A 57,671-nucleotide genomic window follows, 5' to 3' on the forward strand; every position below is an offset into this window, starting at 1 on the left:
CGCGAGGGCGGCCAGCCCCCGCCGCCGCGCCGCCCTCGCGGCCGCCGCCGTCCTCGCGCTCCCCCTCTGCCCGCCCGGCTGGCTCCTCCCGCTCGCCGTCCAGCGCGCCATGGGCCCCTCGGCCGAGGCGGCCATCGAGTACGCGAACTGGACCAACGGCGGGGATCTGAGCTACGTCCTGGAGTCCGAGAGGACCGAGCCCGACGGCTCGGTGGTCTACCGCCTCGCCTCGACGACCGAGCCGACCGTGCACTACGAGGCGCGCTACGGCTTCCGGTGGCTCCCCTGGGAGGACATCCCCCAGGGCGGCATGATGCTGCCCTTCGTCCCCCCGCTGGAGAACCCCGGCCCCTACTACGAGCTGGTGAACGAGAGCGAGTTCCTCAAGGAGTACAACGAATGGCGCAGCGAGAACGTGTTCTCCCGCAAGTGGGAGGCCGCCGAGGGGGCCTCTTCCGAGGAGAGGGGGTGAGCGCCGTGCCCGATGCCCGCCCCGGCGCCCCTGCCCGCGCCCGCATGCGCCGCCGCGCGCTCGCGATCTCCCTGGTCTGCGCGCTGGCCGCCCCGCTCGCCCTTCCAGCCCCGGCCGTCCTGTACTTCGCCCCGCTCGCGCTCCAGCGCGCCATGGGCCCCTCGGCCGAGGCGGCCATCGCGCAGGCGGACAGGGGGGCCCATGGCGATTTCACTTACTCCCTCGAGCGCGAGTACTCGGACGCCGAGGGCCGCACGGTCTACCGCCTCGTCTCGGACTCCGACCCCGCCCTGCACCTGGAGCTGCGCTACGGCTTCCGGTGGCTCCCCTGGGAGGACATCCCCCAGGGCGGCATGAAGCTGCCCTTCGTCCCCCCCCCGCTGGAGAACCCCGGCCCCTACTACGAGATGGTGAAAGGCGAGGAGTGGCGCGGCGAGCTCGCGGAGTGGAGCCAGGTGCACGAGCTCCCCCACCAGCCCGGCGCCCGAGGAGGGGCCTCCGATTCCGAGGGGCGGGGGTGAGCGCCGTGCCCGATGCCCGCCCCGGCGCCCCTGCCCGCGCCCGCATGCGCCGCCGCAAGATCGCCGCCGCGCTCTGCGCCGCAGTGGCCCTCGGCGCCCCCGCGGCCTACCTCGCCCCGCTCGCCGCCCAGTACGCCGAGGGCCCCTCGGCGGAGGCGGCCATCGCGGATGCGAACGAGAAAGCCGGGGACCGCTACGCCTACTCCCTCGAATCCGAGAGGACCGAGCCCGACGGCTCGACCGTCTACCGCCTCGTGTCGGACTCCGATCCCGCCATCCACCAGGAGCTGCGCTACGGTTTCCGGTGGCTCCCGAACGTCGGCCTCACCCCGGTCGTGCCCACCCCGTACGTCGACCCGCCCGGCCCCTACTACGAGCTCGCCAACGAGGACGAGTACTTCAAGGAGTTCGACGCGTGGGACGAGGAGCGGGAGTGTTGCGAGGACGGCCCTGGGGAGAGGGGGTGAGCGCCGTGCCCGATGCTCGCCCCGGCGCCCCGGCCCGCGCTCGCGTGCGGGTTGGTGGAAAGGAGGTCGTTCATGAGAGGTCGCCACAGGGTTTCCTCATGTTTCCGAACCGGTTCGTCCGATCTGCCATGCGGGAGGCAGCATGGTGCATTGTGCGCGCCATCGTTAGCTGATGCGGGATGCTCAAGAGAATCGCAGGTGATCGCGTTCGTTTCGCGTGTCCGATGGCTCGGCGACACCCGGACGCCCGGGCCCTTCTATGCGCGCTCGCGTTCGCGCACGGAGTCCACGAGGTCGATCAGCTCTTGTTTGCTGTGCACGCCCAGCTTGGCGTACACGCGCTTCGTGTGCATTTTAATGGTATTGCGCGAGATCGTGAAATGCTCCTCCATGAAAGCGAGGTCACGTCCTTGCGCAAGCTGCTCGAGCACCTCCGTCTCGCGCGGCGTGAGCTCGCAGTCTTCGGCGACAAGTGCGCAGGGGTGTTTCCAGTAGAGGAGGTCGGCGGGCGCGAGGTCGGCGGGCGCTGCGCTTCCGGGCGCGAGGTCGCGGTCGGGTGCGGGATCGGCGGGGGCGGGCGTGTGCGCAGGTTCCGAAGTGCCGCCCAAAGCGACTTTCCGATCGGCTCTTTTGTTGTGGCCTGCGCTTCTGCGAACGGCATTTCGCGTCGACAAGACGCTTCGCAGCGTTTCGTCGCCCGAGAGATACAGCAATCCCACCACGTACGCGAACACGAGGGCGAGCGATGCCGCCTCCTCGGCTTGGGGTATCGCGTCGCCGACGGCCGTTGCCGCCGTTGCGACGACCGAGCCCAGCAAATGCCCTGAAACGGCCGCCAGGCGCGTCGCCGCTGCGGCGCGCAGCCGGTTGCCGCACGAGCCGACGATGGTCGCCGAGGTCGTCCACACGACGATTTCGAACAGAGTTGTGCCTACTCCGGCGAGCAGCTGCTCCGCATCGGGCGCGATGGGGGAGAGGACGGGGTCGAGCAAGAAGCCTGCCGCGGCGCACACGACGGCTGCGCGGAACAGCTCGTGGATCTCGAGCGCGGCGAACCGTCCCGTTGCGAAGAGGCCGGCGACCAGCACGACGAGGGCCGGCGCCACCCCCATGTCCGCCCCGGGGAAGCCTTCCGTGCGCATGAACCCCAGCAGCATGACCGTTCCTGCGATGCCGATCAGCGTGCTTTTGGTGAGGAGACCTTCGGAAGGGGGTTTCCGAGATCTGCTGGTTGCCGAGACGCTCTCGTCGCGCTCTCGCGTCGTCGGCCCGTTCTCGGCCGCGATGGCGGTGCGGTTTTCAGGGGAGGCGGGGCGGGTCGGCGCTTCGCGAAAGGGGCATCGCGCGGCAGCGAGCCCCGTCGTTGCGCGCGAGCACGCCCATCCTGCCCCGCCGAGCAGGGCTGCGCCCATCGCCAGGAGCGCTTCCGGGCCCCATCCAACTGCGGCGACCAAGGTTTGCGCCGTCGGCTCGACGGCGAACGCGCATGCGAGCGAGATCGTGGAGACGGTCGTTGCCGTGCGGCGCGCCAAGGTCGAAAACGATGCGAGAAGGGGTATGCTCAGAAGGGGTCCGATGCATTTCGTAAGCGCGAGGGGAGCGAGGACGGTGGCATCGGCGTTCTGCCCGCGAAGCGCGAGCACGCCCGCCGTCCCGAGGGCGAAGAGCCCGCATCCCAAGGCGATCCACCGCTCGAACCGCATTGCGCCACGGCGGTTGCCTCGAAGCTCGCGCCGCTCCTCGACCCTCAGTGCGACGAACAGGGCAGCATAGGCTGCGAGCGAGAACACGCGGACGGGAAGGTAGCCGCCCGGGGGGTGCGCGAGGCCGATGAGCGCGCTATCGCTTGTCCAAATGCCCGCGAACAGAAGGAAGAGCCCGATGCCGGGAATGGCGCCGGGCTTCGAGAAGACGGACGCCATCCTGCCCCCCCCCCCTCCTCTTTCGGAGTCTTTTTCTTCACGCGTGCTCCTCGCTTTTCCAACAGGTGCGCTCTTCGACTTTAGTATAAGCCATTTTATCAATAACACCCACTATGGGTGTTTGCTTCGAAAGGCGTTTGGGTATGGTGGACACTGCTTCGGCACGGTCTTTCGGTCGGCGTTTTCGGAAAAGGCGCCAGGCGACGTGCCGCGATAGAGAGGGAGGAATGCATTATGAGCGAATATCGGGAAAACGGGGCAAGCGGGCAAAAGCGCTCCTATCGTTTGACGCGTCGCAGCTTCGTTGCAGGCGTGGGTGCGATGGGCGCCCTCGGCGTGCTGGGCAGCTTCGGCTTGACGGGCTGCGCGCCGTCGGGCGACAAGGCGGCCGACGGTGCGGACGAGGGCGCAGGAGAGTCGTACGACGCGGTGATCGTCGGCACGGGCGGCGCGGGCCTCTCGGCGGCCATCGCCGCGTACGACAAGGGCCTCACGAACATCGTGATCCTTGAGAAGATGGCCGTGAACGGCGGCAACACGAACTTCTCGTCGAGCGGCATGAACGCCTCCGAGACGAAGTTCCAGAAGGAGCAGGGCATCGAGGACAGCAACGACCTGTTTGCCCAGGAAACGCTCGACGGCGGCCACAACACGGGCGATCCCGAGCTCGTCCAGTTCATGTGCGACAATTCGGCCGGCGCCATCGATTGGCTCGACGGCTTGGGCGTGAAGCTGGACAACATCACGCTGACCGGCGGCATGTCGGTCAAGCGCTGCCATCGTCCGACGGACGGCTCGGCGGTGGGGTTGACCCTCATCCCCGGGCTTTTGGCCGCGGTGGAAGAGCGCGGAATCCCCACCAAGATGAGTTGCGAGGCCAAGGAGCTGGTGAAGGACGGCGACGCAGTGACGGGCGTCAAAGTTGATCTCGACGGCAAGGAGACGGTGATCGGCGCGAAGGCAGTCATTCTTGCCACGGGCGGCCTCGGCGCGAATGCCGAGATGGTGACGAAGTATCGCCCCGACCTCGAAGGCTATGTCACCACGAACCAGCCCGGTGCGACCGGCGACGGCTACACGATGGCCGAGCAGGCTGGCGCCGAGCTCGTGCAGATGGAGCAGATCCAGATCCATCCGACCGTCGAGCAGGAGACGTCCACGCTCATCGCCGAAGGCGTGCGCGGCGGCGGCGCGATCCTCGTGAACAGCGAGGGCAACCGCTTCTTCGACGAGATGTCCACGCGCGACAAGGTGTCGGCGGCGGAACTTGAGCAGCCGGGTGGTTTCGCCTGGTGCGTGTTCGACCAGCAGGTGTACGACGCGAACACCGCCATCGCGAAGTACGAGAAGTCCGGCCTTGTGCAGAAGGGCGGCAACGTGGCCGAGCTGGCCGAGGCTATCGAGGTGGATCCGGCTGCGCTCCAAGCCACCATCGACGCGTACAACGCCATCACCACCGACGGTGCAGCCGACGAGTTCGGTCGCACCGAGGGCTGCATCGCCTTCGCCGACGGCAACATGTACGCCATCAAGGTGGCTCCGGGCATCCATCACGAGATGGGCGGCGTGAAGATCAACGAGAAGAACGAGGCGCTCGACGCGTCCGGCAACCCGATCCCCGGCCTGTACGCGGCCGGCGAGGTGACGGGCGGCATCCACGGTGATAACCGCATCGGCGGCAACGCGGTGTGCGACATCATCGTGTTCGGCAGGAACGTTGGCGAAGTGGTGGCCGACGCTCTGGCGTAGACGTTCGAGTTGTTTTCTCCTGCGGGCCGCGGCTTACGCTGCGGCCCGCGTGCTTTTGCGTGAGGGCCGCGAGGGCGTCTTGGGGCCCGCCGCTTGTCCGTTCGGCATGTTCGCGACAAAGCGCGGCGTTGAATCGCGCCCGCAGCTGCGGGCGCGAGGGCGAACGCGCACCGGACGGCCGAGGAGCCCCGCCTGTGCAACCGAGTCCGCCGAGGTGCGCGACGCTTCGGGCGCCTCCTCGAACGCGCGGCATCCGCCATGCGCAAGCCGCGGGGGCATGCAGCCATCCTGCGGATGGGGAAGGGGCTGTTCTTTCAGCTCCTGCGAGCAGGTGCCTCTACGCGTAGATCTCTTTCTCCACCACGAGGTCGTTTTTGATCGTGCCGACGAGTTTTTGCAGCGCGTCGATGCAGTTCGGCCTGATGTCGGCGCCGATGAGCACGTACATGATGGATTCGCCCACCTCGAGTGCGCCTTCGTTGAGCCACACGCGAACGTAGTGCACGCCAGGCCAGGTGAGCGCTTCGGCGACGGCCGCGTCGACGCCGGCGGCGTCGTAGGAGAACTCTACGCGGACGACGTCGCCCAGCCCTTCGACGCCTTCGCGCACCTGCTTTTTCGGGGTTACGCGCACCACGCCGTTGTGCGTGAGGAACATGCCGCACTGCGCGGCCTTCGGATCCTGCTTCGCCTCGGCGAGCCACTGATCGATGGACGGTTCCTGCTTGGCCATGGGCCCTCCTCGATGTCGCGCCCGTCTGCGCGTGCGCGACGGGGTTCCGTATTCGATGGCGACCATTGTAGCGGTTTTAGCTTTGGAAAAGCGAAGGAAGGCACCAAGCGCGCGGATTTGAAAAAGCCCGTCGTACCACGAACTCGCGGAGTGGCGGGCTACGTCGTGGAAGCCGCCTTCGTAGATCGTCCGGCTGGATCTCGGGGGCTAGATGCCGTTCGCGGCGTTCTTGGCGGCAACGTATCCGTAGAATAGCGCCATCGAACGACTCGCGCCCTTCAACGCGACTGGACACTGCACAGGGAAGCGGCCTCCCTGCGCGTTTCCGGCTGCATACAGGCCGGGAATGATTTCGCGCTTCATGTTGCGCGCATGACTTTCTCCGTTGGATCCGAGGCTATCATGGGTGCGTAGCAGCAAAAATGGCCTCATTTTGGCACAGTGGAAGGAGACGTGACGATGAGGGGGCAGGCGATCTGCGCGTTTGCCGAGAATCGCCATCCTTTCAAGGGGCGTAGGGGGCATTGCCGTCGCGCTGCTGGCCCTTGCGTTTTCGCAGCGTTTTGTTCACTCGTTGTTTGGCGGAGGGACGTTGTGCAACTTGTTCTGTCAGGACGGAGGGCGCGCCGTGGGTGCTCCGCGCTCTTTTTGAGGATGCTCGGGTCTGTATTTGAGACATGTGGAAGACGCGTTGGATTCGCATGGGGTCGAAGTTCGCTTGTCTTCGAAAATCAATCGCGCTCGTTCACCAGGTCGATAAGCTCTTGCTTGGAATGCACGCCGAGCTTCCGGTAGATATGCTTTGCGTGCCCCTGCACTGTGCCAATGGAGATGAACAGCGTTTCGCCTATCTTTTTCAGACTGTGTCCCTGCGCGATCATGCTCATGACCTCCTTCTCGCGCGGGGTGAGGTTCGCTTCTGCAGCGATTTGGGCGCATGCGTCTATCTTGGAAAGGAGGGGGCTCTTGGTGGAATCGTTCGGCGTTTCTGCGGCGCTTGGAAGCACGAACGCATGCGTATTCAAAAGTACGACCGTGAGTACAACCAGCATAAACGTCATAACAGCTACGAATGCTGCCGTGTAGTCGATTAGGCGGAGATCGAGCCATTCGAAAAGCGAGGGAAGCAGAAGTTTGGCCACCCCTACGGGAATCGTCTTGAGCAAAAGAAATCCTCCGCAGAATGCGAACACTGGCGACAGGCGTGTTTGGCGAACGCTGAACGCAAGAAGGATCCAGAAGAAGGTTTCGAAACAGCTCAGCTCGGCTGCGATGATGCCGGTTCCCAGGTGGTACGAATCGGGTCCGATACACAGTACGAGAAATGCGGCCGCGAGGTAAAACGTTGCGAGCATCACCCACTCTTTCTCGAGCAGCTTGTCGGCTGCAGACGATTTCGCCAGCAAGACGGCCACGAAAAGCAATGTTGCGGACGAAAGAACCGTGGTGATAAGCCGTTCGGAAACAGGGATGAACCCATCTGTCTGGTACAAGGCTCCTACGATGAGATGGCCCACAATAATAAACAGGCCGAATATGCCGATGGCCGACAAAGGCAGCTGCTTGCGCAGCGAAAAGAGGGCGTCTCGACGGAACTCTATCGGAGGGTCCAACGGCAGCGAAAGCCATGCTGCCACTGAGATGAGGGGCGAGGCGACAGCAAGCACCAAAGAGGTGGGCTCTGGCAGCAAAATGGCTAGCGAGAGCAGCGAACTTATGGGGAGCGATATCGCAATGCAGATGAGGGGCCTATTGCCATGCTGGCTGGTGATGAGAACCGCCCAGATGCAAGTGAGCGCAACGGACCCAAGACCAAGCAGCGTCGAGGCGATGACGGTTGCGGGCAAGGAGGGGACAAGAAGCAGCAGAAGGTAGCCTGCTGCGCTTGCGCACGAAGCGAGGCCTGCGAGAGGACGATTGGAGGCGATGAAGCGTTCGATGGGCTTATGCGCCGCGATCGCTGCGATGGCGAACGTGGCGCATAAGCCCATAACCAAAGCGTAGGACAGAAGCATGTCTTGATCGGCGTTCGGCCTCGCCATGAAGAAGAGGGAGAATTCAAAGCGGCGAAAGAACGGCCAGTAGCAAGCCAATCCGAGCGTCGTCAAAACGACGAATCCAGCGCTACGTTGCCTCATTACCCCCCCCCCTGCCTTTTCCTCGCCATTCGATTATACCTCTACGTGCAGGCTCGGGATTGAGCGGGGGCGTCGCATCGTCGTGTCCAAGCTCAAAACACCCTGTTTTGTGGGTGTCCATCTTGCAAAACGTCGAGTTTCATGAGGCGCGCTCGCGGGATGGACCTTTCATCATCAAAGCGCGGTTTATACGAAGAAGCCGGAGATGGGAACAGGAGGTTTTGCATGGAAAACAATGCTATCCACCAAGACGTCGAAGGGCATGAGATGGGCGAAGGCGGTGAAGAAAGGCTGCGATTGAAAACGAGGGCGAAAGGAAGGAGGCGCAAATTGGTTGCGGCTGCAGCGGTAGTTGTGGCAGTTGTTGCGCTTGGAGCAGGAATGTGGGTGTGGCACGAGCAGCCGTCGTTTTGCGGGACGGCGTGCCACAACGTGATGGGCTCTTATGTGGAAGGCTATAAGTCGGGGGATGCGAATCTGATGGTGGTCGACCATGCCCAGCAAAACTACGATTGCCTGGATTGCCACGAACCCACCATCGAAGAGCAGGTTAGCGAGCTTGTAACGTATGTCAAGGGCGACTACTCCATTCCTCTTGAAGATTCTGGGTTGGGCACGCGCGAATTCTGCATGAGGTCCGGGTGCCATGACGATTGGGAAAAGATTGTGGAGGCTACATCCGACTGGCAGGGCACGAAGACCGTCTACAACCCCGAAGGCGTCTATAACCCGCACGACAATCATCGTGGCGATGGGAACTGCGGCGATTGCCATAAAGCGCATGGGCGATCCACTTTGTATTGCGTGGAGTGCCACAACATGGAGGTTCCCGAAGGTTGGGTAGGGTTCGAATAGGAGGAGGCAGCATGACTGCGATATCTCGACGTGGTTTTATCAAAGCTTCTGTGGTGGCGGGAGCAGGGGTGTTGGGGTCGACCGTCCTTGCGGGATGCAGTGATGCGGCTTATGCCGACGAGGAGGCGAAGTCTGAACCCACCGAATTCTTCGAAGGGGATGTGGTGGTATGCGGCACGGGGACATCGGGGCTATGCGCGGCCTCCCGTGCTGCTGAGTTGGGAGCAAACGTTGTGGTTGTGGAAGCACTGACCGAAAACGGATTAGGCGGCAATTCGAAGTATGTCGAAGCTTGCTGGGTGCCGGCGAATGAGGGCGTGATCGAAGACACATATGCGACGTTGGTCGATTACCACAAAAATGCGCTCAACACCCATATCGCGCGCAGATGGGTGAACGAGGCGCTCGACATTTTCGATTGGACCATCCATTCGCAAGGCGTGAAGTTCGCTGAGGCTTCAGGACTGGAGTCTTTGAAGGCCACTTCTCCGGCTGTGAAATATGCCGAAGACGAAGAGCGCGAGTTGTCGGCGGGCAAAGCCGCTATCGTCACGATGTACGAGTATTGCCAGAAACTTGGCGTTCGGTTCGTGTTCGATGCGCGTGCGACCGAGCTTGTTGTGAACGAGGACGGATCGATGGGCGGCGTGCGATGCGATCGTCTCTCGGGAGCTCGGATCGAGGTGAAAGCGGCGGCGGTTATCTTGGCCACGGGAGGATTCTCTGCGAACAAGGAGATGTTCGAGAGGTTCACTCATTTGAACTACGACCACTTGATTGCTTACGGGACATCGGGGTCGCAGCGTGGGGATGGCATATCCATGGGGCTTTCGGTGGATGCGGCGCTTCATCATCCCGAGGCCATCAACTTTTGCAGCCCCATTCTTCCGGGGCATTTCAACAAAGGGGCTCTTACAATATGCGGCGTGAACCAGGCCGATACCATTTTCGTCAACGAGCGTGCTGAACGGTTCTGCGATGAGCATTGCATTTCCGACTGGGCCCTTTCGGGCAATATAGGCGCCCAGCAGGAGCACATTTATGTAGTGATCGATCAGGATTTTGTGCAGAAAATAGAGACGCAGGGTCCGGTGACGAAGCGCACTAATTACTTTAACGCCAACGAACCGGTGCCTGAATTCGGCAGCGAGATCGAGGAGGCGCTCAAGCGCGACAATCCGCGCGTGGTGAAGGGCGACACGATAGAAGAGGTGGCCGAGCAGCTTGGACTCGATTCGCATGCGCTCAAAGACACGATAGGGAAGTGGAACGGTTTTGTCGACGAGGGTGTTGACAGGGATTTCCAGAAGAAACCTGAGTTCATGCGCAAGGTGCAGACTCCTCCTTTCTATGGCTTCAAAACGGTATTAGCCTGGTACAACAATGTAGGAGGTTTGAAGGTAGACGAATACGCCCGCGTGATCAATCGAAGCTTCCAGCCTGTTGCGGGCCTCTATGCGACTGGCTCCGATGCCGGTGGTTTGTTCGGTGGTTGCTACGATGTGTCGTGCGCGCCCGGTTCCACTCAAATGTGGGCGCGTGCTTCCGGATATTGGGCTGCTGAGCATGCAGTGGAGGAATACCTGGCAGGACGATAAACGATAATCGCTTTGTCGCATATGGAAAAGCCGACGGGTTTTATCCTGTCGGCTTTTGCTCTGTCCGATTGTTTGTCGGCAAGAGCCGGCGCTGTTTTCCATCCTTTTCGGCTTGTCGTGTTGGCTTGCGGCTTTCCGTGCTGGAATGGGGCCGGATTTTGCTATCTGCGCAGTGCGGATGAGCGCGTTGGCTATGGTCAAGTGAGATTTTTCATCGAGGGCGCTCTTCGCCGTCTAGGCGAGGCCGATTCGTTCTTGGCCGGTGCGGATTTTCGCGGGATCCGCGCTGAGCGCGCACGGGATTTGCATCGGAGGTGCGCGAGGGCTGTGTTGGAAGCACGTAGGAGGCGCATGAGAAGCGCGTCGAATCCGCGTTGGACCGAAACGCTGTTCCGCTGGATGTGCGCCATGACGTCGCAAGACGAGGCTGGTAAGCTGATGGTTGCGATTAGATCGTAAATAGTATACGATATATACCATCATGGAGGCGTACCTATGCTTTTTGAGTACGATCCCGTAAAAAGCGCCCGCAACCGCATCAAGCACGGCATCGATTTCGAGCAGGCGAAGCGGCTATGGGGGGATCCGCGTTTTGTGGAGGTGGACGTTGCGTACGAGGACGAAGCTCGGTATGCCGTCATAGGCATGATCGGCGGCAAACATTGGACGGCCATCATCACGTACCGCGGCTTAGTGGTGCGCATCATTTCGGTTCGGCGCTCTCGGAAGAAGGAGGTTGCGATTTATGGCGAAGAGCATCAAGGCTGAAGAATTCGACCGCATATTTGACGAGGGCGAGGAGGACATCGTCGAGTATCTGGACCTTTCTACCGTTCGACGTCCCAACCTCGATACCGACCTGCGGCGGGTGAACGTGGACTTCCCCGAGTGGATAATCGACGAGCTGGACCGCGAGGCCAAACGCCTGGGCATCAACCGCCAGGCGGTCATCAAGACCTGGATCGCCGAGCGCATCGACCGCATACGCGCTGTCCGCTCGGCATAGGCGGCAGGCGCTATCGAACGCGCCGATCCGGACGGGCGGTTGCCCCCTCCCTCCTCTTCAGGTGCGAAATGGTTTTGAAAGATGGTTGTGGGACGGTCGCGGGACGACCGCAGGGCGGCTGCGGGACGGTTCGTAGGGTAGCCGCAGGCCGGCCATGGACGGTTGCAGGACGATCGCAGGGACGGTCGCAAAGCCAAGCGCGCCGCTGATCGACCCGCAGAGGCCTTGCTTGCGGAATTCTATGATTTCACCTGTCGGACATGAAAGCGGCTGGCGGCGATGGTAGACTAGGCGCATTCTTGAAACGCACGGAAAGGAACCGCGGTGGCACTGCCTGCAGCCGATTTGAACAAACAACCCGACAACCGCACGACCATGGAGCTGGGCGCGGTGCTCCCCCTCACGGCCGAAGTGCGCGACGACCACCTGTTCGTGGGCGGCGTCGATATGGTGGAATTGGCGCGTGAGCAGGGCACGGCGCTCTACGTCATGGACGAGCGCGACATGCGCACGCGCATGGAAACCTACCTCAAAGCGTTTCGCAGCCGCTACAGCAACGCCGACGTCGTCTACGCCAGCAAGGCGTTCCTCAACAAGGAGGCCGCGCGCATCGTGAACGAAGAGGGCCTGTGCCTCGACGTTTCGGGCGGCGGCGAGTTGGCGTGCGCGCTGGCGGCGGGCTTCCCGGCCGAGCGCATCTTCATGCACGGCAACAACAAGACGCCGCAGGAGCTGCGCGAGGCTATCCAGGCCGGCGTGGGCCGCATCGTCATCGACAGCCGCATCGAGCTGCGCCGCATCTCGGAGATCGCGGGCGAGCTGGGCGTCGAGCAGGCCATCTACATGCGCATCACGCCGGGCGTGGAGGCCGACACGCACCAGTACATCCGCACGGGCTGCGAGGACTCGAAGTTCGGCTTCACCATGCGCGAGGACTTCGCCTTCAAGTGCGTGAAGGACGTGCTCGCCGCGCCCAACGTGCGCCTGGCGGGCCTGCACTGCCATATCGGCTCGCAGATCTTCGCGCTGCACTCGTACCCGGAGGCCGTCGAGGTCATGGTGGACCTCATGGCGCGCATTCGCGAAGCGTACGGCATCGAGCTTTCCGAGTTGGACATGGGCGGCGGCCTGGGCGTGGCCTACACGGCCGACGACAAGCCGGCCTCCATCGACGGGTTCGCCGAAACCATCACCGCGGCGGTGAAGGCCTCCTGCGCCAAGCACGGCATGCCCGAGCCGCGGCTGCTCGTGGAGCCGGGTCGCAGCCTGGTGGCCACGGCGGGCGTGACGCTGTACACGGTGGGCATCATCAAGACGCTGCCGAACATCCGCAAGTACGTGGCCGTGGACGGCGGCATGTCCGACAACATTCGCACGGCGCTCTACCATGCCGATTACGAGCCGGTCATCGCCAACAAGGCAGGTCAGCCGCGCACCGAGATCGTCACCATCGCCGGCAAGCATTGCGAAAGCGGCGACGCCGTGGTCATCGACATGCCCATGCAGCGCCCCGACCTGGGCGACGTCGTGGCCGTGTTCGGCACGGGCGCGTACAACCACACCATGTCGAGCAACTACAACGGCCAGCCGCGCCCGGCCGTCGTGTTCGTGAAGGATGGCGAGGCGCGCGTGACCACGCGGCGCGAAACGTACGAGGACCTGCTGGCGCGGGACATGTAGGGGCTCGGCGCGCGCTGTGTGAGGGCTGCGGCAGGGTTGGAATGGCTGTGTCTCTTGGAGGGCTTCGCGTTCTGCGGCGTTGCCTTTCGCTACGGTTTTGCTGCGTCCGGGGTGGTGGGGCGATGCGGCATCGGGGCTCATCATGCCGGGCGAAAGCGAATGAGACTTTCGCGCACGGCTCGTTGGCCGGATGACACCAGAGCTCGAGTGGTTTCGAAGCGCGGTGGGCGCAAGATGCGGCGATTCAAATAGCTTCGAGGCGCGGCAAGCGAAAAGAGAGACAAAACGACACCGTTTTACTATGCCATTCCCATTTTGTAAGCAGATCTGACCGAGCGATTCGACTTCTTGCGGATTCGGCACGGCATCGTCGAGTGCGGTCGGCTTGCAGCTGTGAGGTGCTCGGCAGGCTGGAGAGAATGTGTCTCGAGTGAGGATGTCGGCGGACGAACGGTTGCCCGCCGTAGGTCCGCTGTTTGCTGCCTACGTCGGCGCTGCGCGCATCTTGCTCGAACCTTACCCGCAAGGTGCGTGATCAGGGCGCGCGCTTGCGACTGATCGTGCATTCTGACTGATGCGTCATCCTCGCCGAAAGCTCGACGGGGCAATCGCCCGTCGAGCTTTCGAATGAAAGGCGTTTACAGCATGCTGATGGCGTAGAACGCGTAGCGCGCGACGGCAACAGCCACTACGGAGAGGACGAGCACGACCCATGAAGCGGTCGCTGGCGCGAGCTTGCCCTTCCATGCCAGGAAGTCAACCGCCGCTGCGGCGGCGGCCAGCACAGCGCCCGCGTAGAACGCGAGGGCGTCGTGTCCTGCGGTTCCGAAGTTGACGCCGACGGCGACGAGCGACACGGCGAGCAGCGCGTCGATTGCCGTCGAAGCGCCAGCATAAGCGGCTTCGGTCCGCTTGTCGGCGTGGAAGGTGGCGTACAATGCGAAGCCCATGGCGAGGTCTCCAACAATGAAAAGTGGGAATGTGGAGAAGTCGGCCCACGCTGCGTTTGTCTTGCTGGTGAAGTAGGCGTTGGCCATCACGAACATCAAACCAACCGACGCTAGCGCCGCGCCTACCCGCAGTACGAGCAGCGAGGTTTTACGGACGAATGCGATGACGATGTCGGCTGCCAGGAAAACACACAGTGCGATCGACCAGTACGCCTCCTGCGCGATCATGGCCGACGGGTTCGACAGGGCCAACCAGAACAGCTCGGGCCTTTGCAGATGCCCGAGGACACCGAGCAGTCCTATGCCTAAAAGCGCTAGGCATACGAGGGGGAGCAGCCATGCGCGCTTCGCGTGGCCGTTGCGCCCAAACGCCGCAGCGGCCACGCTTGCGCCTGCGGCGAGCCCGCCAAGCGTCGTGAACATGAAAAGGGGGAATTCGGTAATCATGTCAATGGTCCTCGTTTCTTGGCCACCGGGGCTCGCCCCGGCGGCATTCGGCTATAGGCTTGCGGGTTCGAACGGAGGCTTGTTGCTGCCCGTTCACAGATCCCGAGCCACTTCCACGGGGTCGTTCTGCCATGCGGCGATCTTTGGCGACAGAATGTAGGCGGTGGAGGGTTTGAGGTTCGACGGATCGGGGAGGTAGTGCACGTTGTCTCCTGCTGCCGCGATGGCCTTTGCCGCATCCGACTCGGGATCGTCCAAGTCGCCGAAGAAGCGCGCGCCGGTGCAGCAGTCGGCCACGCAGACGGGCTTCCAGTTAGGCTCGTCGTGGTACTGGAAGCACAGCGAGCATTTCGTGACCGTGCCGCTATCCGGATTCAGCGTGCGCACGCCGTACGGGCAGCCCTGCATGCAGGCGCGGCAGCCGATGCATGCTTCCTCGTTGATGAGCACGACGCCCGTCTCCTCGTCGCGATACGACGCGCCCGTGGGGCAGGCCTCTATGCAGCCGGGGTTCTCGCACTGTTGACAGGCGATGGGCAGCCAGTACTGTTCGATATCGGGGAACGTACCGGTGGGGCCCACTACGTTCACGCGGGTGTTGCGCACTCCGAGCGGCAGGCTATTTTCGTATTTGCATGCAGTGATGCACGTGTCGCATCCGGTGCAGCGGTCAAGGTCGACGACGATGGCATATCTCATCAGATCACATCCTTCGTGACGGGCTCTGATTGCAGGGTGGGCATGAACGGTTGGAACTCCCTGGCCTCGGTCCAGATGTTGGCGGGTTTCTCGCCCTTCTCGATTTTCACGGTGAATCCGCGGTTGGTGTAGGTGCCGATAGCCGGATTGAACGGCGCGTCGCTCTTCGTGAGGACGTTGACGTTGCATTCGCGCCAGCCAGCGGTTTTGTTTGGCTGGGACTCGTCGAAGCACTCGGGGTTCCAGAAGCGCTCCATCCACACGCAGCGCGGGTTCACGCCTTCGGTGAGGTAGGCTCGCGCCGATATGCTGCCGCGACGGCTGGACACCTTCACCCAGTCCATGTGCGCGATTCCGTGCTCGGCGGCCGTTGCTGGGTTGATACGGATCTCCGCAGTGGGAAACAGCTCGCGGGCGAATGCCGAATGGCGCATCGTTCCGTGGTGGAAGTACGGTACGCGCCCGGAGGTGAGGACGAGCGGGAACTCCTCATCGGTAAGGGGGCTTTCGGCGGGCTCCACGTAGGTGCAGATGGGGCTGTAATCATCGCAGGGATCTTGCGGCTCAGGATAGGTGTACGGATATCCGGTTCGCGCCAGCTTGAGGTACAGCGAAGCGTAGGGTTCAAGCTTGCGCGATTCCGTGCCGAAGCCTGCGGGCAGTCCGTCGTCGACGATCATCTCGTGCTGGTTGTACACGTAGTATTTGTCTTCGGGCGTGACTTTGGGAACGTACGTGTCGATGTTAGCCTGCAGGTCGTCCCAGCTTTCCGCGCCGAAGGTCTTGGCGCAGCTTGCCTTGACGGCCTCCTCGGTGGCTTCGCCGACGTACGCGTTGGGGACGCCGGGAAGCGTGCCGCCCCACTTCTCCTTGCACCTCTCCAAGATCTGTGCGGTGGGAATGGAGTGCGACACCGTCTCGCCGATATGGGTGCATTCGTTTTGCAGAAACACCATGTTGAGGTGCTTGTGGTCGGTGAGCGGCTCCTCAAGCCATTCGCGCGTGGGGAACACGAGGTCGGCCGCCTCCACGTGAAACGAGGTGAGCATGGGGTATTGGCAGATGCAGTAGTCGATCTCCGAGATGGCGTCGTACCACGACGAGGCATTGGCCAGCATGGCCAGCTTGTTGCCCGACACGTCGAACCACAGCCGCGGTTTGTAGGGCTCGCCGGTGGTGATGGCTTGCAGCACTGAGGGGATGTGCACCATGAACCAGGTATGCAGGCCCTTGTGGGCGGTGGTGCCTAGGCCGTCTTTGTACATTTGGTTGACCATCTTTTGGATTTCGGGCATCTCTTGCGCGGCTTTCTCCATACGCGCCTGGTTCGCGGCATCCGACAGCCCCGGAATGGCGCAGCAGCCGTATTTGGTCATCGTTTGAGGGGCGTTTTGCGTCGTGCGCTTCATCGGGATGCTCGCCGGGCCCTTCTTGGTGATCGACGCGCCGGGCTTGTTGATATAGCCCATGATGATGTCGAGGCCGATGGCGCCGATGGATGCTTCGGACGACTGCGGGTGTTGGTCGGTCGCCACGCCGTGGCAGATGCCGCCGGTGGTGCCGTCGTCATCGGCGTGGGTGTACAGGCGGATAGCCGCTTCGATCTTGTCGGCCTCGAGCCAGCAGATATCGGCTGTGTGCTCGAGCGTCCAGGGGTCGGCCTCGTCGGCGTATATCTTGCCTGCGGTGCGGTAGGTCTTGCCGTTCACTTCGCCCTCCCAGAACACCTCGGGATCGACCAGGGCATCCTTGGGAGCCGAGAACTCGAAGGGGGTTAGTGCGTTGGTCTTGAGGTCGAAGCAGACATAGGCGGGCGTGTCGTCGGGCGTGGATTGCGCGAAATCGGGGAACAGCTCGCTGGCCAGCACGGGCAGCTTCGTGTCCGGATCGATGAGGAAGGGCAGGTTCGTCCAGTACTTCGTGAACTCTTTGTTGTAGAGCTTGTTCTCGAAGATGTAGCGGAACCAGCACAGCATGAGCGCGGTGTCGGTGCCTGGCCGGATGGGCAGCCACACATCGGCTTTGGTGGCATCGGGGCTGAAATTCGGGTCGATGACGACGGTCTTCACGCCGTTCGCGCGCAGTTCGGCCATGCCGCGACCGGATTGCGCGGTCTGCGAGACAGACGGCTGCGCACCCCAGATCACGATCACCTCGGATGCGTTGTCGTTGACCTTGAAGAACTCGGTGGACATGCTGTCCGCCACCGATTGGGTCTGATTGTCGCCAACCATGAACACGGTCGCGCAAACGCGCGGCATCAGGCATTGGGCGGCTCCCGGTTCGAAAATGTTGGGGGAGCCCAGCGACACGCAGGTGGTTTTGATCTGGTTGGACGAGTACGATCCGCCACCGCCTGTACTACCAAAGAACGCATAGGGGCCGTACTTGTCGATGGTGTCGACGATGTGGGTGGCTGCCTCCTCGATGGCTTCGTCCCAAGAGATGATCTCCCATTTGTTTTCGCCGCGCTCGCCCGCACGGCGCAGGGGATGCAGGATGCGGCGCGGACTGTACATGGTTTGCAACTGGTTGAGGCATTTGGGGCAGATGGAACCGCGCGACTCTCCGCCGTTGGGATCCCCCATGAGCTTGACTACCACGCCGTCTTTCAGGTAGGCGAGTACGGGACAGTGGCCCAGGCAGCCATGACAGCAGGTTTTCTTTATCTCGTCGTACTCAACCTTCTTGCGCTGGTCGCCTGCGCCAATCGTCGCCGAACTCGACGACGACTCCGTCATGCAGCCGCTCATGCTTGCGCCAACGGCCGCAGCCGCGCCCGCAAGCAGCGCGCCTTGGACGAACGTACGGCGTGACAGATTCGCTCTCGTCATAGCGTCTCCTCCTTTTTGGTGCCGTGGATAGAACGTGTAAGCGCAGTATGGCAACCGCGGCAGAAGGGTGAAACGCCCAAACTGAACCGAAGTCAGAGAATGCGTTGGGGCGACCGACCCAATTTGTGTCGGTTTGAGGTGGGTTGGCTGCGAAAAGCACGCAGCGTGCGTCTGGCCAGCGGAACCGAGAGGCCGCACAATGCCGGACGAGAGGCGGACTCGCATCGGGTTCTACGGACGGGGGCGATCTGTGCACGTACGTAGACGCAGATAGGAGGAGACATGGACGCAATGCGAAGCAAGGCGGTCGAAGCTGCGGTCGGCGAATGCGTACTTGAGAGTTTGGAGAGCACGGTCAAACGGCATCCGCTCAATCGGGAGATCATGATCAAGGTGCTCCGGTACTGTTTCGAGGAACGCGTCTTGCATGACGTGGAGAAGGAAATTCAAACGTATCCCGAGTTCGCCCAATGCACGCAGAACCCTTACCGGCTCGTGCGATTCCTTGTCGAGGCGGGCGGCTTGGATGAGGTGGAGAGGGCTGAAGATGGATCGATTGTACGTTCCGAGGACAAAGAAGGACTTACCGAGGACGAGGTGGACGATCTCGTGTGCGAAGTGGGCTATATGACCACGGAGGCGGGCCGCGTCTTGGTCGAGGTGAACCTTCCTGAAGCGCGTCTGCGTGCGCTTTTGGGACTTGTTCCGGAACGCGAGGACGCTTATTGCGAAGTGCTCGAGTTCATTGCGCAGACTCCGCGGTCGTATGCAGAAGTCAAGGAGTTTTTGGCGGGGCGACCCGTGCTCGAGGTGACCATCGACGGCGTGCGGCAGACCATGCAGCCGAGTGTGTTCGTGGACAAGCTGGAGCGCGCCGGGGCGCTTGTGTGGGATGGGGAATGGAGATTGTCGGACGGCGGACTTCGGTTCCTTGAAGAGTCGAAGGCCATCGGGGAAGGAGGGATGAGATGACGGACGGGTGCGAGGAAACGCGGGAGGCCGGCTGTATCGACGAGCAGATAGCGGTTGCGCTGGAGGGGCGGCGGTCGTTCTATGACCTTTTGGCGGCACTGTATTTCAGGCCGCTTACGGCTGAGCAGATCGATCGGTTCGCGGTGTTCGACTGGTCGTGCTACGCCGAAGTGAACGAACGGTTTGCTGCTGGGGCGAACGATGTGCAACGTTATCTACGCAAACGCAACACGGGCACGCGGCAGGAGCTGGCGGTCGACTTCACCGGGTCGTTCGGCGGCACGTCGACGTGGGAGGGCCGCTACGCCGTTCCTTATGAGTCTGTGTTCACCTCCGAGGATGGCCTTATGTGCCAGGAGTCGTACCATGAGGTGCATGCGCTGTTCAGAGAATCGGGTGTGGCGCGGGCCGAAGGCTACGACTATCCCGACGACCATCTGTCGTTTATGTTCGAGTATCTAGGCGTGCTGTCCGACCGTATGGAAGGTGGCGTGCGATGCGGCGCATGGGAAGAGGTTTTGAACTGGGCCGAGACGTCTGCTCGATTCGTGGACGAGCACGTCCTATCGTGGTTTGACGATTTCAAGGGCGTGGCTCTTCGGCTTGTGCGGACGAGGTTCTATCGGGGGTTCCTCGGTATCACCGAGGGGTTTTTACGGTTCGACCGCGAATTACTCGATGACGTGGCCGACGTGGCGCGCCTACGTGCCGCCGAGTGCGTATCTGGACTTGCGGAGGCGATGTGACATGGCGTTTCTCGTGACGCTTGCATGCAGCTTCGTTGCAGTGCTGCTACTGCGCAAGCCCATTGCCAAGGCTCCGCTTGCGTTCTACGCGTTGTCTGCGGCGACGGTCGTTGCGTGCGTGGCTTCGGCGGTGTTCGACATGCCGCGACTCGTGTGGACGGCGCTGTTCGTTTTGGAGCAGAAGTGCATCCTTCCGCTCGCATTGTTCACTATCGTGATGTTCGTCGGATGCTTCTCGACGGATTCGTTCGTGTCTCGTTGTATCCGACCCATACGCTCGGAGCTCTCTATCATCGCATGGATACTATCGCTCGCGCATGTGGCAGTGTATGTACAGGGGTATGTGCCGCGCATCCTCGGCGGGGGCGCGCTGGCGGGTAATGTGGCGGTGTCGTTCGGTGTGGCCGCAGTTTTGCTTGCGGTTTTGCTCGTGCTGGGCGTGACATCGTTTCATGTAGTGAAGAGGTGCATGCCCACCGCGTTATGGACTAAGGTGCAGAGAGGGGCGTACGTGTTCTTCGGTTTGGCGTTCGTGCACGTGTCGCTCATGTTGACGCCTTCTGCCCTGCAGGGAGGGCGGGTCGCTCAGGTGAGCATAGCGGTGTACGTAGCGGTGTTCGCGCTGTACGCGTGCTTGCGCATTGCGCGTGCCCTCCATGATCGCGGTGATCGAGACAGGGCTGCCTGAGGCGCACCTGCATATGCGTACTTGCGCGCTCGGAAGCTTGCGGGGGGGGGGTCGGGGCTATGGTATAGTCGGTGTTTGTCGGCGCGCAGGTGTTTGTTTGCCGCCGATGGATTTCGGCGAGGGGGATCGCATGGGGAAGAGCACGTTTGAAACCAAGGTGTTGGAAGCGTTGCCGATAGCGCCGTTTCTGGCGTTTGGCCTCATCGTGGCATGGTCGCAGATCCCCGGCAGCGGAAGCGTGCAGCTGCCGAGGATGTGCGAGAGCGCTGCGGGCGCGTCATTGGAGTCCTCGATTGAGGCACTTGCCAATGGTATCGCCCTCATCGTGGCGGGGCTGGTCGCCCGGAAGCTCGGGCGGCCCGTCTTGGAACCGCGTCTGGTGTTCGCGGCGGGCGTTGTGGCTGCTGCTGGCTGCGCTGTCCTGCTGGCCATCGGGCCGCTCGGGCTGCCCGCTGCGTTGTCATTTGCGTTGGCGGCGCTTGCTCACTGCGTCTGCGGGGCCGCTACTGCCATCATCTTTCTCAAGGCGGGCGAGTTGTACGGCAGTTTGTCGGGCCGTGCCGCCGTCACGAGGCTCGCGTGGTCGCACGTTATGGCGGGGCTCATCTTCTTCCTCGTGGTGGGGATGGGCGTGTGGATGGTTCCCGGCACGGGCGACACGCTGGTCGGTGCCGCCGCGTACGTGGGGTTGCCGCTGGCGGCAGCTGCGTGCGCAAACATGGCCCCTTTGGAAGGCGGTGACGCACCGTACGTGGAAAGCGATAGGGGCGTTCCTACGGTATTCTGGAAGCTGATCGCCGTCATATTCGTGCTGTGCTCCGTGATGATAGCAGTGAGCACCGCCACCTCGTCGCTGTACCCCCATGATGTGGTGGTCGAGGGGTCGCATGTGAGCAACTTTGTGCGTATCGCTCTGGCTTTTTTGCTGATTTGGAGCACGCTTTCGCTCGGTGCGGAGGATTTTGCGCTTGGGCGCGCCTACGTAGCCATCATGCTGTTCTCCATCGCGTTGGTTACCATGTCGCCGGTGATGGTGGAGGTATCTTCTGCGTGGGGCTATCTTTCGAATGTGGTCATGCTGCTGTTTCGTATGCTTCATTGGGTTATTTTGAGCCTCATCGTGTGTCAGAAGCATCTCTCTCCGGTGCTCGTGTTCGGTTTGGGGTGCGGCACACAAACGCTCGGCAGGGCCATCGGCGGATTCACGGGGTACGCGCTTGCTGACGGCTTCGGCGATCCGTCGTTCCGCTTTGCCGTGTGCATTGTGCTCACGCTAGCTATCGTGTCTTGCGCGTTCCTCGTGTTCTCCGAGAAGTCCCTCGATGAGCTGTTCGCCCCCTCGAGTGCCTCCGAGATCACGCTCGTCGATCTGTTCGGCACTGTGACGCATCCCGTGGTCGATTTGGAAGCCGAGGCTCCTGTTGCCAAGCGGCGGTTCGCAGAAAGCATCGACAAGCTGTCCGAACAACATGGCCTGTCGAAGAGGGAAAAGGAGGTGTTCCGTTATTTGGCGATGGGCTACAATCCCAACATGATCGCCGAGAAGCTCCATATCTCTTGGAACACCGTGCGGGGCCATTCGCGTAATGTGTATGCAAAGCTCGGCGTCCACACAAGGCAGGATCTTATGGAGCTGGTGGAGGATGCGAAGGGCGCTGCCGGATGAGCGCCTCCCTTGTGCCTCTCCGGCGCTCTCTTCCCGTCCTTTGTCGGGCGGTACAGTGGAGGTTCGCCGCTTTTCTTTCCAGGATGCGGCATCCGGCGGCGATGTTGCCCTACAGTAGTGCAACGCGTCATCGCGACGCTGTTGGCGAGGAAGGGAACTGACATGACGGTTAAGCTGGGGCTCGTGGGCACGGGCACCGTGGGCGGCGGGTGCATCGACATCCTGAAGAGCCATCGCGAAGACTTCAAGCGCCACTACGGCATCGACGTGGAGCTTGCGTGCGTGTGCTCGCGCAATCCCGAACAGGCCATCGCGCACGGCGTGGAGGATCTGTTCACGCAAGATTATCGCGACATCTTGGACGACCCGGACATCGACATCGTCATCGAGCTCATCGGCGGCACCACCGTGGCGCGCGACGTGGTGCTGGGCGCCCTGCGCGCCGGCAAGAACGTGGTCACGGCGAACAAGGCGCTCATGGCCACGCATGGCGAAGAGGTCATGCGCGCGGCCGAGGAAGCGGGCAAGGAGATCGCGTTCGAGGCCAGCGTGGGCGGCGGCATCCCCATCATCGATCCGATGAAGCACTCGCTCATCGCCAACGAGGTGAGTTCGGTCATGGGCATCGTGAACGGCACGACGAACTACATGCTCACCCGCATGGTGGAGGACGGGCTGAGCTACGACGATGCCCTGCGCGAGGCTCAAGAGAAGGGCTTCGCCGAAGCCGATCCCTCCGCTGACGTGGACGGATTCGACGCCGCCGCGAAAATAGCCATTCTCGCATCCATCGCGTTCAACTCGCGCGTGACCATCGGCGACGTGCACACCGAGGGCATTCGCTCCGTCACGACGATGGATCTGGACGCTGCGCGCGACATGGGCTATTGCGTGAAGCTGCTGGCTCTCGCGCATCGCACGCCGCAGGGCATCGACGTGCGCGTGCATCCCACCATGCTGCCGCTGTCGCATCAGCTTGCCACCGTGAACGGTGTGTACAACGCCATTTACGTGACGGGCGACGCTGTGGGCGAGACGATGTTCTTCGGCGAAGGCGCGGGAGCCGGCCCGGCTGCGAGCGCCGTCATGGGCGACGTGCTGGAGGTGGCGCGCCACGTGCAGCAGGGCATCGGGCCCGTCGTGGGTTGCACGTGCACCGACGATCTGCCTATCGTGCCGATGGACGAGCTCAAAACCAGGTACTACATCCGTTTCAGGGTGGCCGACCGCTCCGGCGTGCTGGCCGCGATGGCGGGAGTGTTCGCAAAGCACAACGTGAGCGTGTACTCGGTGGTGCAGCGCGGCAAGAAGGACGGCTGCTCGGTGGACATCGTGTACGTCACGCACACGGCGCGCGAGAAGAGCGTGCGCGATGTGCTGGCCGAGATCGCCGAACTCGACGACGTGCTGCGAGACGAGCCGAGCGTCATCCGCGTCGAAGACTAGGTCGTACAGGGCAAGGGGCGCCGGGTAGCGCGGTCGTCTCCGATCCCGAGGCGTTGCGGCGCGGGGCCTCGATGGCGGGCGCGGAGAGATCGCGTGGTTGCTGCCGTGCAGGCACACGGGCGCGCCGAGCGCCTCGGCAGTGTTTCACGGAGCGGGCGGCCTTGGCGTTTTCGACACGCGGACTGTGGTTGCTTTGTGACCGCGGCGTGTCGGTTCGTTGACAGACGCATTGCGGCGGCGAAGCGGCGGTCTTGGTTCAATACCATACGCCCGAGAGGGCAACGGCGGCGTGCCCCTTCGAGGCCGCGCTCGCTTGCGGGCGTTCAGCGCGATGCTGCGCGATGGGCGCTCCTCCGCTTTCGCCGCACGTCGGGCGCTTTTGACTTTTGCTCGTCGCGCGCGATGCGGGCGGTCTCCTGCATGCGGATCGGACGGCGTTCTTCCGAACCGGATGCGTCGCCGGGCCAGGGCGCAAAACCTGCCAAGGGCGCATGCGGATGAGGGCATGCGGATGAGGATCAGCAGAGGGCTGTCGTGCGTTCGCTCGCGCGGCTTATTGGCGGCGTGCTCGTCTGCGTGCGCCTCGCCCTGACGGTTGAGGCCGAGGCGCGCCTCGCCCGACCGCCACTCGGCGCGCAATGTGCGGCATGCGCTGCTCTTTTATGGCGAGCGGAGAGCGAAGAAGGCGAAGAGACGGAAAGAAGGCGTTTTGTGAAGGGCTTTCTCGAGCGTTTGCAATGGAAGCTTGCGGACATGATGCAGGGAAGGCGCGGAGCCGACACTCTGTCGAGTTTCCTTGTGGTCGTGGCCATCGTTCTGCTACTCGCGTCGGTCGTTCCCGGGCTTGATGCGCTATCGTGGGTGGCTCTAGCTGCGCTGGCGTACTCGTTGTTCCGCACGTATTCGAGGAACGTTGCGGCACGTGATCGCGAAAACGCCGCGTTCGAGCGCGTCGTGGAAAAGCCTCGCAAGCAGCTTTCGCTTGCGTGCAAGGCGTGGACGAACCGCAAGACCACGCGCTATTTCAAGTGCAAAGGCTGCGGGCAGGTGCTGTCGGTGCCGCGCGGCAAAGGGACGCTGCGCGTGGTGTGCCCCAAATGCAAGACCGAGAGCACGATGAAGTCGTAAGGGCGCGCTGTGGGCACCGACGTTTTCAAACGCGAGTCGTTCTCGGCCATGCGCGATGCGCGGAGGACTTCGCACGCGTCGAGGCTCGCCGCAGCTTCGCCGAGTGGCCGGATACGCGCCTTGCCCGCGGGCTTTCTCCTCATGCGCTGCAGATCGGAATCTCGCGAGCGCATGGGGCGCGGTTGCGGCGAAGCGGGCAGGCGCCCTTTGCGGCTGCGGGCGCTCGGGAAGGGACGCGCGCCGCTTGCGGGCATCGGCGGAGCGGAGCGGCGCCGCCGCGTCGGCGCGCTCGTCGTCGAACCCTCCGCAACGCACGGTGCCCTCGTCGGGGGCGTCCGGGCGCTTGGCGGGCCGTCACGAAAGCTGGCGCGCTGATGTTCGGCTACGTGGCGCCTGCTTGGGACGGTTTGAGCGAGGCCGAGCGCGAACGCTACCGCGAGGCGTACTGCGGCCTCTGCCGCGCCATCGGCGAGCGCTGCGGGCAGCGATGCCGTTGTGCGCTCACCCATGACCTGGTGTTCCTGTCGTTGCTGCTGGGGTCGTTGTACGAGCCGCGCGAGCATGCGGGCGCAGGGCGCTGCGCGCCGCACCCCATGAAGCCGCATCGGTTCGTGCGCACAGAGTGCGTGGACTATGCGGCCGACGCGACCGTGGCGTTGGCGTACCACAAGGCGTTGGACGACTGGCGTGATGACCGCAGCGTGCGAGCGCGCGCATTCGCACGTGCGCTTGCCGGGCCGTACCGCGCGGTTCGCGCACGGAACCCTCGCATGTGCGGGGCCATCGAGGCGGGCGTGGCCGACATCGCTGCCATCGAGGAGGCCGCGCGCGGGGTAGCCGTGCGCGCGCAGGGCGCGACGGATGAGGCGAAGCGGATGGAAGGCGCCGCGGCTGCGCAGGGCGCCTCGCGCGCAGGGCGCGTCGTGCGCGCGGGAGGCGCCGCGAACGACGAAGGCGGTGCGCATGCTCGCGACGCGGCGCCTTGCGCAGGCGCTGCTCCCGCCCCTGACGCCGCCGCCAACCGCTTCGGCGTTCTGATGGGCGAGCTGTTCGCGTATCGTCCGGACGATTTTTGGTCCGACGACCTGCGCCGACTTGGCGCGCGGTTGGGGAAATTCGTGTACGTGATGGACGCGGCGATGGACTACGAGGACGACAGGGTGTCGGGCAGCTACAACCCGCTGGTGGCCATCGGAGCCGACGCGGAGGACGTGCGCGAGGACCTGACCCTGCTCATGGCCGGCGTGGCCGAGGCGTTCGAACGGTTGCCGCTCGAACGCGACCTGCGCCTTTTGCGCAGCGTGGTGTACGCGGGCGTGTGGCGGAAATACAATGCGAGGGAAAACGACAAGGAGAAGCGCCGTGGTTGAGGATCCCTACGACGTGCTGGGCGTGAGTCGCGATGCGTCCGCCGACGAGGTGAAGAAGGCGTATCGCAAAAAGGCGCGCGAGAACCATCCGGATCTGAACCCGAACGATCCCGCTGCGGCGGACCGGATGAACAAGATCAACGAGGCGTACGACCGCATCGTGAACCCGGAGAAGTACGCTGCGCGCGATCGGCGCGCAGGCGCGGCGGCGGGCCGTCCGGGCCCGGGAGGCGGCGGCGCTGGCTACGGCGGCGCGGGGCAAGGAGCGGGCGGATACGGCACGGAGGGTCCTTACGGCTGGACGGGCGGCTTCGGGTTCGACTTCGACGACCTGTTCGGTTTTGGCGGGGCGGGCTATGGTTCGCGGGAGCCCATCCACCCCGAAGCCGCTGCGGGCGACAGCGCCCAAATGCGCAGCGCCATCGACGCCATCAATGCGGGACGCGGCCGGCAGGCGGTCGACATCCTCAACACGGTGACGAGCGACGGCCGCTCGGCACGATGGTACTACCTCAGCGCGCTCGCCAACGACGCTGCGGGCAACACGCTCATGGCGCTCGAGCAGATCAGGCGTGCGGTGCGCATGGACCCGGACAACCTCGACTATCAGCGAGCGCAGCGGCAGTTCCAGCAGGCGGGGCAGGCGTACCAGCAGGAAAGCCAGTCGCAAGGGTTCAGCGTGGGCGTCGATCCCAGCTTCGTCTGCTGCAGCGTCTGGTGCCTGGGTCCCATGCTGTGCCGCTTCTGCGGTATGCCGCTGTGACGGCTTTCCCGGCATACCGGTTTGAGGGCCGCGCTCGCGTTCGGAGCGGCTGCGGCGTTCGCTTCCCGCGCTCTTTCGAAGCGTTTCGTCTCGCGCTCGTCGCCCGACGCATGGTCGCTCGCGTACAGGGCGCGGCATCGGTTGGCTCGCGGGGGCGTCCGGCGCCTTTCGTGCCCCATCGGCGCGACGCCTTCGCTCCCGGAGGTTTCCGACGCCGAGGGCGCCGCGCGTCCGCGAGAGGGTTTGCGCGCCGATCGATCGGCGCGCTGCGTGCTCCTCGCTGCCGGCATCGTGGCGATGGCGCGTGGGCATGCCGCTCGCGATCAGGATGACGCGGCTCTTCGATTGCTTCGCATCACGTAATCCCGACCCGAAAGGACGCACATGGCAACGATCGGAATCGACCTTGGAACGACGAACAGCTGCGTGGCGACGGTGGAGGGAGGGCGGCCGACCGTCGTGCCGAACGCGGAGGGCGAGCGCACCACCCCGAGTGTGGTGGCGTTCTCGAAGGACGGCGAACGCTTGGTGGGCACCGTCGCCCGCCGTCAGGCGGCGATGAACCCCGACCGCACCATCGGATCGGTCAAGCGCCACATGGGAAGCGACTGGCGCGCCGACATCGATGGGAGGCCGTATTCGCCGCAGGAGCTTTCGGCGATGATCCTACGCAAGCTCCGGCGCGATGCGGAGGCGTTTCTCGACCAAGAGGCTACGCAGGCCGTCATCACGGTTCCCGCGTACTTCGACGACGCGCAGCGCCAGGCCACGAAGGATGCCGGGCGCATCGCCGGCCTTGACGTGCTGCGTATCATCAACGAGCCCACAGCCGCTGCGCTCGCATACGGGCTGGACAACGGAGACCCGCAGAAGGTGATGGTGTACGATCTGGGAGGCGGCACGTTCGACGTGTCCGTCATCGAGATCGGCGACGACGTCATCGAGGTGCTGGCGACGTCGGGCGACAACCATCTGGGCGGCGACGACTTCGACGAGCGCGTGACCGCGTATTTGCTTGATGTGTTTCAGCGAGAGCACGGCATCGATCTGCGACGCGACACGATGGCGCTGCAGCGCGTGGCCGAAGCGGCGCGCGAGGCGAAAAAGGAGCTTTCGACGCTTGAATCCACGCAGGTCAACCTTCCGTTTCTGGCGCAAGGACCTGCCGGTCCCGCGCACCTCGAGGCAACGCTCTCGCGTGCCGCGTTCAACGACATGACGCATGATTTGGTGGAGCGCACCTCCGGACCCGTGCAGACCGCCCTCAACGACGCGGGCATCGCCGCGTCCGAACTGGGATGCGTGCTTCTGGTGGGCGGCTCCACGCGCATCCCCGCCGTGCAGGACCACGTGCGCAGGCTCACAGGCAAGGAGCCGTCCGCGTCCATCAACCCTGACGAGTGCGTGGCCATGGGCGCTGCTCTTCAAGCGGCCACGCTTTCCGGCGCGTCGACGGGTTTGGTGAAGGCCGACAACAGCATCCTTCTGCTCGATGTGACGCCGCTCAGCCTGTCCGTCGAGACGGTGGGCGGCGTGGCCACGCGCTTGGTGGAGCGCAACACCACGCTGCCCGTGCATTACTCGCAGGTGTTCAGCACCGCGGCTGCGTTCCAGACCAGTGTCGAGATCCGCGTGCTGCAGGGCGAGCGGCCCCTGGCGAAGGACAACAAGGCCATCGGCACGTTTCGGCTGAAGGGCATCAAGCGCGCGCCGGCCGGCGTGCCGCAGATCGAGGTGACGTTCGACATCGACGCGAACGGCATCCTCACCGTGTCGGCGAAGGACTTGGACACGGGCAAGGCGCAGTCGATCACCATCGACGACTCGGGGCGCATGTCCGACGACGAGATCGAGCGCGCCATCCGCGATGCAGAGCAGTATGCCGCCCAGGATGGTCTGCGCCGCGACTTCATGGCGGCGCGCGACGAAGCGCACACCTTGCTCGCCGAGGCCGACCGCGCGCTCGCGCAGGTGGGCAAGCAGCTGGAGAAGGACGAGAAGAAGCGGATCAAAGCCGATGCGGCTGCGCTGCGCAAGCTGGTCGGCAAGAAGCTGGACGCGCTGTCGGCCGCCGACGTGAGCGAACTGAAATCCGCGAAGGACCAACTGGAGCGTTCGAGCGCCCGCGCACGCGCCCTGCTGCCGCGCGGCTGACGCCTCAAGGCACCGTGCGGCGTGATCGCGAACGGGCGTAAGGGCATGGGACGGGAACGCGGCGGGCGCGGGCCGGGAGCGCGGGCCGGGCGGTGCGGCTGGGGCGCAGGATGGGAGTGCGGGCGCGCGAAGACGTGCTGGTCGAGAGCGCAAGCGGGTGTGCGGACGGTTGCGGCCCTGGTCGGGCAATCCGTGCGTCCGCTTGCGTTTTGCGGAGGTTGCCTTCGCATCCATCCTGCGCAACATCATAGGCGCGTTCGCGCCGTCTGGTAAAATCGCTTCTGGGCGTTTCAAATTACATTTTTCTGCTTTCAGGTTCCAAAGATGGGAAGGTTGGGCATGGCGGACAATATGGTGGCCGGCAGCGAGGCAGATTCTCTCATCGACTCCGTAGGATTTCGCGCCCAAGAAAAGGCTGCGCTCATCTGGAACATCGCCGACACGTTGCGCGGGCTTTACAAACCGCAGGATTACGGCAAGGTCATACTGCCCATGACGGTCATCAAGCGCTTCCACGATTGTCTGGCCCCCACGCACGACAAGCAGATCGAAGCCTCCAAGGCAACAGCCGGCCTTGAGGTGCGCGACGGCTTCATGCGCCGCGCCTCCCGCTGCAGCTTCTGGAACGACTCCGAGTTCACCTGGAAGACGCTGCTTGCCGACCCGGCCAACATCGCGAACAACTTCAACGATTACCTAGCCCATTTCTCGCCCAACGTCACTGAGTTGCTTTTCCAAAACGGCATGAAGTTCCAAAACGAGATTGAGACCATGGCCCAAGCCGGCGTGCTCTACCAGGTTATCAAGGATTTCGGCGGCGCGAAAGGCGATTTCTCGCCCGAAAGCGTAACCGAGGTGGACATGGGCAACATCTTCGAGAACCTTGTAAGCCGCTTCTCGGAGGGAGACGAAGCGGGCGAGCACTTCACCAGCCGAGACATCGTCTACCTCATGACCGATCTTGCGATCGCGGCCGACCCGCGCGTTTTCGATGACGGGCGCATCCGCAAAACGGTGTACGACGGCTCCATGGGTACCTCGCAGATGCTCTCCTGCATGCGGGAGCGCCTGATCGCCCTCGACTCCGAGGCGAGCGTCACCACGTTCGGCCAGGAGCTGAACCCTTTCACCTTCGCCATCGCCAAAGCCTCGGCTCTCATACGCGGCGAGGATGCCGACAACATGCGCGCGGGCAACACCTATGACAACGACCAGTTTAAGGGCTGCACGTTCGACTATGTGATCCAGAACCCCCCTTTCGGCGTGTCGTTCGCCGCGCAGGCGGATGCCATCCGCGCTGAGCATGCGAGGGGCGAAATCGGACGCTTCCCCTGCGAGCTGCCCAGCACGAGCGATGGCCAGACGCTCTTCGTCATGAACGGCCTTGCCAAGCTTAAAGAAGACGGCATCATGGCCATCGTCCAAGATGCGAGCCCCCTGTACAAGGGCGCTCCCGGCAAAGCCGAAGACGACTACCGGCGCTATATCTTGGAGAACGACTGGCTCGATGCCATCGTTCAGCTTCCCACCAACTCCTTCGCGAACACGGGCATAGCCACCTACATCTGGCTCTTCGACAAGGACAAAGCGCCCGGGCATCGCGACAAAGTGCTGCTGGTGGACGCGAAAGGCGCCTTCGTGAAGCGCCGCAAGGGCATCGGCGACAAGAAAAACGACATCACCGACGCCTGCCGCGAGCTTATCGTGCAGGCGTACGGCGCCTATCGCGACGGCACGTGGAAGGGCGAGGCCGAGGACGGCACGGCCATCACCGTGGAGGCCAGGCTTTTCAACTCGGTGGACTTCGGCTTCCACCGCATCACCGTATACACGCCCGAGCGCGACGAGGCGGGAGAGATCGTGCGCGACCGCAAAGGCACGCCCAAGGTTGCCGTGGACGAGAACGGCAAGAAGCTCGTTGACACCGAGGACGTGCCCTTGGATGAGGATATCGACGCCTACCTGGCGCGCGAGGTGGAGCCCTACAACCCCGGTGCCTGGTACGACCCCAAGAAAGTGCAAGAAGGCTACACCATCCCCTTCACACGGGCGTTCTACAAGTACAAAGAGCTGGAACCCGCCGACACGATTGCCGCACGCATCCTCGAACACGAAGCCGCCCTCGAGCAAAGCCTCAAATCCCTCTTCGGCGAGGAGCGGTAGCATATGCGGGAGATGAAAGACAGCGGTTTCGACTATCTCGGCACGATTCCCAACTCGTGGAACACCATCTCCTTGCGGTATCTCTTCCGCCCATCTGCAATTACCGGTCGGCCCAACGCCACCGTTCTATCTCTTTACCGGGATCATGGCATCGTTCCCAAGGACAGCCGCGATGACAACCACAACGTTACTTCGCTAGACACCTCAAAGTACAAGTTCGTTAGAATCGGCGATTTCGTCATCAACAAGATGAAGGGCTGGCAAGGTTCTATGGCCCTCTCGGGTTACGAGGGGATCGTCAGCCCCGCCTACCATGTATTTAAATTCATCAGCAACAAGCTTGAACCAAAATATGCCCATTATCTATTGCGTTCGCGCTCCTATACTGATGAATGGCACAAGCTTTCGACAGGTCTGCGAGTTGGACAGTGGGACTTGCATACCAACGACTTCTTGAAGACAGTCGTTCCTTTGCCACCCCTTGACGAGCAGCGACGCATCGCCGACCACCTCGATGCCAAGTGCGCCGAAATCGACCGCGCCGTCGCCTCCGCTGAAGCTTCGATTGAGGAATACAAAGAGTACGAAAGAGTCATCATCTCCGAAGCCGCATCCGGCCCTTGGCCTCGCGTCCGCCTCAATCGCATCGCATCGTTTCACAACGGCGATAGAAGCTCTGAATACCCATCGGGGAACGATATCGTTTCGAAGGGCGTGCCCTTCGTCACCTCAGACGCACTTCGCGGACGATACATCGCCCGCCAGTTTCCCAAGCATATTACTCGAATAAAGTACAATCGCCTACATGGAGCGAAGATTAGGCTCAACGATGTGGTTTTCTGCTTGCGCGGCAGTGTGGGCAACTGCACTTTCAACGACTTTCTTGACGAGGGAGCCCTCGCCTCTTCCTTAACCATCGCAAGACCCCAAAGATGCGAGGGTAGATGGCTAAACTATGTCTTGAGCGCCTCAACGACTATGGATCAAGCCGTGGCAAGTGCAATTGGGGCGACAAGCCAGAATTTGGCAGCAAATCAACTGGGGCAAGTCTATGTCTCCCTTCCACCCCTCGATGAGCAGCGCCGTATCGCCGACTATCTCGACGAAAAGTGCGCTGCCATCGCAAGCGCCATCGCTGCCAAGCAATCCATCATCGATGACCTCAAAGTCTACAAGCAGTCGCTCATCTACGAGGTTGTCACCGGCAAGAGGGAGGTCTAGCGTGGGAAAGCTCTTGCATCATAGTGCGCCATTCGAGATGACGCGATTCGTGAAGCGGACAACGTCTGCAATTGCGCCAACGCCATTGGCGCAATTGCCCATGGCCGATGCTGCTGAATTGTCTCATTCCGAATTAGACAATTCAGCAACCCCTGTAATTTGAGGTGAAGCCAATGGAAAAGCTCGAAGCCCTTGTGCACGACCTCACAGCCTATCCGACCGAAGAGGACTGGTTCGAGTTCAAGGCCAACTGGCACGAGCCGACCGTCATCGGCGAGTACATCTCTTCGCTCTCGAACGCCGCCGCCTTCAAAGGGCGAAAAGAGGGATATCTCATCTGGGGTGTCGATGATGTCTCGCATGAGATTGTCGGCACCGACTTCAACTTTCATGGGAATGTCAAGGGCGAGCCGCTTGAGCATTGGCTTGTCCGACAGCTCGCGCCCGATATAGCCTTCCGCTTCGGCGAAACTGAAATCACAGGCAAGCGCGTCGTCGTTCTTGCCATCCCGGCAGCCAAGACCGTCCCCACGTCGTTTGCGGGCGAGCGCTACCTGCGTATCGGGTCGAGCAAGGTGAAGCTTGCCAAGTATCCCGAACGCGAAGCCCATCTGTTCTGGATTCTGCGCGACGGGCTTCCCACGGCCGAGAACATCCCGGCCTCCAACCAAGAACTCAGCTTCGAGCAGCTCTTCACCTTCTATGCCGGACGCGGCATCTCGCTTAAACGGGAGACCTTCGAGCGCAACCTTGGCCTTCTCCTCGATGACGGTCGCTACAACCTGCTCGCCCAGCTGCTCTCCGACAACAGCGGCATCGCCATGCGCGTATCGAGGTTCGCTGGCGCCAACAAGGCCGCTCGACTCATTTCAATCCGCGAATTCGGCTACGAGTGCCTGCTCGTGTCGCTCGGCAAGATCCTCGACTATGGCGACGTGCTCAACGACGTGCAGGTAGACGAGCGCGACCGCAAGCTGTTCCGCAAGGATGTGCGGCTCTTTAGCGAGGAAGCCTTTCGCGAGGGAATCATCAATGCCTTTGTTCATAACTCATGGGTTGGCGAGAATGCTCCCATGATCACGGTGTACGATAACCGAATCGAAATCCTCTCGCATGGTACGCTTGCTCCCGAGCAAACCATCGAGGGCTTCTTCGCCGGACAATCCATTCCCGTGAACAAAAGGCTCTCCGACATCTTCCTCCAAATGCACATCAGCGAGCGCTCCGGACGCGGCGTGCCCGCCATCACGGATGTTTACGGACGCGGTGCCTATGAGTTCCGCGAAAACGCCATCGTGCTCACCATTCCGTTTGAGTTCGCCGAAGGGTTGACGATAACAGCAGGTGATGGTTCCATGGTTGTTCCGAAGTTCGACGAGGAGTTTCGGAACAGTTCGGAGGTTGTCGTTTTCCCCGATTCCGCCAATTCCGATTCCGCCGATTTTCAAAATCGGCGGAAAGGATCGGCGGAAAGGATCGGCGGAAAGGTGGCGCAAAACAAGTCTGCCATCACGAGCTACCTAAGCGCTGCTGGGCCGTCGTCCCCTCGGGCCATCTCCAATGCCGTGGGGTTGGGAATGTCGAGGACCCGCGCATTGCTTGGCGAGCTCGTCAGGGAAGGCATTCTCGTAGCGAATGGGTCGACGAGGGACAGAACATATCGTATAGTGAAAGAGGTTCCCGATGGCGAATGAAGCTAAAGAACGCAACCTCGAAGAGGACATCGAGGCATTCCTCTGTTCGGAGGAGGGCGGATGGCTCAAAGCCACCGACAGGCAGTCGTTCCTCTACATCGAAGATGGCAGCTACCAAGCATGGGACGACCACGGCTACGCCGACAACCCCGGCCGCGGCGTCGATATAAAAACGCTTGCGAGCTATGTACAGGCAACGCAGCCTAAAACCTGGGCGCTCTTCGAGAAGCGCTGCGGCGCGGCCGATCCAGAGCGCATGTTCCTCAAATGCTTCACCGAAGCCGTAAGCGGCAAAGGCATCGTCGATGTGCTCAAACACGGCTTCAAACATCGGGGCCTCACCTTCAAGGTTGTATCCTTCAGGCCCGAGAGCAGCCTCAACGCGAAAGACGCCGCCCTCTACCGTAAGAATTGCCTGCGCTGCATCCGCCAGTTCCACTATTCCGCTGCGAAAACGCAGAACACCGTGGATATAGTGCTTGACATAAACGGCATCCCCGTGGTGGCCATAGAACTGAAAGACCAGTTCACAGGGCAGTCCATAACAGATGCCCGCCGCCAATGGAGAGAAGATCGCGACCCGCGCGAGGAAATCTTCCGCTTCAACTCCCGCGTGGTGGCCTTTTTCGCAGTGGATCTCACCGAATGCTGGATAGCCACCAAACTTGCAGGTGAGGACACGCGCTTTTTGCCCTTCAACCAAGGCAGCAACGGGGCGGGCGAGCCGGGAGATGCCGGCAACCCACCCAACGAGCACGGATACATGACATCGCATCTGTGGGAGAAGGTGCTTCAGGCCGACTCGTTGCTCGACATTCTCAACCGCTATGTGCACCTCGAGGTGAGGGAAGAGACGGTGCTAGAGGACGGCCAGAAGCGTACGTGCGCGAAGAGGGCCGTGGTCTTCCCCCGTTACCATCAGCTTGACGCGGTGCGCAGAATCTGCGCCGATGTGCGGGAGTCGGGCCCCGGCAAGAGTTACCTTGTGCAGCATAGCGCGGGCTCGGGAAAATCGAACTCCATCGCCTGGTGCGCCTACCAGCTCTCGACGATGTTCGATGCGCGAAACCGCCCCGTCTTCGACTCCGTGGTGGTGGTGACCGACCGCACCGTGCTCGACCGGCAGCTTCAAGAGACCATCGGCGGGAAGGACCACATAGCCGGACAGGTTGTCGTCATCGACGACAGATGCAGCTCGCAGGATCTTAAAAACGCGCTCAACGACGGTGCGAGGCTGATTGTCTCAACGCTGCAGAAATACTCTGTGATCTGCAGCGATGTTGCAAGTCTCGGCAAAACCTTCTGCGTGATCATAGACGAGGCCCACAGCTCGCAAACCGGCTCCCATGCCGAAAACCTCAGACGCGCCCTTGCCGATCCGGCAGATGCGCTCGCCGAGTTCGCCGATTACGACGAGCAATGGGAGGACGCGAGCGAGGCCGAACGCGACGGGATGCTTGAAAGCATGCTCGCGCACGGAAGGCACGCCAACCTCACGTTCCTCGCCTTCACGGCCACGCCCAAAGACAAGACGCTCGAGCTCTTCGGCATCCAGCAGCCAGATGGCAGCTTCAAGCCCTTTCACGTGTACAGCATGATGCAGGCGATACGGGAAGGCTTCATCCTCGACCCGCTGGCGAATTACGTCACGTACAAAGAGGCGCTTGAGATAGCCAAGAAAGTGCCCGACAACCCCGATTGTCCCACCTCCCCCACGCTGAAGCTCCTTCGCAAGTACACCGAGCTTCATCCCTATGCTCTGGCGCAGAAGAGCCGCATCATCGTGGAGACGTATCGCGAAGTGACGCGCAAGAAGATCGGTGGGCGCGGCAAGATGATGGTGGTCACGAACTCGCGCCTTGCCGCCGTGCGCTACTACCACGAGATCAAGCGCTACATGGACAGCCAAGGCTACGACGACATGGAGGTGCTGGTGGCTTTCTCGGGTGTCATCTCCGACCCCAGCGACGGGCCGGGCGGCCCGGAGTACACCGAAGGCGGGATGAACGTGGGCCACGATGGCCGGCGTGTCAGGGAATCGCAGACGAAAGCGGAGTTCCACACCTGGGGAAGCATCCTTGTGGTGGCCGAGAAGTACCAGACGGGCTTCGACGAGCCGCTGTTGCACACGCTCATCGTCGACAAGAGGCTGCGCCGCGAGAAGGCGGTGCAGACCATCTGCCGCATCGACCGCACCTGCCCGGGCAAAAACGACACGCTGGTCATCGACTTCGCAAACGACCGCGAGGATATCCTCAAGGCGTTCCAGCCCTTCTACACCGAAACCGACCTCTGCGAGCCGGTGGATACCGACCGCATCTACCCCCTTCTGGAGGAGATTCGCGGATACGGGGTCTACACCGATGAGGACGTGACGGCGGCTGTTGAGATCGAATTCGGAAAAAACAGAGAGAACGTGCAGGGGCGTATGGCGGGCGTCCTCATACCGGGTATCCGGCGCTATAACGCACTCGATGACGAGGAGCGCTATCAATTCCGACGCAAAGTGCGCAACTTCCGCAAGTGGTACGCCTACGTAACCCAGCTCGTGCGCATGTTCGACCGCGAGATGCAACGCGAGTATGTGTATCTGGGGTACCTCTCCCACCTGCTTTCGGCCGAGAAGGTGGAGCTTGGCATCGTGGATCAGATGGTGCGACTCGATTACTACAAGCTGGAGCGCACATGGGAGGGCTCCATCGAGCTGGCCGACAAAAAGGGCGAGATCGAGCAGGGAAAGCGCAATGTCAATTCCATGCTCGATAAGCGCACGGATCCGCTGGAGGAGCTCATAGCGCGCATAAACCGGGAGTATGCCGGCAACCTCACCGAAGATGACAAGGTGGTCATCACCTCCATCCTCCGCCACTCGGAGGCAGACCAACGCGTGCGCGACTCGCTTGCCTACGACGACGAGGCCATCTTCACCCAGAGCATCTGGCCGAAGGTCTTCGGCGATGCCGCCATGGATGCCTACATGCGCGACACCGAAGCCTATGCGAGCCTCTTCGAAGACAAGGCCAAGTACAACGCGGTGATGAAAGCCGTGGGCGAGCTTCTATTAACGCAGCATAGAAAGGGTATTGACTTATGAAACGATGTGATTGCTCATGATCAGGGCGGATCTTCATATACACACAATCGCAACACCTTGGGATGAGCCGTTCGATTTCAATTTCGAACAGTTGCGACAACATATCGAGGAGAACCGACTTGATGTTATCGCCATCACCAACCACAATACCTTCGACAAGGCCCAGTACGAGGTCGTTGCCCAAAAACTCTCCGATCTGTGCATGGTATATCCAGGTGTAGAGGTCAATGCACTAGGCTGTCATATCCTCATCGTTTGCAAGCCCGAAGAAGCTGCCAACCTTGAACTTGCATGCTCAGAAGTCGACAAAATACTTGGCGGAAATATACAGGCCTCCCTTGATCTCAATCAGCTATTTGTTGCTTTTCCTTCGCTCAATGAGCTTATCGTCATACCGCATTACGAGAAGAACCCTGCAATCAGTTTAGAAAACCTGAGCGAACTTGGTGAGTATGTTTCCGCAGTTGAAGTATCAAGCCTTGCAAAGGCAATCAGGCTCAACAAAATTCACTCTCTGCCGCACCCAGCCGTATTCTTTACCGACTATCGTTTCGGATGCGAGAGTGCTGACGGTGCGCGAGAAAGATACCGACCTGGAGGCATCTATCTAAAGGCCGCCTCCAAAAGCTTTCAAGCTGTTCGAGACGCATTCAATTTCGATGACCTACTGCTTAGTGCAAGCGGCAACGACGACTTCGAATTTTTCCCAGGCGCTACGGTCATTAGCGGCATGAACCTTATTCTCGGCAAGAGATCAACAGGGAAAACATTTAGCCTTGATAGGATTTTTCACTTTGCGGCAAAGGCGAAGCATATTACATCAAGCAAGGAGAGCTCGTCGACTCCAGTCAAGAGAGCCGCTTTTATAAGAACCTCGCCAGTCGCTTCTCGAGCGTAGCTCACGCCTATCGCAAACTATGGGAACCCATTCTCTCCGAGGCCTCCCAGCGTGGCACCAAAGCTGCAAGGAAAGAATCTATCCGCAGCTACCTCGCTGCTCTCAAGAAGCATGCCGAAACTTCGACAATGGAAGACATCTACTCGAAATGCCGCCTCTTCAATGCCGACGCAATCGACCTCCCATCCGAGGGCGACGCAAAGGAACTCATCAAGGCAACCGTCGTCCTGCTCTCTTCCCAAGAGCATGCAGCGTTGATTGACGAAATTGTTGGACGCAACCGTCTAATTGATCTTCTTAAGCGCCTTGTTGGCGAGGCTCATGCCATGGAAAAGGAATGCTTGGCGATTCAAGAAACCAACAAAATAGTGAACGCGGCGAAGAGGAGGCTTAGCATCTCTTCCGTTGAATTGAAGCCGGAACCCATCATGAATTCCGTCTTTGAGGATGAAGCGTTTTTCCGGAAGACCGCATCTTTGCTGGAATGCTGCTGGAAAGAAAAGAAAATTTGCGATGACGGCGGCGACACCTTTTTCAAGTACTCTGTCATCGCAACGCGGAAGCGCTACGCAAAAGCTCAAGATATCAAAGATGCCCTACGCCTGGGCAAAGAGATTTCCCTTGCTGGAGTGACAAGCCTCAATTGCATAGATTACATAGACAAACTCCTATCCCTTGACGGCATCGATTCCCTCGCCCCCGCTCTCTTCGATGTGGAAATCGGCGTAAGAGACGACAAAGACGCTGAGCCTTCTGGGGGACAGCGGACAGAGTGTGTGTTCCTCGGGAGGCTGGCAGAAGCAACTGGTTCGAAATATATCCTCATCGACGAGCCCGAATCTTCTTTCGACAACCCGTTCCTCGACGAGGTTATTGCAATCAAGATACGGGAGCTTGCTCGGAATGCCACCGTCGTAGTCGCAACGCATAATCAAGTGCTCGGCCTCGCGTTGCAACCAAATAAACTGCTGCTCACAACATATGATCGCGATACGAATCACTACGGAATAGCTTCCGGTGGCTTACGGGAAGAAATCCTAAAGTTGGAAACTGGCGACATCGGTCCCGACACCCGCACCTCAGTGCTCGACATACTTGAGGCGGGAAGAGAATCCTACAAGCAACGCAAGGCCTACTATGAGGAGACGAGACAATGATGAAAGTTCTGATTCTTGAGGAGCACGGAGCTTCCTATCGCACATCAGAGGATGGCGCACCACATCCCATCTCCGACATCTCCGAAGAAGATATTCTCGCAATCGTAAATCTTATCCTCGATGGCGCAGAATTCAAAATGGACGAGCCTCCAGAGAACGACAACGCCAGAAACGCAGCTGAACTTGTGATTTATCGTGAGTTGTACAAGCAATTCACCGATCTCGTTTCCAAACGCGACGAGAAGTTAAAAAAGATAGACGATAAGTTCAAGGATGCTGAAGCCTTCTACAACGATGAAGAACTAAAGAATAGTCTCATCAACCTTGGACAAAACGAGGTGGGCGAAAACGAGCTTGGGTGATCGTGGCCCAGTGATTTCTGATGCTTGCTTAGGGCTGTTCATGACGGCATGTAGAGTTGCGTCTGACCGTTGGTAGCATTGGCTCACAAAATAGGGAAAGATGCGAAGATGGGCGGCGGATCGCTTGGCGAGGGTCTTTCGGAAATGCAATTCAAAGTCGAGGAACGGGTTTTAACTTCGGGGTATCAGGTGACCGTTCGCCGCCGGTTCTGTTGGGCGGATTAGAGGATTCGTTCTGATTTCTGCAGACTGATTCCGTATGAAGCCCGGGTCGCCATGAGCCATCCAGTCTTGATGCGAGCGTTTCGGAGTCATATTTGGCACCAGTCGACCTTGATCGCGGATTTAGATGTCTCGGTTTCTTGCGGTTGCGTTTGCCGTCGAATGTTCGTGCAAGGTACATGCGAGTGCATGGTTGATGGCTTTCTTCGCAATATGGATGTCCGCGCGTGAAATGGGTTGTTTGACTTGAGATATGGAAGGCGCAAGCGGAACGTGCGGTGCAATTGAGTCGTAAGGTGCAAGCGCAGCTGCGACTCGTAGGAAGGTTGCGGTCCGTCGGAGGGCGGTAGTTACGGCCTGCGAAGGGGATATTTCACCGGAGGATCGCCGCGCCCCGTGAGAGGCCGTCGCCGCAAGGCGCAAGCCTTGACGTGCCCGAGGGGAGCGGCTTCTAGTATCATGGTTGCGACAAGCGTGCCCGCCGCGCGGACGATTCGGAGAAAGGGACGGCCATGGAGCAGTACAAGCAGGAATTCATCGAGTTCATGGTGGAGAGCGAGGTGCTCAAGTTCGGCGAGTTCACTTTGAAGAGCGGCCGCAAGTCCCCCTTCTTCATGAACGCGGGCGCCTACGTGACGGGCGACCAGCTGCATCGCCTCGGCCTGTTCTACGCGCGCGCCATCCACGACAACTTCGGGTTGGACTTCGACGTGGTGTTCGGCCCGGCGTACAAGGGCATTCCGCTGTCGGTGATCACCGCGATGGGCATCTCCGAGTTGTACGGCAAGCAGGTGAGGTACTGCTCCAACCGCAAGGAGGTCAAAGACCACGGCGCGGATGCGGGCAATCTGCTGGGCTCCGAGCTGCATGATGGCGACCGCGTGGTCATGGTGGAGGACGTGACAACCTCCGGCAAGTCCATCGACGAGACGTATCCCATCCTGAAGGGTGCGGCCGATGTGGACATCAAGGGCCTGATCGTGTCGCTCAACCGCATGGAGGTGGGCAAAGGGGGCGTCGTGACGGCGCAGCGGGAAATGCAGGAGAAGTACGGATTCCCCGTTGCGTCCATCGTGTCCATGGCCGAGGTGGTCGAGTGCCTGCACAACCGCGAGGTGCAGGGGCGTGTGGTCATCGACGACGCGGTGAAGGGGGCGCTCGATCGGTACTACGCGCAGTACGGTGCGAAGTAGGTTCGCGCCTTCAGGGCTCCGGGCGAATCGAGCTTGCGTGCGAGCGCCTCGCGAACGGATCGAAAGCCCGCCCGGCGCGTGCGACGGTGCCGGGCGGGCTTTTTTCAGGCGAAGCGCTCGAGGGCTGCCGTTCCTCCGGACGCGGGCGCCGAAGACGGCCGAGCGGGCCATTCGGAGCGAGGTCCTCAAGGCTCTCGGGGCTTTCGAGGACCTCGCTTACTCCGCCAGGCTTTTCGCGATCATGCGGGCGAATGTGACCGTGCGTCCGCAGGCGTTGCCGGTGGAGAGGTTCGGGTAGGTCATGGAGTAGTATCCGCCCGAATCGTTGCCGGTCACGTAGAGGCCTTCGATCACGCTGCCATCCGCGCGCAGCGCTTGCCCTCGGGTGTTGATGCGGACGCCGTCCAAGGTGCACAGCAGCATGCCGGTGTTGCGGATGCCGTAGAACGGAGGGTTGCGCACAGGGGAGAGGCGGAACGGCTCTTTGCCGAAGTCGGGATCATTCTGGTTGTCGTAGTTCTCGTTGTTGCGCTCCACGGTTGCCGCGAGCGCATCGGCCGGCAGGCCGAGCTTCTCGGCTAGCTCTTCGATGGTGTCGGCCTTCTGGATGTAGCCTTTGGCCTCGAGCTCTTCGTTCATGCCCGAGATCGCCTGGATGGGGATGTTCGGCGCGGCGCCGTTGTCGAAGGGAAAGAGGCGCGAGCATCCATGCATGTCGAACTGCTCGGCATAAGTTGCGAAATCGGCGTCCCACAGCGTGACGTGGATGGAGCCGGGTTGCTGGGCGTCGGAATGCAGCACGAAGTCGTAGGTGCCGGATTCGTTGCAGAAACGCTCGCCGTTCAGGTTCACCTTGAGCCACGGTTGGCTTCCCATCCAGAACAGCGCGCCCACGCCGCAATCCGCTCCGCCGAGCGAGTCGGCCGGCAGGCCGCCGCGGTCGAACAGCATGCTGTAGTGCGTGTCGTCCATTTTCGCGCCCGCCCACAGGCACGCTTTGATGCCGTCTCCCTCGCAGCCGGGCTGAGCGGAGTTGAACCCGTATATGCTCGTGGTGTGCGGTTGCAGAGCTTTCTGCATATCGACGTTGATGCCGTAGCCTCCGGTGGACACGAGCACGCCTTTGCTGGCGTTCACCTTGACGTACCCGTCTTCGCCTTTCCCGATGGCGCCGACCACCTTCTCATCTTCCATTACCAGTTTGACCATGGGGGTGTTGTAGCGAAACGTCACATGCCCGGTTTTCTCTGCGTAGTCGGTGAGCACGGTGAAGCCGTCAAGCGATTCGTCTTCCGGCCAGGCGGGCGAATGGCCGGTTGCCCAATGCTTGTAGTTCGTCTCGTGCTTTTCGTCGGCTGCTTCGTGCCACAGCTTCACGCCGTATTGGCTGAGAACGGTTTCGTACCAGTCGATGGTCTCTCCCGACCTCTCGAACCAAGTTCTGTGGAGGTCGAGATTGCATTGGCCTGCGGCATAGTGGTTCATGTCGAGCAGGTATTCCTGCAGGTCCATCGTGTAGCCGCTTTCTTGCTGAAGGCGGGAGTTCACGCCTCCGACATCGTCTCGCACAACGCCGCCGTTGTACTTCTCCAGGACGAACGTTTCGACGCCCTCTTCTCCGGCGGCGCATGCGGCGAACAAGCCGCCTGTTCCGGCGCCGACGATCAAGAACTCGGTGTCGACGGTTTCGACGATGTCGCTTTCCTCGATGACTGGCTCTGAGCCGAGCCAGTCGACAGAAGAGCTGCCGTTCTCGGCCTCTTCCTTCTGCAGGTCGCTTTTCTGCTTCGGTGCGCATCCGGCCAATCCCAGAACGGCGCCGGTGCTTGCCAAGGCGGTCGTTGCAAGGAAGCTTCGTCGAGAGAGGCCTCGTGTCCGTGGTTGGCTTTTGGTGCTCATGGGTTTTCTCCTTTTGGTTTCCTTTGGCTTTTGCGGGCCTGGTGTGCCGCGATTCGGGAACGCATCCTAGGGCCGTTTCGGCGCAGCTGCATCACCCACAGTGGGTAATTTTTCATGCGACCAGATGAGAAGCTTGTTTCGTCGGTTTTGGGAAAAGGGGATTCGGCTACAATGGGAGCATGTTGAAATCGCATGGCAGGAGGGAAAAGGGGTTTGCGCTGTCGGGGCGCTTGTCTGTCCTTGGACGGAGTTTCGCGCTGGCGTTGTTGGCGCTGAGCAGCTGGTCGTTGAATGCCCATCTGTTCCCGTTGTACGACACGCAGCTGTCCTCCATTCGGGAGCTGTGCACGTTGTCGAACGGCGTCGCGCTTGCGCTGTTCGCCGTCGTGTCGACCTGCCGTCCGCGCATGCTGCGCAATCAGGTGCTCGCGTGCGTGGCGTCGTGCGGCGTTGTTGGGGGCTCCCTGCTCGTGTGGGCTGGCGACCAATCGGGGTTGGCGGGGGTCATGCTGGCAGGGGCCTGCCTCATCTCTGTTGCGGAGGGCGCATGCACGATCCTCGTGGGCATCTTTCTGTGCTCGATTCCGAAAAAGCCTGCGGCTGCGAGCATAGTTGCGGGCCTGCTGCTCTGCGACGCAGCGAAGCAGGTGTGCCCGGTTGGCTACTCCGAGCTCGCGCTTGCGGTTCACGCCGCCCTTCTGCTCGGGGCGATCCTCCTGGCGAATCCGACAGCCCGGGAAACGGTGGAGAAGCTGTCGCAGGGCGAATCGCCGCACGACATGGCGATCACGCAGCCCCTGTCGTTCCTGCCGTTCGGACATCGGCTGTTCATGTGCCTGCTCCTGTTCAGCGCCGTGCAGGGGTTCATGCTTACGTTCGGCGAAACCGGCGGCATCCCCGCAGTATCGCCTTGGAGCCTAGCGGTTCTCCTCCTGTTGCTTGCGACCGCCTGCTGGTTTCCCCGTCGGTTGACGTCAGACGCTCTGCTGAAGCTTGCCATGCTGCTTGCCATTGCGGGGCTTTTGTTGGTTCCCGCCTCCGGCTTGACGGGGTTCTTTGTTTCGAATGGTCTGATCAGTTGCGGTATAGCGGTGTTCAGCGTGTTTCAGTGGATCGTGCTCACGACGTTGGCTCGGCGCAATGCGCACGGCGCCGTCTCCGCGTTCGCGTGGGGCTCTGCGATGCATGCGGTGGGAGTCATCCTAGGAGCGAACGCCGGTCGATTCGTGAACCATTACTGGACCAGCGACGTCCAAGTGGTGGTCTTGGCGGTGGCGGTCATCGTGTTTTGCCTGGTGGCGTTTATGACGATCCTCCTACAGCATGTGAGTTTCGAAAAGACTATCAGCGAAGTTCGCGAAAGCGCCCCTCTCGTCATCGCCGCCCCTGCCGAAGACGCGGTTGAGGAAAGGGCTTTGACCATCGATGAGCGATGCGATGCCGTCTCCCGGCAACACGGGCTGACGAAACGGGAGACCGAGGTTCTTCGCCTGCTGGCGCGTGGGAGGACGGGGGTGTTCATCCGGCATGAGCTGTGCGTGTCGTACAACACGGTCAAGGCGCATGTGAAGCACATATATCAAAAGCTGGACGTTCACACCCATCAAGAGCTGATCGACCTGGTCGAGGACTACGAGTGACCATGTGCTCCGGCCCGCGGCGGCATGGCGCCGATCGGGGCCGCGTGCGGAGCTTGGCGAGGGGCGTCTGCTATCCTGTCGAGGAGGCAGGAAACGTTCGGAATGCGCGTCCGACGCGCTTGAAAGGGGTTTTTGCATGACCGCAATGCGCATCGGCGTCATCTTCGACTGCGATGGGACGCTGCTCGATTCGGCTGGCGTGTGGCGCGAGGTGGAGGACGAACTTGCGCGGCGCGTCGGCGTGCGATTGGCGAAGGCCGACACCGACGAGCTGACCACCCTCACCATTCCCGAGGCGGGAGCGTTTTTCCATGAACGTTTCGGGCTGGGGAGGGATGCCGCAGACGTGGTGGGCATGATCGACGAACTCATGCTGGCGTACTATCGCGAGCGCGCATGCGAACGGCCTGGGGCGCTCGCGTTCGTGCGGGCGCTCGCCGAGCGCGGCGTGGCGATGAGCGTGGCGTCCTCGAGCCCGCAAGCGTACCTGCAAACCGGCCTTGCGACGGCGGGGTTCCTGCCGTATCTTGACGCCGTCGTGTCGGTGGACGATGTGGGGAGGTCGAAGAGGGAGCCGGCCGTGTATGATCACGCCCGTGCGCTCATGGGCACCTCCCTGCGATACACCTGGGGATTCGAGGATTCCGCATACGCGGTGCGCACGCTGCGTGCAGCCGGCTACCGCACGGTGGGTGTGTACGATTGCGACCTTGCGGGTGCCTACGAAGAGCTTGCCGCGCTCTGCGACCATGCGGTGCGCGGATTCGACGAATTGGATGCGGACGAGTTCGTCACCTGGGGTGCTGCGCTGTCGGTTTCTCCGTCTTTTTCCTCTTGAACTGCGTCGTCAATGCGTTGAAGCGGATGGAGGGCGATGCGCGCATCGCCCTCCATCCGCCGTCGGTTGAAGCTGGTCGGCCATTCAGGTGGTGGATTCGTCATATCCCATCGACCCGCTTGCGAGGGTCAAGACGATGCGGCGGTCTTTTTGCGACGAGGCCTGAGCCGTATCCCGCCCGGCTTAGAAAACATGACGATGCATGGCGCGCTCACGCGCTTGTCGCCGTCTGTGAACGGGCGGCTCTTGGCGGTTCCACAAGCGCATCGTGTTGCTTTTACGGCTCTACCCCATCGAATGCGCGACCGATTACGCAGAATGGCATGGTATATGCAACGAAGAAAAAACGCGGAGAAGGGGGTGGCCCATGGTTGCTCTGGGGAAAATCAGGATAGTGCAGTATACTGGCGATAAATGGTAGGAAGAAAAAGGTCGATACAATGAGTGGTAATTATAACGCATCGCCGGACGATCCCTGCGGGGCCTTGGAGCCTGCGGGGCCTTCCGATTCGCCCGCCGCACCCGCTTTTGCGGATTCGCGCGGCGCTTCTGCACCCTTTCCGGTTCCGCTTCCTCCGCCTCTGGTGAGCCCCTCGTCGGCTTCCTGTTCAGGGTCGGCTCCACCCGGCAGTGGGTACGCGTCTCCTCAGTCGCCCTTTCCCCCTTCCGTTATGCGCGCGCCGAGCGAAGGGAAGGCGGTTGCGGCGCTTATCTGCGGTATCGTGGCTATCCTTTTGTCGTGGACCATCTTCATGGGCGTCGCGTTCGGCATTGTGGCCGTCGTTTTGGCATCGCAATTCTCCAAGTCGTGCGGCAATAACGGGAAAGCGGCGGGAGGCAAGGTGTGTGGCATCGTCGGCATCGCGTTCAGCGTTATCTCGCTCGTCACATGCTTGACGCTCGGCGTGCTGACCTTGATTGTTGCCGAATACGCCATTCCGTACGAGCTTGTGAGCGCAGGCTCAACGAGTCCCGCTCCGTCCGTTTCCGACGATGCCGAGACCATGGAAGCGCGCTCCGCGGCCGAAGAAGCGCTGGCGAAGGTGGTAGGCAAAGACGATGTCGTCGTTGCGACCGTTGCGGAGAAAGCCGACCGCGCATTCGATAATTCGTTCGGCTGCTCCTTGTCCGACATGGGCATCGATCCTACCGATTTCGCAGTCTGGTTGATGGAAGGCTCGACATTCGCGATCGGCGATTACGATGTGCGCACGTACTCGGACGGAACCGGTGCGGTGGTCGCCACCGTCGAGGCGCGGAGCATCTACGGGGTGATGGGAGCGCTGCTTGACGGGTTGATGGCTCTTGGCGGCGATGGGTTCATCTCCGATGAGGAGCGGAATGCGAAGCTGGCGGAGCTGCTGCCGCAGGCGCAAGACCAGGCTGCGGCGGAGAGGGGCGAGTCGTTTCTCACGCTCGAGCTTGTGCGTGCTGATGGGGTGTGGACGGTTGATGAGGCCTCGTTGGAAAACGCCCTCGACCAAGTGTTTTTCTCTTGACGGTATCGGCGTGCGCAGGCGAGGAGCTTGTGGCGAGCCGATAGGGCCATGCGCCGTGGGCGCCGAGAAGGTGGCGTGCCGCGGTTTGGCGCATGCGAATCGGGGCCGCCATCGGGCGGCCCCGTCAGTTCCAGGGATCTTTTTGGAATTGGGGCTCGGGCGCGGCGGGCCGGTCGGAGAAAGGGTCGTATCCATCGTCGTCCTCCGTTTCGGGCCGGACGAAGCTGCGCGCGTCCGGGTCCGCAAGCACGCTCGTGTCATGCGCGCATGTGCTTCTGCCCTTGCCGCGGGCGCCCATGCCCGCATGCGAGGGCAGCGGCTTCATGACGGGCCGCACGCGATAACGGGGTCCGTCAGCCATCGAGGCCGCTCCGATCGCCTTGACCGGGCTGTTCGCGCCGTTTCTGATCGCTGCCCACTTCGGCCAGGTCGTAGGGCGTGGTTTGGTACACGTAGTAGTTCAGCCAGTTCGTGTACAGAAGCTGAGCGTGCGCGCGCCAGGTGGCGTGCGGTGCTTGCGCAGGATCGTCGTTCGGGAAGTAATGGCGCGGCAGCGGCATGTCGATGCCCTTCGCGATGTCGCGTTCGTACTCGGCCATAAGGGTTTCGGCGTCGTACTCGGGATGGCCGAACACGAAGAAGTGGCGGCTGTCGGTGCTTTTCGCGATGTAAACGCCCGCTTCGTCCGACACGGCGATCAGCTCGAGATCGGGATGCGCTTCGATGTCGGCCGCATGCACTTCGGTATAGCGGGAGTGCGGTGCGCAGAACGTGTCGTTGAATCCCCGCACGAGCGGCGAGGACGGCTTCACCACCTCGTGGTCGAACACGCCGAAAATCTTCTCGGGCAATTCGTATTTTGGAACGCCGTAGTGATAGTAGATGCCGGCTTGCGCGCCCCAGCAAATGTGGAACGTGGAATGAACGTTCGTGGCTGACCATGCCATGATGCGGGTGAGCTCGTCCCAGTAGTCCACGTCCTCGAAGTCGAGCAGTTCGACGGGCGCGCCGGTGATGATCATGCCGTCGAAGTGCTGGTCTTTGATCTTGTCGAACGTGGTGTAGAACGCGTCGAGGTGCTGTTCGGAAACGTTCTTCGCCGTGTGGCTGGCCGTTTGCAGCAGGCTGACCTCGATTTGCAAGGGGGTGTTCGAGAGCTTGCGCAAGATTTGCGTCTCGGTGACGATCTTGGTGGGCATAAGGTTGAGCAGAACGAGCTTCAACGGGCGGATGTCCTGGTGGATGGCCCGGTACTCAGTCATCACGAAGATGTTCTCGCTTTTAAGGACATCGGTGGCGGGCAGGGCGTCTGGTATCTTGATGGGCATGGGAAACCTCCGATGAGCTGGGTTGGATGCAGAGGGGCGGTCGTGTACGGTGCGAACCATGATACCGGATAATCAGATGACCTGCATATCTTAATAATCGATGGCGCGTTATCGACGGGGTCAATCGGGGTGCGTCCGATCCTCGCGGTCGAAGCGGGCATGAAGGGGCGAGCTTGTAGCTTGCAGGATGGCAAGAGGCTTCGCGGCTTGCCGTCCAGTCAATTGCATTCGCGGTTTGCCGTTCGGCAGGAGTGCTCGTAGCTTGCGAGATGGCGGCAGGAGGGCGCACGATGCGGCTCGGCGCGGATCGCGCTCCGAACTGGCACAGATCGCGCGTTGTGCATAGAACGGAAAGGGTTTTCTAGGGCATGTTCCTCTGATCAAAATAAGCGACCTGGGGAAACGCGAATTCGAAGGTTGCTTGCGGTATCGAACGGGCTAAGAATCTATGCACAAAGCGACATCTGTGCCATTTTCGAGCGCGTGCCGCGCCAAGGTTTCGCGCTGTAGTCGATGAATGCGCACGGTGCTTGATGGGCGTTTGGGGGAGCGGGTTCCCTTCGCGAGGGCGAGGCTGTAGGGGAATAGGGCCCTTTCAAAAGAGGAGGGCCTCATGCGCTTCATTCGTGCTCCCAGCTTTGCCCAGGGCATGCATTCGTCTTGCGCGGGGCGTGCAAGTTGAAATGCCGGGGCGCATGGTGGCGGTTTCGCTCCCAGGGATTCTTTCTCGCGGGTGCGCCGCGAGGAGGAATCCGAAGCGAGCGAGCTTGCGCGCCCCTGCGGCATGGAGGGATCGTCGGGAACGAGGCCCCTCCGCCTCCTCCGTTCTTGTGGAAGCCTCTGCTCGACCGAGTCTGCAAGATGATTCCACGCATGCGCCCCATGTCTTTGTTATCTGAATAACAGATTACTCAGTATCAGAAAGAAACGCTATCGAGATAGAGGGAAGGTCGCTATACTAGGTCGGGCGCAATGTCGAGGCCATACCGGTTTTCCGATTGGAAGAACGGTTCGCCTTGCAAGGCCCATCAGGGCTCATGCGCGCTAACAAGCCAGCTGGCGTGCTGGCGGATCGCACAGTCGGCTACGATTCGGAGGCATGTGGATGCCGGACCGTCGAAACGACCGACCGTCCACCAGTTGTCCGGCTGATGCGTCTTCCGACCAACCAACGAGCGAACCCAAGGAGCATCCCATGAGCGATCGAGTCGAATCCATCGGCACCACCTGCGTGCAGGGCGGTTACCGTCCGGGCGATGGCGAGCCGCGTCAACTGCCCATCTACCAGTCCACCACCTGGAAGTTCGACACGAGCGAGCATATGGGCCGCCTGTTCGACCTCGAGGAAGCCGGATACTTCTACACGCGCCTGCAAAATCCCACCAACGATGCCGTGGCAGCGAAGATCGCCGAGCTTGAAGGCGGCGCGTCAGCTATGCTCACATCGTCGGGCCAGGCTGCGAACTTCTTCGCCGTGTTCAACATTGCGGGAGCGGGCGATCATGTGGTTGCCAGCTCTGCCATTTACGGCGGCACCTACAATCTGCTCGCGCACACGATGCGCCGCATGGGTCTCGAGTGCACGTTCGTCGCGCCGGACTGCACCGACGAGGAGCTGGAGGCTGCATTCCGTCCGAATACGAAGGCGGTGTTCGGTGAAACCATCGCGAATCCGGCGCTCGCGGTGCTCGACCTGGAACGGTTCGCCGCGGCCGCGCATGCGCATGGGGTGCCGCTTATCGTGGACAACACGTTCCCCACGCCGGTGAACTGCCGTCCCATCGAGTGGGGCGCCGACATCGTGACGCATTCCACCACGAAGTACCTGGACGGACACGGTGCGAGTGTCGGCGGAGCCATCGTGGACTCCGGACGCTTCGACTGGACGGCCCATGCCGACAAGTTCCCCGGCCTCACCACGCCGGACGAGAGCTACCACGGCGTGGTGTACACGGAGCGCTTCGGGTTGGAAGGGGCGTTCATCACGAAGGCGACAGCGCAGCTCATGCGGGATCTCGGTTCCATCCAGTCTCCGCAGAACGCATTCTACTTGAACTTGGGGCTGGAGAGCCTGCACCTGCGCATGGCGCAGCACAACAAGAACGGTTTGGCGATGGCCGAGCATCTGGCCGCGCATCCGAAGGTGGCCTGGGTGCGCTATCCTGGCCTGCCCGGCGACTCCCAGCACGAGTTGGCGCGCAAATACCTGCCCGGCGGCGCAAGCGGCGTGGTGAGCTTCGGCGTGGCCGGCGGTCGTGCGGCAGCCGAGACGTTCATGAAGCGCCTTGGGCTGGCGCAGATCGCCACGCATGTGGCCGATGCGCGCACGTGCGTGCTGCATCCTGCGAACACGACGCATCGTCAGATGAACGATGCCGAGCTGGTGGCCGCCGGCATCACGCCCGACCTCGTGCGTCTCTCGTGTGGCATCGAGGCCACCGAAGATTTGATCGCCGACGTCGACCAAGCGCTTGAAGCAGTGTAGCAGAGGGTGCGATCGGAAGCGCGATGCGCTTGTGGACCCGGGAGGTTCGGGGCGTACGGGGCGCGTGGGGAGGCGTGCGAACGAACGGCTTCGAAGAGGGTTTGCGTGCGAGCGCAAATGACGTTCGGGCGCGTGCGAGCGCAGGTGGTTAGCGGCGACGAGTGCGACGCGTCCTCCCGCTCCTACGTGTGCGCGGCGCGCGACCCGGGCGAGCCGCATCCGCCGGCGCCTTCGCCCCTCTCCCTCCTACGTGCGTGCGGCGTATGGGCGCAAGAAGGGCGCCGTCCTTCTTCTATTCTCGGTAGGACCTGTTGGGAAGGCCCCGTCGGCTACGGTCGACGGGGCCTTCTGCCGGTGCCCTTTTGTCGAGCGGCAGTGATCGAGGAAGGAATGCGGGTGCCGAGGCGATCATCAGGAGGGCGATGTCAATGGCGGCGAACGACCTCAAACGAAGCGATGATCCGCCGTCGATCCGAGGGGCATTGCAGGGTGATTGCCGAAGCGCTCCGATGAAGGGCAGATCGCCGAAGTAGCCGAACGCATGGCGCAGGCTGCCGCCGAGAGGGGTTCGGGCTTCGGATGGGCGATCAGGGCGCCATCCGGGAAAGCGGACGCGCTTGCGCCAAGGGTCCTCTGCTCGCAAGCTTTTTTGGCGGGGTCTTCGGGGAGAGGGGACGGGGAAGCGCCCTTCCCCTCTCCCGTCAGCCGACGATGACCACCTCGGGATTCGAGCGGTCTACGATGGCACGCACCTCGATGGACGCTCCGAGGTAGCGCTCCATGAGCTGGGAGAACTCGTCGAGCGCCGCGCGCAAATCGTCGATGCGCGACGGAACGACGCACTCGATGATGAAAAACGCGCTTTCCGAATCGTCGGTGAGCGCGGTTCGTTGACCATCGCGCCAGTTCCAACAACGACACACCGCCCCCGCGTTATCGCGGTAGCACAGCTCTCCAGGCAGCGTGGGATCGTCTTCGTCTTCGCCGAGCGCGCGGAAGGCATCGCCTCCCTCGGTGATGCCGAGGCGCAGGTCGCCCTCGAACGCGTCGATGTCCTCGCCGCCCACTGGCAGCGCGTATTTGAGCGACACGGCGTTGTAGATGTCGACTGTTGGCGTGATGGAGCCGACGGGGTTGCCCTTCAGCACGCGCTTGAGCAGGTTTTCGATGGAGCAGCGCGCCCCTTTCTTCGTTTTGAACTGCTGATACGCTTCGCGCCACACGCGCACGGCGTCGTTTTGCGAGATGGTGTTGCTTGTGAGGTGGCGGTCGGCTTGCGCGTTCGCCTCTCTCAGGAGCGCGGCGATTGCCGCTGCGTCCTCGACGGGCACCTCGCTGGTCGGCTTCATTCCGCGTGCGACGATCACCCCGATCGCCGCCTCGGGAAACAGCTTCCAGAACGACTCCTCTGCGATGAACTTCTGCATGACGCCTCCTTGTGGTCACTTCTTCCGCTTCTCCGATTGTACTCCATGCTCTGCACGCTTCGATGCGCCGCCCTCGGGAAAGGGCTTTGTGCGGGGCGTGCCGTAAAGGACGGAGATGCCGTCGCATTCGTCCGCGTTGTCGCCCGAAACGGTCGGTTTTCGCGTCGAAAGCGACCGTTTCGGGCGACAACGATCCATGTAGCGGATCCGTGCGGGAGGAGGGCAAGGGGGCGAGGGGCGAGTAGGGCAAGGAGGGGTTGGCATGAGGGGGCGGGTTTGTGGCTAGGACTGCGGAGGCCCAAGCGGAAGGGGTGGCCGCGCTTTTTCGCGTTCGTCTGGCGCCGACGGATCGTCTGCGCATCGCGCGCGAAGGCGCTGCCGTATCATTCCCAGCCGGGCTTGCCCACGCCTCCCTGCTCGATGGTGTCGAGCAGCCCCTGCCGGTCGAACACGCCCACTTTTCGGTAGATGCTGCTCACGTGGTGTTTCGCCGTGCCTTGGGCGATGGAGAGCTTGTCGCAGATGGCGCGCACGGTGCGTCCGCGCGCCAATAGCACGAGCACTTCGGCCTCGCGGTTCGTGAGGCGGCACATCTGTGCGATGCGGCCGCATTTCTCTTCGAGGCTCGCATCGATCGGTTCGGCGTGCGGTGTGGCGTAAAGCTTCTGCACGTCGGTTTGCGTGAGAAACAGCATGCCCACCAGCACGAGCGCCAGCACCCCGACGAGAAGCGCCGCGGAGCGCGTCTCGTCCGACCACAGTGCCGAGTTCAGCAGCCCGTCCGCGCCGATGGAGCCGACGAGCGTTCCCGTGCGTGCGCAAAGGATGACCAACCCGAACGACAACGCCACGGGAATGCGCCCCCGAAAGGCCACGTCGGTGGACACGAGCATCATGAGCATGTCGAGGCAGTACACCCCCATGATGACGAGCCCTGCGCCCAAAAAGCGGTATGGCTCGGGCAGCAGCAACAGCAGGATGAGGCCCGCCGCCATGGCGGGGATGACGGGGCGGTACAGCGCAATAGGCTCGGCTTCGGAGGGTGCCACCGCCATCGACAGCGTGATCGCGGCAAGGGCGAGCCCGGCAAACAGCATCGTTTTGAACATGAAGGGCCCGTCGTCGCTGGCGAACGTGTTCACCATGCCTTGCGAAAGGCCGTACACCATGCTGATAACCACGATGCAGCAAAGGATGCGCACTGTGGGTACGGTGCGCATATCGATCGGCAGCACCGAAGGCTCGCGGCGCGGTTCTTGCTTGCAAGCCGCAAGGACCGCAGCCGACACGATGGGAAGCGCTGCCGTGAACGCCGCACCTGCTGCGCTGGGCAGCGCGGACGCTATGAAGAACAACACGAAGGCGAATGTGTAGGACACGTAGAGGTGTCGCCCGACGCGACCGGTTGCGAGCGCGCTCCACAGTTCGCCCCACATGATGAGCAGGAGCGCATTGCCTGCGGACGCGGCGATTGCGGCAGCGAGGAAGCAGGCGAAGCCCGCTGCGCCCGAGCATGCCGAGAGCGACGCCGGCAGCAGCGCGGTGCCCGCGGCGGTCAGCCCTCCGGCCAATGCGAGGCACGGGCGACGGATGAGAAACGGAGAGAGCCTCCGCGACAGCGTCACCACCCCCACGTATCCTGCGGTGGTGAGCGCGAGCACCCAAAGGGTCGTGTTTCCGGCGGTGGGGTAGTGCTCGGTAGTGGGCAGCACGATGCCCGTGCACATGCTGATCATCCACCATGCCTGCCAAAATCCCAAGCCGAGCAATCGCCAGCCGGAGAACCCCGAGCGGCCCTTGCCGCTCTCGCGCCGTGTCCGCTCTGCGAGACTGCCCGTCCCTTCGCGCTGCGTGTGCTCTGCGGACCTTTCTGTTCCCTCGCATTGCGTTCGTCCCATAAGCCGTCCCCACCCCTCGCGTCCCGTATCGCTTCGACGAGAACCTAGCAAATCGGTTAGTCGGATGCAAGCGCGCAAAAAGCCGAATGGTATGGGCCACTGTGGCCCATATGCCGTTGTTCTGCGAAAATGGGTCGTTTTGTTCGATGACCGGATCACTTCGCTTGTGCAGCATGGACGGCGAAGGAAGAAGGCCGTCCGTCGGGCTGCGGTGCGGTTCGACGCGCGGCGTCGCAACTTGCTCGTAGCTTTCGTATCCGTTCGGGCGCGATGCCGGGTTTGCGGCCGAGGTTCAGCGCATCGCTCGCTGACGTGTGGCGTGTCGAAGGTGCTGCGTCGTTGCATCGGCGGTTGCGTGATGGTGCGATCTGCCCGTAATTGCGGTGCTTCCCGACGCAGTGCTTACGGGACCTGCGCGCTAGTTCGCGGAGGGTTCCCGGCGTTGCTCGCGCCGCGTGTCGGAGGTCTCCTTCCCAGCGTTGTTGACGGGGCTGAGGGGTCTCGCGATCGAACGAAAGGGGTTTCTCATGACGAAAAGCTTGAAGGGCGGGTTGTCCCGCCGCGCGTTTCTCGGGCTGGGCGTCACTGCGGCTGTCGCCGCCGGAGCCGGCTTGGCCGGCTGTGCACCCGCGACGAACACGGGCGACGGCGCGAAGGGGGCTGGCGACGGTGCGTCCGGCACCGGGTCGGGCGAAGCGCGCTACGCGTGGGAGGTTGCGCCCGAGCCCATCACCGACATCGCCAACACGGTGGACACCGACACCCTCGTCATCGGCGCGGGCCTGGCCGGTTGCGCGTGCGCTGCTGCGGCGGCCGAGAAGGGCGGCAAGGTGACCGTCGTCGAGAAGACGTCCAGCTGGAACGGCCGCGGCGGCGGTTTCGGCGCCATCAACTCGCACTACATGGACGAGCTGGGCATCAAGGTGGACAAAGTGAACGCCAAGCAGCACTGGATCGCCCAGTGCGCGAGCCGCGCGAACGAGGATCTCATCACGAAGTTCTTCAACAACTCCGAGGAGGCGTCGAACTGGCTGCTGGCGAAGGCCGAGGCTGTGGGCGGCACCGCGATGGTGGGCGCGTTCTACAGCCACGACGACGTGTATGCCGAGCAGCCTGGATACCACATGCTCACGATTCCCGAGGAAGCGGGCCTCACCTCTACGGGCTTCGCCGGCGCCGAGCTGTGCTACAACGACGCCGTGCGCGACGGGGCCGAGTTCGTGTTCGATTCGCCAGCCGTTCAGCTGGTGAAAGAGGGCGCGAAGGTCGTCGGCTGCATCTGCGAGACGGACGACGGCTACGTGCGGTACAACGCCAGCAAGGGCGTGGTGCTGTGCACGGGCGACATCGGCGGCGATGCCGAGATGGTGAAGGCGTACGCCCCCATCTGCGCCGAGTACGGTCAGCCCCGCAGCCAGTACACGCCGGTGGGCGTGAACACGGGCGACGGCCACAAGATGGGCATGTGGGCCGGCGCGCAGCTCCAGGACCTGCCGCTTCCCACGATGATGCACCCGCAGGCGTTCTGCTGGTTCCACGGGCCGTTTTTGTTCGTGAACGACAACGGCGAGCGCTTCATGTGCGAGGACACCTGGGTGCAGGGCAAGTCGCTGGCCATCAACCGCCAGCCCAACGGCGAGGCGTGGTCCATCTTCGACGCCAACTGGAAGGCCGACCTCGTGAACGGCCTGCCCTACGGCGGCGGCATGTTCTGGGACTCCTTCCGTCCCTACGGCAGCGACTTGGAGTTGGCGCCCCAGTACTTCGAGACGCAGATTCCCACCTACATCGAGGCCGGAAACGCGTACCAGGCCGACACGCTCGACGAGCTGGCCGAGAAGATCGGCTGCGACGCGGACACCTTCAAGGCCACGGTCGAGCGCTACAACGGCATGTGCGAGGCGGGCGAGGACACCGACTACTACAAAAAGCCCGTGTTCCTGACCCCGGTGAAGGAAGGGCCGTTCTATGCGCTGAAGGTCGGTCCGGCTTTGCTGGCCATCCCCGGAGGCCTGCGCACGAACGTCGACTTCCAGTGCCTTGATGCCGAGGGCCAGCCCATCGAGGGCCTGTACGCGCTCGGCAACGTGATGGGCGACATCTGCGCCGTGGACTACCCCATCAACGTGGCCGGCAACAGCCATGGACGCTGCATCACCTACGGGTATCTTCTGGGTCACGAGCTGGCCGGGGCGTAAGCGCTTCGCGGGCGCGGCGCTTCGCGTGGCAGGTCGCCGTTTCATCGTGCGGGATGCGGTCGATCCGATCACGGAACGCAGCTGACCCGGACGACATACCCTCTTCGAACCCTACTCCTCGCGTCTGCGGCGCGCTCAGCCTGCAGCCCTCTTCGAGCCCTGCGCCACCTCTCTCCCGGCGCAGGGCTTTTCGTGCCCCGCCTGCCCAAATGTCCCACTTCGAATGTTTCACGTGAAACATTCGTTCGCTTGCGGCGTCAATTGCCGAAATGGATGCGGCTGAAATCTGCCTTCGAGTGGAGGATGCGCTCTACGTAGACTGTGTTGGTTTCGTCGTCAACCCAATAGAACGCCGCGTATTTTCCGACAAGGAGTTTTCGCCTCGGTGCATCGGTGAATCCGTACGGTTTTTCGGGGATGCGTGCAGGGAAGGCGCTCAAGCCACTCGAAATGGACTCCATAAGCTCGTCGATGCGGGCCTGAGCCCTTTCGGTCGAAAAGGTGTATTGCGCCTCGTAGATTGTCAAGAACGACAGATCCTCGATGGCCCCTTCCGTGAATGAGACATCATAGCTCATGGTTATCGCCCAGCCTTTGCGCAACGCGGCGGTGCACTTCCGCTTTCGCTTCCTCGAGAGTGTACGTTTTAGGGTGCTTCTTGTTGTGCTCGACGGCTTCGTCGATCGCCAGTCCCACGTACCTGTCGTAATCGAACGCGGCTGCGTCCATAACCACGAGCGACGCGCGGCCGTTCTTCGTGAGGTAGATAGGCTTGCCGGTTTCCTTGGCGAGCGCCTCAATACTGTTGTAGTTGCGGCGGATGTCGGTGGAGGAGCGGATGATGGGTGCGGACATAACGATCTCCTTTTCGCGTATGCTGAGAATAAGCATACTATACTATGCTTATGAGTAGATTAAAAGGTGCTTTAACGCCATGGCTGGCATAGAGGGAGGGATGCGCGGGTTCCGTCTGGGAGGTTCAGGTTCGGGTGATCGGCAGTCCAGGCCCAATGACCTCAAGTCCGGTTCCTTTATGCAGATCGCGCGCAACGTCGGGGAATCCCGTTGACTTCAACGCAGCGCGCTGTTTATACTGCAAAGGTTCGCTTTCAAAGCCCCGTGCATGCAGCGAGAAGCGGAAGCGCTAGCGAGGGAGTCCAGGCCCGAGGCAGCGTGTCGGCGTAGGAACCCGGCATCCGATCGACCTGCGCTTTTGAAACCGATCATCCGTCGTGTCGCGGCGATTCGGCCTTCGGGCCAAAGCGCCAAGATGCAACGGGAATCCCGCCCCGCACGGCGGGGCAGGACAGGATTTTGGAGGAAGACAGTGAAGACGTATTACGCGAAGCCCAACGAAGTTGAGCGCGAATGGGTCTTGATCGACGCCACCGACCAGGTGCTCGGCCGCGTCGCCGCCAAGGCTGCGCAAATCCTCAAGGGCAAGCACAAGC

The 57,671-nt window shown here is 62.0% G+C and carries 46 protein-coding genes (1 of these 46 running past the window's edge); 32 read left to right on the forward strand and 14 right to left on the reverse strand.

The features are described from left to right. From B5F40_RS16260 to B5F40_RS09060, 3 genes are all read left to right on the forward strand, one after another. Window positions 1–472 (forward strand): hypothetical protein (locus B5F40_RS16260; RefSeq protein WP_162610942.1); only part of this gene is annotated, 472 nt, incomplete at its 5' end. Then, on the forward strand, window positions 400–993 hold the full coding sequence (locus B5F40_RS09055; RefSeq protein WP_140396467.1) for a hypothetical protein: 594 nt from the start codon (window positions 400–402) through the stop codon (window positions 991–993). The genes B5F40_RS16260 and B5F40_RS09055, both read left to right, overlap by 73 nt. Then, window positions 990–1,460, forward strand: a complete 471-nt coding sequence (locus tag B5F40_RS09060) for a hypothetical protein (RefSeq protein WP_087194016.1) — start codon at window positions 990–992, stop codon at window positions 1,458–1,460. Before B5F40_RS09055 ends, B5F40_RS09060 begins: the two co-directional genes overlap by 4 nt. 257 nt (window positions 1,461–1,717) lie before the next feature. Here B5F40_RS09060 and B5F40_RS09065 read toward each other — a convergent pair whose 3' ends face one another. Then, window positions 1,718–3,382, reverse strand: coding sequence for a helix-turn-helix transcriptional regulator (locus B5F40_RS09065; protein ID WP_087194017.1), 1,665 nt, complete (start codon window positions 3,380–3,382; stop codon window positions 1,718–1,720). 234 nt (window positions 3,383–3,616) lie between these two features. Between B5F40_RS09065 and B5F40_RS09070 the strand changes: the two genes are divergently transcribed. Next, on the forward strand, window positions 3,617–5,131 hold the full coding sequence (locus B5F40_RS09070) for a flavocytochrome c (RefSeq protein ID WP_239442977.1): 1,515 nt from the start codon (window positions 3,617–3,619) through the stop codon (window positions 5,129–5,131). Between the two features lie 337 nt (window positions 5,132–5,468). Here the strand turns inward: B5F40_RS09070 and B5F40_RS09080 are convergent, their stop codons facing one another. From B5F40_RS09080 to B5F40_RS09085, 3 genes are all read right to left on the reverse strand, one after another. After that, window positions 5,469–5,864, reverse strand: coding sequence for a molybdenum cofactor biosynthesis protein MoaE (locus B5F40_RS09080; RefSeq protein WP_087194019.1), 396 nt, complete (start codon window positions 5,862–5,864; stop codon window positions 5,469–5,471). 207 nt (window positions 5,865–6,071) lie between these two features. Further along, window positions 6,072–6,227: a hypothetical protein gene (locus B5F40_RS16265; RefSeq protein WP_162610943.1), complete on the reverse strand. Its 156-nt coding sequence runs from the start codon at window positions 6,225–6,227 to the stop codon at window positions 6,072–6,074. 368 nt (window positions 6,228–6,595) lie between these two features. After that, window positions 6,596–8,002 (reverse strand): response regulator transcription factor, encoded by a 1,407-nt coding sequence (locus tag B5F40_RS09085; protein WP_087194020.1) that lies wholly within the window; start codon window positions 8,000–8,002, stop codon window positions 6,596–6,598. Between the two features lie 330 nt (window positions 8,003–8,332). Here B5F40_RS09085 and B5F40_RS09090 point away from each other — a divergent pair, with 330 nt between their 5' ends. The 5 genes from B5F40_RS09090 to lysA all read left to right on the forward strand — a co-directional run bounded on the left by B5F40_RS09090 (window position 8,333) and on the right by lysA (window position 13,141). Beyond that, the gene (locus tag B5F40_RS09090) at window positions 8,333–8,857 is read left to right on the forward strand and encodes a cytochrome c3 family protein (protein WP_162610944.1); all 525 of its coding nucleotides are present in this window, start codon (window positions 8,333–8,335) and stop codon (window positions 8,855–8,857) included. An 11-nt stretch (window positions 8,858–8,868) separates the two neighbouring features. Next, window positions 8,869–10,455, forward strand: a complete 1,587-nt coding sequence (locus tag B5F40_RS09095) for an FAD-dependent oxidoreductase (RefSeq protein WP_087194022.1) — start codon at window positions 8,869–8,871, stop codon at window positions 10,453–10,455. A 495-nt stretch (window positions 10,456–10,950) separates the two neighbouring features. Continuing rightward, the gene (locus B5F40_RS09105) at window positions 10,951–11,223 is read left to right on the forward strand and encodes a BrnT family toxin (protein WP_087194024.1); all 273 of its coding nucleotides are present in this window, start codon (window positions 10,951–10,953) and stop codon (window positions 11,221–11,223) included. Beyond that, window positions 11,201–11,461 carry a type II toxin-antitoxin system BrnA family antitoxin gene (brnA, locus tag B5F40_RS09110; protein ID WP_204217369.1) on the forward strand — a complete coding sequence of 87 codons (261 nt, stop codon included), beginning with the start codon at window positions 11,201–11,203 and terminating at the stop codon, window positions 11,459–11,461. Before B5F40_RS09105 ends, brnA begins: the two co-directional genes overlap by 23 nt. 324 nt (window positions 11,462–11,785) lie before the next feature. Continuing rightward, entirely contained in the window at window positions 11,786–13,141 is a 1,356-nt protein-coding gene (gene lysA, locus B5F40_RS09115; protein WP_087194025.1) for a diaminopimelate decarboxylase, read from the forward strand. A 638-nt stretch (window positions 13,142–13,779) separates the two neighbouring features. On the opposite strand, the gene B5F40_RS09120 is transcribed toward lysA, so the two are convergent. The 3 genes from B5F40_RS09120 to B5F40_RS09130 form a co-directional block, all read right to left on the reverse strand. Continuing rightward, window positions 13,780–14,538: a hypothetical protein gene (locus tag B5F40_RS09120; protein ID WP_239442978.1), complete on the reverse strand. Its 759-nt coding sequence runs from the start codon at window positions 14,536–14,538 to the stop codon at window positions 13,780–13,782. Between the two features lie 93 nt (window positions 14,539–14,631). Then, window positions 14,632–15,237: a 4Fe-4S dicluster domain-containing protein gene (locus tag B5F40_RS09125; protein WP_087194027.1), complete on the reverse strand. Its 606-nt coding sequence runs from the start codon at window positions 15,235–15,237 to the stop codon at window positions 14,632–14,634. Next, window positions 15,237–18,071, reverse strand: a complete 2,835-nt coding sequence (locus tag B5F40_RS09130) for a molybdopterin-containing oxidoreductase family protein (protein WP_087194028.1) — start codon at window positions 18,069–18,071, stop codon at window positions 15,237–15,239. Before B5F40_RS09130 ends, B5F40_RS09125 begins: the two co-directional genes overlap by 1 nt. A 282-nt stretch (window positions 18,072–18,353) precedes the next feature. Between B5F40_RS09130 and B5F40_RS09135 the strand changes: the two genes are divergently transcribed. From B5F40_RS09135 to pyrE, 17 genes are all read left to right on the forward strand, one after another. Continuing rightward, window positions 18,354–19,043 (forward strand): hypothetical protein, encoded by a 690-nt coding sequence (locus tag B5F40_RS09135; RefSeq protein WP_087194029.1) that lies wholly within the window; start codon window positions 18,354–18,356, stop codon window positions 19,041–19,043. Beyond that, the gene (locus B5F40_RS09140) at window positions 19,040–19,789 is read left to right on the forward strand and encodes a TorD/DmsD family molecular chaperone (RefSeq protein ID WP_087194030.1); all 750 of its coding nucleotides are present in this window, start codon (window positions 19,040–19,042) and stop codon (window positions 19,787–19,789) included. Before B5F40_RS09135 ends, B5F40_RS09140 begins: the two co-directional genes overlap by 4 nt. A gap of 1 nt (window position 19,790) precedes the next feature. Continuing rightward, entirely contained in the window at window positions 19,791–20,477 is a 687-nt protein-coding gene (locus B5F40_RS09145; RefSeq protein WP_087194031.1) for a hypothetical protein, read from the forward strand. Between the two features lie 130 nt (window positions 20,478–20,607). Then, window positions 20,608–22,143, forward strand: a complete 1,536-nt coding sequence (locus B5F40_RS09150; protein ID WP_162610945.1) for a helix-turn-helix transcriptional regulator — start codon at window positions 20,608–20,610, stop codon at window positions 22,141–22,143. Between the two features lie 162 nt (window positions 22,144–22,305). Next, on the forward strand, window positions 22,306–23,589 hold the full coding sequence (locus B5F40_RS09155; RefSeq protein WP_087194033.1) for a homoserine dehydrogenase: 1,284 nt from the start codon (window positions 22,306–22,308) through the stop codon (window positions 23,587–23,589). A gap of 711 nt (window positions 23,590–24,300) precedes the next feature. Then, window positions 24,301–24,717 carry a hypothetical protein gene (locus tag B5F40_RS09160; RefSeq protein WP_087194082.1) on the forward strand — a complete coding sequence of 139 codons (417 nt, stop codon included), beginning with the start codon at window positions 24,301–24,303 and terminating at the stop codon, window positions 24,715–24,717. A 374-nt stretch (window positions 24,718–25,091) separates the two neighbouring features. Further along, window positions 25,092–26,087, forward strand: a complete 996-nt coding sequence (locus tag B5F40_RS16670; protein ID WP_239442979.1) for a DUF5685 family protein — start codon at window positions 25,092–25,094, stop codon at window positions 26,085–26,087. Continuing rightward, a complete protein-coding gene (locus tag B5F40_RS09180) occupies window positions 26,080–26,850 on the forward strand; it encodes a J domain-containing protein (protein ID WP_087194035.1) in 771 nt (256 codons plus the stop codon). Before B5F40_RS16670 ends, B5F40_RS09180 begins: the two co-directional genes overlap by 8 nt. Window positions 26,851–27,234: 384 nt before the next feature. Continuing rightward, complete coding sequence (gene dnaK, locus B5F40_RS09190; protein WP_087194037.1) at window positions 27,235–29,004, forward strand: molecular chaperone DnaK; 1,770 nt, start codon at window positions 27,235–27,237, stop codon at window positions 29,002–29,004. Between the two features lie 339 nt (window positions 29,005–29,343). Then, entirely contained in the window at window positions 29,344–31,167 is a 1,824-nt protein-coding gene (locus B5F40_RS09195; protein ID WP_204217370.1) for a type I restriction-modification system subunit M, read from the forward strand. A gap of 3 nt (window positions 31,168–31,170) precedes the next feature. Continuing rightward, complete coding sequence (locus tag B5F40_RS09200) at window positions 31,171–32,388, forward strand: restriction endonuclease subunit S (RefSeq protein ID WP_087194038.1); 1,218 nt, start codon at window positions 31,171–31,173, stop codon at window positions 32,386–32,388. A 173-nt stretch (window positions 32,389–32,561) separates the two neighbouring features. Further along, entirely contained in the window at window positions 32,562–34,082 is a 1,521-nt protein-coding gene (locus B5F40_RS09205) for an RNA-binding domain-containing protein (protein ID WP_087194039.1), read from the forward strand. Next, window positions 34,072–37,176, forward strand: coding sequence for a type I restriction endonuclease subunit R (locus tag B5F40_RS09210; RefSeq protein WP_087194040.1), 3,105 nt, complete (start codon window positions 34,072–34,074; stop codon window positions 37,174–37,176). The genes B5F40_RS09205 and B5F40_RS09210 overlap by 11 nt, the downstream gene beginning before the upstream one ends. Before the next feature lie 16 nt (window positions 37,177–37,192). Beyond that, a complete protein-coding gene (locus B5F40_RS09215; protein WP_087194041.1) occupies window positions 37,193–38,074 on the forward strand; it encodes a PHP domain-containing protein in 882 nt (293 codons plus the stop codon). A 128-nt stretch (window positions 38,075–38,202) separates the two neighbouring features. Further along, window positions 38,203–39,231 carry a hypothetical protein gene (locus B5F40_RS09220; RefSeq protein WP_087194042.1) on the forward strand — a complete coding sequence of 343 codons (1,029 nt, stop codon included), beginning with the start codon at window positions 38,203–38,205 and terminating at the stop codon, window positions 39,229–39,231. Continuing rightward, window positions 39,228–39,593, forward strand: a complete 366-nt coding sequence (locus B5F40_RS09225) for a hypothetical protein (protein WP_140396468.1) — start codon at window positions 39,228–39,230, stop codon at window positions 39,591–39,593. Before B5F40_RS09220 ends, B5F40_RS09225 begins: the two co-directional genes overlap by 4 nt. Window positions 39,594–40,327: 734 nt before the next feature. After that, entirely contained in the window at window positions 40,328–41,008 is a 681-nt protein-coding gene (gene pyrE, locus B5F40_RS09230; RefSeq protein WP_087194044.1) for an orotate phosphoribosyltransferase, read from the forward strand. Between the two features lie 216 nt (window positions 41,009–41,224). On the opposite strand, the gene B5F40_RS09235 is transcribed toward pyrE, so the two are convergent. Further along, the gene (locus B5F40_RS09235) at window positions 41,225–42,841 is read right to left on the reverse strand and encodes an FAD-dependent oxidoreductase (RefSeq protein ID WP_239442980.1); all 1,617 of its coding nucleotides are present in this window, start codon (window positions 42,839–42,841) and stop codon (window positions 41,225–41,227) included. A 245-nt stretch (window positions 42,842–43,086) separates the two neighbouring features. Here B5F40_RS09235 and B5F40_RS09240 point away from each other — a divergent pair, with 245 nt between their 5' ends. From B5F40_RS09240 to B5F40_RS09250, 3 genes are all read left to right on the forward strand, one after another. Then, window positions 43,087–44,547: a response regulator transcription factor gene (locus B5F40_RS09240; RefSeq protein WP_087194046.1), complete on the forward strand. Its 1,461-nt coding sequence runs from the start codon at window positions 43,087–43,089 to the stop codon at window positions 44,545–44,547. A 136-nt stretch (window positions 44,548–44,683) separates the two neighbouring features. After that, window positions 44,684–45,385 carry an HAD family hydrolase gene (locus tag B5F40_RS09245; RefSeq protein ID WP_087194047.1) on the forward strand — a complete coding sequence of 234 codons (702 nt, stop codon included), beginning with the start codon at window positions 44,684–44,686 and terminating at the stop codon, window positions 45,383–45,385. 722 nt (window positions 45,386–46,107) lie between these two features. After that, window positions 46,108–46,884: a hypothetical protein gene (locus B5F40_RS09250; protein ID WP_140396469.1), complete on the forward strand. Its 777-nt coding sequence runs from the start codon at window positions 46,108–46,110 to the stop codon at window positions 46,882–46,884. A 124-nt stretch (window positions 46,885–47,008) separates the two neighbouring features. Here B5F40_RS09250 and B5F40_RS09255 read toward each other — a convergent pair whose 3' ends face one another. Then, on the reverse strand, window positions 47,009–47,245 hold the full coding sequence (locus B5F40_RS09255; RefSeq protein ID WP_087194049.1) for a hypothetical protein: 237 nt from the start codon (window positions 47,243–47,245) through the stop codon (window positions 47,009–47,011). Then, window positions 47,238–48,212 (reverse strand): homoserine O-acetyltransferase MetA, encoded by a 975-nt coding sequence (gene metA, locus B5F40_RS09260; RefSeq protein WP_087194050.1) that lies wholly within the window; start codon window positions 48,210–48,212, stop codon window positions 47,238–47,240. The genes B5F40_RS09255 and metA overlap by 8 nt, the downstream gene beginning before the upstream one ends. A 1,195-nt stretch (window positions 48,213–49,407) precedes the next feature. On the opposite strand from metA, the gene B5F40_RS09265 reads away from it, so the two are divergent. Next, window positions 49,408–50,697 (forward strand): O-acetylhomoserine aminocarboxypropyltransferase/cysteine synthase family protein, encoded by a 1,290-nt coding sequence (locus B5F40_RS09265; RefSeq protein ID WP_087194051.1) that lies wholly within the window; start codon window positions 49,408–49,410, stop codon window positions 50,695–50,697. Between the two features lie 701 nt (window positions 50,698–51,398). Here the strand turns inward: B5F40_RS09265 and B5F40_RS09270 are convergent. Continuing rightward, on the reverse strand, window positions 51,399–52,124 hold the full coding sequence (locus B5F40_RS09270; RefSeq protein WP_087194052.1) for a B3/B4 domain-containing protein: 726 nt from the start codon (window positions 52,122–52,124) through the stop codon (window positions 51,399–51,401). A 383-nt stretch (window positions 52,125–52,507) separates the two neighbouring features. After that, the gene (locus tag B5F40_RS09275) at window positions 52,508–54,022 is read right to left on the reverse strand and encodes a helix-turn-helix domain-containing protein (protein WP_087194053.1); all 1,515 of its coding nucleotides are present in this window, start codon (window positions 54,020–54,022) and stop codon (window positions 52,508–52,510) included. A 527-nt stretch (window positions 54,023–54,549) separates the two neighbouring features. Between B5F40_RS09275 and B5F40_RS09280 the strand changes: the two genes are divergently transcribed. After that, window positions 54,550–56,220, forward strand: a complete 1,671-nt coding sequence (locus tag B5F40_RS09280) for an FAD-dependent oxidoreductase (protein WP_087194054.1) — start codon at window positions 54,550–54,552, stop codon at window positions 56,218–56,220. Between the two features lie 257 nt (window positions 56,221–56,477). Here the strand turns inward: B5F40_RS09280 and B5F40_RS09285 are convergent, their stop codons facing one another. Both B5F40_RS09285 and B5F40_RS09290 read right to left on the reverse strand, forming a co-directional pair. Next, complete coding sequence (locus B5F40_RS09285) at window positions 56,478–56,798, reverse strand: type II toxin-antitoxin system RelE/ParE family toxin (protein ID WP_087194055.1); 321 nt, start codon at window positions 56,796–56,798, stop codon at window positions 56,478–56,480. Next, entirely contained in the window at window positions 56,788–57,075 is a 288-nt protein-coding gene (locus B5F40_RS09290; protein ID WP_087194056.1) for a type II toxin-antitoxin system Phd/YefM family antitoxin, read from the reverse strand. The genes B5F40_RS09285 and B5F40_RS09290 overlap by 11 nt, the downstream gene beginning before the upstream one ends. Window positions 57,076–57,547: 472 nt before the next feature. On the opposite strand from B5F40_RS09290, the gene rplM reads away from it, so the two are divergent. Further along, window positions 57,548–57,671 carry the 5' end (the start) of a 50S ribosomal protein L13 gene (gene rplM, locus B5F40_RS09295; RefSeq protein WP_087194057.1) on the forward strand. The gene runs 311 nt beyond the window's last position, so only the first 124 of its 435 coding nucleotides appear in the window; its start codon is at window positions 57,548–57,550; its stop codon lies off the right edge, out of view.

The organism is Gordonibacter sp. An230 (assembly GCF_002159915.1).
Classification (GTDB): domain Bacteria; phylum Actinomycetota; class Coriobacteriia; order Coriobacteriales; family Eggerthellaceae; genus Rubneribacter.

Excerpts from the sequence above, each read along its gene's own strand:
- B5F40_RS09280 (WP_087194054.1), top strand. The coding sequence starts at position 54,550 with ATGACGAAAAGCTTGAAGGGCGGGTTGTCCCGCCGCGCGTTTCTCGGG.
- B5F40_RS16670 (WP_239442979.1), top strand. The coding sequence starts at position 25,092 with ATGTTCGGCTACGTGGCGCCTGCTTGGGACGGTTTGAGCGAGGCCGAG.
- B5F40_RS09290 (WP_087194056.1), bottom strand. The coding sequence starts at position 57,075 with ATGTCCGCACCCATCATCCGCTCCTCCACCGACATCCGCCGCAACTAC.
- B5F40_RS09070 (WP_239442977.1), top strand. The coding sequence starts at position 3,617 with ATGAGCGAATATCGGGAAAACGGGGCAAGCGGGCAAAAGCGCTCCTAT.
- B5F40_RS09225 (WP_140396468.1), top strand. The coding sequence starts at position 39,228 with ATGATGAAAGTTCTGATTCTTGAGGAGCACGGAGCTTCCTATCGCACA.
- B5F40_RS09125 (WP_087194027.1), bottom strand. The coding sequence starts at position 15,237 with ATGAGATATGCCATCGTCGTCGACCTTGACCGCTGCACCGGATGCGAC.
- B5F40_RS09275 (WP_087194053.1), bottom strand. The coding sequence starts at position 54,022 with ATGGGACGAACGCAATGCGAGGGAACAGAAAGGTCCGCAGAGCACACG.
- B5F40_RS09150 (WP_162610945.1), top strand. The coding sequence starts at position 20,608 with ATGGGGAAGAGCACGTTTGAAACCAAGGTGTTGGAAGCGTTGCCGATA.
- B5F40_RS09145 (WP_087194031.1), top strand. The coding sequence starts at position 19,791 with ATGGCGTTTCTCGTGACGCTTGCATGCAGCTTCGTTGCAGTGCTGCTA.
- B5F40_RS09240 (WP_087194046.1), top strand. The coding sequence starts at position 43,087 with ATGTTGAAATCGCATGGCAGGAGGGAAAAGGGGTTTGCGCTGTCGGGG.
- B5F40_RS09270 (WP_087194052.1), bottom strand. The coding sequence starts at position 52,124 with ATGCAGAAGTTCATCGCAGAGGAGTCGTTCTGGAAGCTGTTTCCCGAG.
- B5F40_RS09220 (WP_087194042.1), top strand. The coding sequence starts at position 38,203 with ATGGAAGACATCTACTCGAAATGCCGCCTCTTCAATGCCGACGCAATC.
- B5F40_RS09095 (WP_087194022.1), top strand. The coding sequence starts at position 8,869 with ATGACTGCGATATCTCGACGTGGTTTTATCAAAGCTTCTGTGGTGGCG.
- B5F40_RS09155 (WP_087194033.1), top strand. The coding sequence starts at position 22,306 with ATGACGGTTAAGCTGGGGCTCGTGGGCACGGGCACCGTGGGCGGCGGG.
- B5F40_RS09105 (WP_087194024.1), top strand. The coding sequence starts at position 10,951 with ATGCTTTTTGAGTACGATCCCGTAAAAAGCGCCCGCAACCGCATCAAG.
- B5F40_RS09265 (WP_087194051.1), top strand. The coding sequence starts at position 49,408 with ATGAGCGATCGAGTCGAATCCATCGGCACCACCTGCGTGCAGGGCGGT.
- B5F40_RS09210 (WP_087194040.1), top strand. The coding sequence starts at position 34,072 with ATGGCGAATGAAGCTAAAGAACGCAACCTCGAAGAGGACATCGAGGCA.
- B5F40_RS09065 (WP_087194017.1), bottom strand. The coding sequence starts at position 3,382 with ATGGCGTCCGTCTTCTCGAAGCCCGGCGCCATTCCCGGCATCGGGCTC.
- B5F40_RS09285 (WP_087194055.1), bottom strand. The coding sequence starts at position 56,798 with ATGAGCTATGATGTCTCATTCACGGAAGGGGCCATCGAGGATCTGTCG.
- B5F40_RS09080 (WP_087194019.1), bottom strand. The coding sequence starts at position 5,864 with ATGGCCAAGCAGGAACCGTCCATCGATCAGTGGCTCGCCGAGGCGAAG.
- B5F40_RS09135 (WP_087194029.1), top strand. The coding sequence starts at position 18,354 with ATGGACGCAATGCGAAGCAAGGCGGTCGAAGCTGCGGTCGGCGAATGC.
- B5F40_RS09055 (WP_140396467.1), top strand. The coding sequence starts at position 400 with ATGGCGCAGCGAGAACGTGTTCTCCCGCAAGTGGGAGGCCGCCGAGGG.
- B5F40_RS09195 (WP_204217370.1), top strand. The coding sequence starts at position 29,344 with ATGGCGGACAATATGGTGGCCGGCAGCGAGGCAGATTCTCTCATCGAC.
- B5F40_RS09255 (WP_087194049.1), bottom strand. The coding sequence starts at position 47,245 with ATGGCTGACGGACCCCGTTATCGCGTGCGGCCCGTCATGAAGCCGCTG.
- B5F40_RS09140 (WP_087194030.1), top strand. The coding sequence starts at position 19,040 with ATGACGGACGGGTGCGAGGAAACGCGGGAGGCCGGCTGTATCGACGAG.
- B5F40_RS09215 (WP_087194041.1), top strand. The coding sequence starts at position 37,193 with ATGATCAGGGCGGATCTTCATATACACACAATCGCAACACCTTGGGAT.
- B5F40_RS09120 (WP_239442978.1), bottom strand. The coding sequence starts at position 14,538 with ATGATTACCGAATTCCCCCTTTTCATGTTCACGACGCTTGGCGGGCTC.
- B5F40_RS16265 (WP_162610943.1), bottom strand. The coding sequence starts at position 6,227 with ATGAAGCGCGAAATCATTCCCGGCCTGTATGCAGCCGGAAACGCGCAG.
- dnaK (WP_087194037.1), top strand. The coding sequence starts at position 27,235 with ATGGCAACGATCGGAATCGACCTTGGAACGACGAACAGCTGCGTGGCG.
- B5F40_RS09130 (WP_087194028.1), bottom strand. The coding sequence starts at position 18,071 with ATGACGAGAGCGAATCTGTCACGCCGTACGTTCGTCCAAGGCGCGCTG.
- metA (WP_087194050.1), bottom strand. The coding sequence starts at position 48,212 with ATGCCCATCAAGATACCAGACGCCCTGCCCGCCACCGATGTCCTTAAA.
- B5F40_RS09245 (WP_087194047.1), top strand. The coding sequence starts at position 44,684 with ATGACCGCAATGCGCATCGGCGTCATCTTCGACTGCGATGGGACGCTG.
- B5F40_RS09205 (WP_087194039.1), top strand. The coding sequence starts at position 32,562 with ATGGAAAAGCTCGAAGCCCTTGTGCACGACCTCACAGCCTATCCGACC.
- B5F40_RS09200 (WP_087194038.1), top strand. The coding sequence starts at position 31,171 with ATGCGGGAGATGAAAGACAGCGGTTTCGACTATCTCGGCACGATTCCC.
- brnA (WP_204217369.1), top strand. The coding sequence starts at position 11,201 with ATGGCGAAGAGCATCAAGGCTGAAGAATTCGACCGCATATTTGACGAG.
- pyrE (WP_087194044.1), top strand. The coding sequence starts at position 40,328 with ATGGAGCAGTACAAGCAGGAATTCATCGAGTTCATGGTGGAGAGCGAG.
- B5F40_RS09085 (WP_087194020.1), bottom strand. The coding sequence starts at position 8,002 with ATGAGGCAACGTAGCGCTGGATTCGTCGTTTTGACGACGCTCGGATTG.